This is a genomic window from Bacteroides stercorirosoris, assembly GCF_900142015.1.
Classification (GTDB): Bacteria; Bacteroidota; Bacteroidia; order Bacteroidales; family Bacteroidaceae; genus Bacteroides; species Bacteroides stercorirosoris.
The window spans coordinates 1-57,671 of the sequence record NZ_FQZN01000003.1 but is presented as its reverse complement, the minus strand read 5'-3'; the positions used below and the strand labels follow the sequence as shown (position 1 = coordinate 57,671).

50 protein-coding genes and 2 pseudogenes (1 of these 52 running past the window's edge) are annotated in these 57,671 nt (G+C 45.0%); 9 read left to right on the top strand and 43 right to left on the bottom strand.

From position 1 onward, the window contains the following. The 19 genes and pseudogenes from BUC01_RS03175 to BUC01_RS03085 form a co-directional block, all read right to left on the bottom strand. Positions 1-1,460, bottom strand: the 5' portion of a protein-coding gene (locus BUC01_RS03175; protein ID WP_025830764.1) for a hypothetical protein. It extends 472 nt beyond the left edge of the window; only the first 1,460 of its 1,932 coding nucleotides appear in the window; its start codon is at positions 1,458-1,460; its stop codon lies beyond the left edge, outside the window. Beyond that, on the bottom strand, positions 1,460-3,073 hold the full coding sequence (locus BUC01_RS03170) for a hypothetical protein (RefSeq protein ID WP_073312709.1): 1,614 nt from the start codon (positions 3,071-3,073) through the stop codon (positions 1,460-1,462). The genes BUC01_RS03175 and BUC01_RS03170 overlap by 1 nt, the downstream gene beginning before the upstream one ends. A gap of 14 nt (positions 3,074-3,087) precedes the next feature. After that, positions 3,088-3,801 (bottom strand): DUF805 domain-containing protein, encoded by a 714-nt coding sequence (locus tag BUC01_RS25735; RefSeq protein WP_243462274.1) that lies wholly within the window; start codon positions 3,799-3,801, stop codon positions 3,088-3,090. An 11-nt stretch (positions 3,802-3,812) separates the two neighbouring features. Further along, positions 3,813-4,907, bottom strand: coding sequence for a hypothetical protein (locus tag BUC01_RS03160; RefSeq protein WP_025830768.1), 1,095 nt, complete (start codon positions 4,905-4,907; stop codon positions 3,813-3,815). 4 nt (positions 4,908-4,911) lie between these two features. Then, entirely contained in the window at positions 4,912-7,611 is a 2,700-nt protein-coding gene (locus BUC01_RS03155; protein WP_073312707.1) for a S8 family peptidase, read from the bottom strand. A 7-nt stretch (positions 7,612-7,618) separates the two neighbouring features. Next, entirely contained in the window at positions 7,619-10,426 is a 2,808-nt protein-coding gene (locus tag BUC01_RS03150; RefSeq protein ID WP_025830769.1) for a virulence factor SrfC family protein, read from the bottom strand. 17 nt (positions 10,427-10,443) lie between these two features. After that, the gene (locus tag BUC01_RS03145) at positions 10,444-13,518 is read right to left on the bottom strand and encodes a virulence factor SrfB (RefSeq protein WP_073312705.1); all 3,075 of its coding nucleotides are present in this window, start codon (positions 13,516-13,518) and stop codon (positions 10,444-10,446) included. Between the two features lie 20 nt (positions 13,519-13,538). After that, positions 13,539-14,366 (bottom strand): UpxY family transcription antiterminator, encoded by an 828-nt coding sequence (locus BUC01_RS03140; RefSeq protein ID WP_073312703.1) that lies wholly within the window; start codon positions 14,364-14,366, stop codon positions 13,539-13,541. Positions 14,367-15,254: 888 nt separating this feature from the next. After that, positions 15,255-15,752, bottom strand: a complete 498-nt coding sequence (locus tag BUC01_RS03135; RefSeq protein WP_139261789.1) for a glycoside hydrolase family protein — start codon at positions 15,750-15,752, stop codon at positions 15,255-15,257. 40 nt (positions 15,753-15,792) lie between these two features. Then, positions 15,793-17,979: a type IV secretory system conjugative DNA transfer family protein gene (locus BUC01_RS03130; RefSeq protein WP_073312701.1), complete on the bottom strand. Its 2,187-nt coding sequence runs from the start codon at positions 17,977-17,979 to the stop codon at positions 15,793-15,795. Positions 17,980-18,058: 79 nt separating this feature from the next. Beyond that, positions 18,059-18,967 carry a fimbrillin family protein gene (locus tag BUC01_RS03125; RefSeq protein ID WP_025830771.1) on the bottom strand — a complete coding sequence of 303 codons (909 nt, stop codon included), beginning with the start codon at positions 18,965-18,967 and terminating at the stop codon, positions 18,059-18,061. Positions 18,968-19,033: 66 nt separating this feature from the next. Continuing rightward, positions 19,034-19,687 carry an Lcl C-terminal domain-containing protein gene (locus BUC01_RS03120; protein WP_175560857.1) on the bottom strand — a complete coding sequence of 218 codons (654 nt, stop codon included), beginning with the start codon at positions 19,685-19,687 and terminating at the stop codon, positions 19,034-19,036. Positions 19,688-19,695: 8 nt separating this feature from the next. Beyond that, the gene (locus BUC01_RS03115) at positions 19,696-20,169 is read right to left on the bottom strand and encodes a hypothetical protein (RefSeq protein WP_243462283.1); all 474 of its coding nucleotides are present in this window, start codon (positions 20,167-20,169) and stop codon (positions 19,696-19,698) included. Between the two features lie 125 nt (positions 20,170-20,294). After that, a complete protein-coding gene (gene traN / locus BUC01_RS03110) occupies positions 20,295-21,140 on the bottom strand; it encodes a conjugative transposon protein TraN (RefSeq protein ID WP_025830773.1) in 846 nt (281 codons plus the stop codon). Positions 21,141-21,208: 68 nt separating this feature from the next. Next, positions 21,209-22,351 carry a conjugative transposon protein TraM gene (traM, locus tag BUC01_RS03105; protein WP_073312696.1) on the bottom strand — a complete coding sequence of 381 codons (1,143 nt, stop codon included), beginning with the start codon at positions 22,349-22,351 and terminating at the stop codon, positions 21,209-21,211. Further along, positions 22,335-22,754 (bottom strand): hypothetical protein, encoded by a 420-nt coding sequence (locus BUC01_RS03100; RefSeq protein WP_025830774.1) that lies wholly within the window; start codon positions 22,752-22,754, stop codon positions 22,335-22,337. The genes traM and BUC01_RS03100 overlap by 17 nt, the downstream gene beginning before the upstream one ends. 12 nt (positions 22,755-22,766) lie before the next feature. Further along, the gene (traK, locus tag BUC01_RS03095; RefSeq protein ID WP_025830775.1) at positions 22,767-23,381 is read right to left on the bottom strand and encodes a conjugative transposon protein TraK; all 615 of its coding nucleotides are present in this window, start codon (positions 23,379-23,381) and stop codon (positions 22,767-22,769) included. A 3-nt stretch (positions 23,382-23,384) separates the two neighbouring features. Then, entirely contained in the window at positions 23,385-23,786 is a 402-nt protein-coding gene (locus BUC01_RS03090; protein WP_025830776.1) for a hypothetical protein, read from the bottom strand. A 36-nt stretch (positions 23,787-23,822) separates the two neighbouring features. Further along, positions 23,823-24,131 (bottom strand): annotated as a pseudogene (locus BUC01_RS03085) (hypothetical protein); the annotation flags it as partial. Between the two features lie 235 nt (positions 24,132-24,366). Here BUC01_RS03085 and BUC01_RS03080 point away from each other — a divergent pair. From BUC01_RS03080 to BUC01_RS03055, 6 genes are all read left to right on the top strand, one after another. Further along, on the top strand, positions 24,367-25,560 hold the full coding sequence (locus tag BUC01_RS03080; RefSeq protein WP_025830778.1) for a site-specific integrase: 1,194 nt from the start codon (positions 24,367-24,369) through the stop codon (positions 25,558-25,560). Next, complete coding sequence (locus tag BUC01_RS03075) at positions 25,557-26,714, top strand: site-specific integrase (RefSeq protein ID WP_025830779.1); 1,158 nt, start codon at positions 25,557-25,559, stop codon at positions 26,712-26,714. The genes BUC01_RS03080 and BUC01_RS03075 overlap by 4 nt, the downstream gene beginning before the upstream one ends. Before the next feature lie 520 nt (positions 26,715-27,234). After that, complete coding sequence (locus tag BUC01_RS25035) at positions 27,235-28,161, top strand: hypothetical protein (protein ID WP_025830780.1); 927 nt, start codon at positions 27,235-27,237, stop codon at positions 28,159-28,161. 18 nt (positions 28,162-28,179) lie between these two features. Continuing rightward, positions 28,180-28,962 carry a hypothetical protein gene (locus tag BUC01_RS03065; protein ID WP_025830781.1) on the top strand — a complete coding sequence of 261 codons (783 nt, stop codon included), beginning with the start codon at positions 28,180-28,182 and terminating at the stop codon, positions 28,960-28,962. 23 nt (positions 28,963-28,985) lie between these two features. After that, positions 28,986-30,497, top strand: a complete 1,512-nt coding sequence (locus BUC01_RS03060) for an SEL1-like repeat protein (protein WP_073312692.1) — start codon at positions 28,986-28,988, stop codon at positions 30,495-30,497. An 18-nt stretch (positions 30,498-30,515) separates the two neighbouring features. Beyond that, a complete protein-coding gene (locus BUC01_RS03055) occupies positions 30,516-31,430 on the top strand; it encodes a hypothetical protein (protein ID WP_073312690.1) in 915 nt (304 codons plus the stop codon). A gap of 39 nt (positions 31,431-31,469) precedes the next feature. Here BUC01_RS03055 and BUC01_RS03050 read toward each other — a convergent pair whose 3' ends face one another. The 24 genes and pseudogenes from BUC01_RS03050 to BUC01_RS02935 all read right to left on the bottom strand — a co-directional run bounded on the left by BUC01_RS03050 (position 31,470) and on the right by BUC01_RS02935 (position 54,130). Beyond that, complete coding sequence (locus BUC01_RS03050) at positions 31,470-32,252, bottom strand: hypothetical protein (protein WP_025830785.1); 783 nt, start codon at positions 32,250-32,252, stop codon at positions 31,470-31,472. Further along, on the bottom strand, positions 32,249-33,316 hold the full coding sequence (locus BUC01_RS03045) for a relaxase/mobilization nuclease domain-containing protein (protein ID WP_025830786.1): 1,068 nt from the start codon (positions 33,314-33,316) through the stop codon (positions 32,249-32,251). The genes BUC01_RS03050 and BUC01_RS03045 overlap by 4 nt, the downstream gene beginning before the upstream one ends. Next, on the bottom strand, positions 33,313-33,663 hold the full coding sequence (locus BUC01_RS03040; protein ID WP_025830787.1) for a plasmid mobilization protein: 351 nt from the start codon (positions 33,661-33,663) through the stop codon (positions 33,313-33,315). The genes BUC01_RS03045 and BUC01_RS03040 overlap by 4 nt, the downstream gene beginning before the upstream one ends. Positions 33,664-33,866: 203 nt before the next feature. Then, complete coding sequence (locus BUC01_RS03035; RefSeq protein WP_025830788.1) at positions 33,867-34,664, bottom strand: helix-turn-helix domain-containing protein; 798 nt, start codon at positions 34,662-34,664, stop codon at positions 33,867-33,869. A 33-nt stretch (positions 34,665-34,697) separates the two neighbouring features. Next, complete coding sequence (locus BUC01_RS03030) at positions 34,698-35,033, bottom strand: helix-turn-helix domain-containing protein (RefSeq protein WP_025076091.1); 336 nt, start codon at positions 35,031-35,033, stop codon at positions 34,698-34,700. 553 nt (positions 35,034-35,586) lie between these two features. Further along, positions 35,587-36,420: pseudogene (locus BUC01_RS03025) on the bottom strand (hypothetical protein); the annotation flags it as partial. Continuing rightward, complete coding sequence (locus BUC01_RS03020; protein ID WP_025830790.1) at positions 36,420-36,821, bottom strand: hypothetical protein; 402 nt, start codon at positions 36,819-36,821, stop codon at positions 36,420-36,422. The pseudogene BUC01_RS03025 and the gene BUC01_RS03020, both read right to left, overlap by 1 nt. A gap of 21 nt (positions 36,822-36,842) precedes the next feature. After that, a complete protein-coding gene (locus BUC01_RS03015) occupies positions 36,843-37,688 on the bottom strand; it encodes a phage antirepressor (RefSeq protein WP_073312688.1) in 846 nt (281 codons plus the stop codon). A gap of 12 nt (positions 37,689-37,700) precedes the next feature. Then, the gene (locus BUC01_RS03010; protein WP_025830791.1) at positions 37,701-38,468 is read right to left on the bottom strand and encodes a DUF5045 domain-containing protein; all 768 of its coding nucleotides are present in this window, start codon (positions 38,466-38,468) and stop codon (positions 37,701-37,703) included. 27 nt (positions 38,469-38,495) lie between these two features. Next, the gene (locus BUC01_RS03005; protein WP_025830792.1) at positions 38,496-39,221 is read right to left on the bottom strand and encodes a hypothetical protein; all 726 of its coding nucleotides are present in this window, start codon (positions 39,219-39,221) and stop codon (positions 38,496-38,498) included. Positions 39,222-39,234: 13 nt separating this feature from the next. Beyond that, a complete protein-coding gene (locus BUC01_RS03000; RefSeq protein ID WP_025830793.1) occupies positions 39,235-41,772 on the bottom strand; it encodes a hypothetical protein in 2,538 nt (845 codons plus the stop codon). A 214-nt stretch (positions 41,773-41,986) separates the two neighbouring features. Next, positions 41,987-44,692 carry a TraG family conjugative transposon ATPase gene (locus tag BUC01_RS02995; RefSeq protein WP_025830794.1) on the bottom strand — a complete coding sequence of 902 codons (2,706 nt, stop codon included), beginning with the start codon at positions 44,690-44,692 and terminating at the stop codon, positions 41,987-41,989. Between the two features lie 122 nt (positions 44,693-44,814). Next, positions 44,815-45,114: a DUF4133 domain-containing protein gene (locus tag BUC01_RS02990; RefSeq protein ID WP_025830795.1), complete on the bottom strand. Its 300-nt coding sequence runs from the start codon at positions 45,112-45,114 to the stop codon at positions 44,815-44,817. A gap of 48 nt (positions 45,115-45,162) precedes the next feature. Further along, positions 45,163-45,528, bottom strand: a complete 366-nt coding sequence (locus BUC01_RS02985; protein ID WP_004320256.1) for a DUF4134 domain-containing protein — start codon at positions 45,526-45,528, stop codon at positions 45,163-45,165. 58 nt (positions 45,529-45,586) lie between these two features. Further along, entirely contained in the window at positions 45,587-45,919 is a 333-nt protein-coding gene (locus BUC01_RS02980) for a DUF4134 domain-containing protein (protein WP_034523989.1), read from the bottom strand. Continuing rightward, positions 45,916-46,368 carry a hypothetical protein gene (locus tag BUC01_RS02975; protein WP_025830797.1) on the bottom strand — a complete coding sequence of 151 codons (453 nt, stop codon included), beginning with the start codon at positions 46,366-46,368 and terminating at the stop codon, positions 45,916-45,918. Before BUC01_RS02975 ends, BUC01_RS02980 begins: the two co-directional genes overlap by 4 nt. A 220-nt stretch (positions 46,369-46,588) precedes the next feature. Continuing rightward, a complete protein-coding gene (locus BUC01_RS02970) occupies positions 46,589-47,350 on the bottom strand; it encodes a metallophosphoesterase (protein ID WP_025830798.1) in 762 nt (253 codons plus the stop codon). 5 nt (positions 47,351-47,355) lie between these two features. After that, complete coding sequence (locus BUC01_RS02965) at positions 47,356-48,135, bottom strand: hypothetical protein (RefSeq protein WP_025830799.1); 780 nt, start codon at positions 48,133-48,135, stop codon at positions 47,356-47,358. Further along, complete coding sequence (locus BUC01_RS02960) at positions 48,123-49,097, bottom strand: hypothetical protein (protein WP_073312686.1); 975 nt, start codon at positions 49,095-49,097, stop codon at positions 48,123-48,125. The genes BUC01_RS02965 and BUC01_RS02960 overlap by 13 nt, the downstream gene beginning before the upstream one ends. Positions 49,098-49,253: 156 nt before the next feature. Next, complete coding sequence (locus tag BUC01_RS02955) at positions 49,254-50,153, bottom strand: toprim domain-containing protein (protein ID WP_025830800.1); 900 nt, start codon at positions 50,151-50,153, stop codon at positions 49,254-49,256. 279 nt (positions 50,154-50,432) lie between these two features. After that, the gene (locus BUC01_RS02950) at positions 50,433-51,539 is read right to left on the bottom strand and encodes an AAA family ATPase (protein WP_073312684.1); all 1,107 of its coding nucleotides are present in this window, start codon (positions 51,537-51,539) and stop codon (positions 50,433-50,435) included. After that, entirely contained in the window at positions 51,511-51,924 is a 414-nt protein-coding gene (locus tag BUC01_RS02945; protein ID WP_025830801.1) for a helix-turn-helix domain-containing protein, read from the bottom strand. The genes BUC01_RS02950 and BUC01_RS02945 overlap by 29 nt, the downstream gene beginning before the upstream one ends. 162 nt (positions 51,925-52,086) lie before the next feature. After that, positions 52,087-52,836: a hypothetical protein gene (locus BUC01_RS02940; protein WP_025830802.1), complete on the bottom strand. Its 750-nt coding sequence runs from the start codon at positions 52,834-52,836 to the stop codon at positions 52,087-52,089. A 148-nt stretch (positions 52,837-52,984) separates the two neighbouring features. Further along, on the bottom strand, positions 52,985-54,130 hold the full coding sequence (locus BUC01_RS02935) for a site-specific integrase (protein WP_073312682.1): 1,146 nt from the start codon (positions 54,128-54,130) through the stop codon (positions 52,985-52,987). 212 nt (positions 54,131-54,342) lie between these two features. On the opposite strand from BUC01_RS02935, the gene BUC01_RS26205 reads away from it, so the two are divergent. The 3 genes from BUC01_RS26205 to BUC01_RS02920 all read left to right on the top strand — a co-directional run bounded on the left by BUC01_RS26205 (position 54,343) and on the right by BUC01_RS02920 (position 57,523). Beyond that, a complete protein-coding gene (locus BUC01_RS26205) occupies positions 54,343-54,555 on the top strand; it encodes a helix-turn-helix domain-containing protein (RefSeq protein WP_025830803.1) in 213 nt (70 codons plus the stop codon). A gap of 227 nt (positions 54,556-54,782) precedes the next feature. After that, a complete protein-coding gene (locus BUC01_RS02925; protein ID WP_025830804.1) occupies positions 54,783-56,009 on the top strand; it encodes an alginate lyase family protein in 1,227 nt (408 codons plus the stop codon). Positions 56,010-56,095: 86 nt separating this feature from the next. Then, positions 56,096-57,523 carry a glycoside hydrolase family 30 protein gene (locus BUC01_RS02920; RefSeq protein WP_025830805.1) on the top strand — a complete coding sequence of 476 codons (1,428 nt, stop codon included), beginning with the start codon at positions 56,096-56,098 and terminating at the stop codon, positions 57,521-57,523. Positions 57,524-57,671: the final 148 nt, after the last annotated feature.

Sequence of the window (57,671 nt, the reverse complement as noted above, 5' to 3'; positions counted from 1 at the left end):
TCTGCGGTACCATTCTGTCCTGATTCAACCTGATTGTCGGCTTGATTTTGAATGCTATCATCAGTTTCCGTGGAACCTTCTAAATTATACTGCTGGGCAGGACGATCTTCTTCCCAAGGCGGAAGACCAAACTTGAAATGATGAGTGTCAAGCCATGCGTCAAATGCAGCATAAGCAATGATAAGCATAACAACAGCCAATGCTGCAAAAAAGCCCCATAATCTCTGTTTCCAAACGAACCACGAACTCATTCTTAAGACCTTGTTACCATGGTTTTCTTCTTCAAATTCATACCCTCTGAGAGGGGAATCGTATTTTGAAGAAAGATACTTAGATTCCAATGTCATTTCTGCATGCTTGCCATTGGCCAGTTCTATTGTTGTTTGATAAGACTTCACCTTACGATTTAAAATAATTTCACAGATTTCGTTAAGTAATAGATTTCGTTTATGTTCAAAAGGTTCGTAGTCAGGTGCAGAATATTTAACTGTAGCCTGACGACAATCTTCTTCATAAAGAAATACTTCCTGCCCATTTGTAATATCAGTGCCATTAATGGAAATACGCACATCTTCAATCTTTTCATGGTTGCGGTTATAAACCGTAAACATGGATGGATTGATACGCTTTTTCCATTTTACTGTTCTTGGATCGATGAAACATTTCTGCCCATCTTCCTGAATAGTAATAGGGGGTAAAATCACTGGTTCAAAACCATCTCGCAGAGCAAACAATTGAATTCGATCCCCCTTCTTGGTTAGAACTGGGGAATTGAACTCTTGTTTTGTGGAGAAAACAATCTTGGTTCCTCTACCAAGAAGACGAACTTCTTCTGGTGATGGTGCCTTAAAGATACAAGTCTTTTCAATTGTTATCTTTGTTAAATCTTTGAATCTTGAGACTTGTTCCTTTGCAATTTTAACTTCACTGTTCTTATCTAGAAGAAATATTGCCTTGAAATTTGAATAGTATGGCTGATAACGATCAGTATCTAGGATTTCCTTCATGCTGTAATACACGTCAATAAATCGCACACCGAACTCTTCGCCAGATGAAGGAACATAAGATGCTGCATAATCTTTCTTAGGATATTCTTTTGAGAAGAAAGATTCAATATCTGAAATATAATCATTCAGGTTTGATTGAGAGAGAATATTACGTACATAATTATATGTGTTCATAACATCCTCACCACTTGCTTCAATAGTATTTGGGATATAAATCCATCCACTAAGGAAGTCGCCAACACGACCAGAGATTGCTCTAAGTTGAGTTAAGAAACAACCTCCTTCATCGAAAGACATAAATGTCACGATGTTATCTGTTCCTTGCAAACCATTAAAGAGTTTAAGAAACTCTCTAATATCTACAACTTTATTTGTCCATTGACCTTTATTGCATTCAATGGCATTACCCGCACCCTGACTTGCGAGCTTTATTGCGAAACCTAACTTGTTCATTATCTCTTAAATAAATTGAATCCTTTTTGAAGTTTACCATTCTTAAATCCCTTAGAACGCTCAAGCAACTTGCGAACGACATTGCTGGCTGGTCTCTCGTCAAACAGACAATAATCCTGAAAGCATACTTGACCAAGAGAGAATGGAACTATTTCCACATTTCCATTATTAATTTCACAGTCTTTGCAAATTTTAACTAGTCCATTGTAGAAACCACCATAAGTTTCCGAAATGTATTCTCTTAAGATACTTGATAATTGACCTTTACCAGCCTTAGCCTTATCTACCTTAGTTATCATTAAATAGATGGCATCTGTATCATCTTTGAAAATACCAGTTCGTTCAATGTAGCGAAGTGCACCGTCAAGATATACATTCTGAGTAAGACCTTCATACTTTCTGTCATCTGCGCCATATTCAAGCACAAAGAAGTGAATCTTTCGGTTCTTAGTACGATTATCTATCAAGACACGAGTAAGAGTGTCGAGTGCATCCATTTCATCATCACTCATATCCTCATTTGCATCAGACTTATACATACAACGAACCAACTCACCTGCTAAGTCAATACAGGTTAGTGGATGAACTGCATTATTTTCATCTTCAAGGTCAAATCCCATCTCGTATGTTGAATAGATGGATGTTCCTTCCGGCAAAGTACCTACACGGTCATTTGATTTGAAAAGAGCTGCCAAACGAGTCATATAGCCATAGCCCTGGCAATCATTATCCTGGCACATGCTCTTTGCAACGCGACCATTGCCTGCAACGCTAAGAATTGCTCCTAATGCACAACTCTTACCAGAAGATGGAATACCCCAGAAATAGATTTCGGTAGATAGCTTATTGATCTTATCTAATTTACGCGGTATAGCAAAACCTTGAGTTGTTTCACCATTGACAAGGTGTCTGATGAAAGCCGCATTAATACCGATTGTCTCGAAATCATCATAATCGAGATAACCATTATCTAGAAGCATATTCACAACAGATGCACGCAGAATGTTATGGTCTGCCTTAAGCATAGCCATCAGGTCTGAGTGTTTGATTTTACCTCTGTCCAGATATCCTACTATGGTTTTGTAGATTTCATCATCAGTATTAATGACAGCTTTGTCTGCCTGTATATTTTTGATACGTTTGACAAGCGCGTCTATATCGAAGCCTATAAACTCTTCACGGCGTAATTTGTTTATGAGCTTCTTTGCCTCTACACAATGTATGTCATCAGGGTTTTCTTCACAGAATCTACGCAATTCTGGAATGCTGTTTTTATCAACAGACTCCCAGGCATTAGCAGAAGCCTTATGTACTTCTGCCTCCTGCAAACTGCGAATAAGTGAACGAGCTTCTTCTCTGTGGGAACCATCAGGATATGTGGACAAATACTTTTCAAGAGCTTCTATACTTCTTGAATTTCTTGCATTTGTCCAATCCTCTTGTTCGGATCCCGCAATTTTACGCTCAACTTCTTTCCTCACAGAAGCTGGGAAGCAGCCATCTGTGTCATCACATAGCTCATCGAATGTTACAATGCCACTCTTGATGTAACCAACAAGTTCATCAGCAGTGTACATGTCAACATTCTCGAGTATAGCTAATTTACTTGGCATATTATATTATTGTATTATTCTTTTGGATTATTACCGTATTCATTAGAACCTTCATCACTTCCTCCAAACATAAGGACAAAAACATAGAAGGGTATCAATTGGTACCACCCTGAGTTTCCTCTATCATGGCAGCGTTTTGCATTCTGTGCCCATATGAACCAAATCATAGGAATGAACGAAATTAAAACGAACAAGGAGGCTCCCGCAGATGGATCAGGAGTTGCCATCATTGCGTTAATTACTCCATACCATATCATATAGATAAGGAAGGACAGACAATATTCTGTTCTTCTGATTCTTCCATTAAAAGAGAATGGTCTTTTGAACATTCCTTTGTTAGAAGGACTGTTAGAAGTTGATGATACTTTCTTTTTCGCAGGTTCAACAGTAGGGGTATCTGTTGCGGTGACAATTGAGGCTTCTGGTATAGTTATCTCAGAAGGAATATCCGTATCTATGGCTTTTGGAATTTCTATATCGTCTGAAGGATCTTCATCTAAATTAAGAGGTGGTGCATCTTCTACTGTAGGTGCTACTTCTGGTGCAGAAGGAGTTGCTTCAGTTGTCTTTGCTGCAAGTCTCTCTTCGATGCGTCTGCGCATTAGAGGAGTAAGATTACCACTTTTACTCAGTTCATATACTGTTACCGTGCCAGCCTTGATTGCTTCGACAATCTGATCTGCGGTATATTCTCTTAAATTGTTAAGTATATCTGATTTTGTTGCCATAATGAGATTATTTACATTGTAAATGAAGCGTAGTCGTCATCCTCGTCGTTAGACTTTGCTTTCGAAGGAATCGGTTCGTCATCTTCTTCGTAAGATTCAATTTTAACTTCTTGACGTTTTTTGATAGGTTTAGATGGTTCTATAGTCATACTTGACGAACGAGATGCACCCTTTTCCATTCCCAAGAGACGCAATTGGCTCTTAGTGTGTCTATCCTGAAGGAAATAAGGGAATAACAAGGCAAAGTACAAAACGATTGAACCGAGAATAGATACAATAGGAGGAAATGCTGTGCCTGTAAATTTACCAGTGAGTCCATCAAGACCTGCATCAACAGATGCAAGACTTCCACTTACTTCACTAATAGTGTTCACCTGATTATATCCATTGAACTCTTCATTATTCATTTTGTGACTTGAAAAATCTGCAAGTTGAATATTCCATTCATGAATAGCTTTCTTAATCTCTTTCGTGTTTCCTAAAAGGAAAACATTCCAAGTGCTTGCACCATTACTAGATGATTCTATCCACTTTGTTGCTTCTGTTTTCAAAGAATCATAATTTTCAGAAATAAGCTGAAGACGTAATGCCTTTACCATATTCCCCTTTTGGATTTGTTCACTACCTTTGGTAAAACCACAAGAAGTAAATTCTCCAGGTTGTATGCTTTGATTATTAATTACTCTGTCAAGCATGTGTTCATAATTTGCTATTCGCTCTTTTGAGTATGAGTCATAGTCAGAAAACATTTGCTTTGAGGCAGTAATAGCATCTGTAAAGTGACCTACAATCTCTTCGTCTTGGCTTTGTACTGTTCCAAAGTGATAGAATGGCAACATACAAAGAATAAACACGATAGGAGAACCAAATATGAAAACACGTTCTACCCAAATACGCTTTGCGAATTTTTTAGTTGTAGCCTTCATCATCTGTGCTCCAATGAAGAACACAAACAAAACTATATCTATTACAACCATGGCGATGGAAGCCTTTGTAAAGTCTCCATCCGTCATATAGGTTACACCTACGAATGTTATATAACTTAAAACAATGAGAGCCAAAAATGCTATTATATGCCCCCATGAGAATTTTAATTGTTCGTTCATTATCTTATCTATTATTCGGTAACAGTTTTTCTAATTCGGTTATTTTTTTCTTGTACTCTGCAATCTGCCTGCGAATTGCATCATAATCCGTCTCATTGGTTTGTTGAGGAGGAGTTTGAGGTACAGGGGTTTCTTCGATTTCCACTACACGACGAGCTGAAGAATCATCACCTACTCCATCAGGAACAGGTCTTAATTGTCTTTCCTCGGGTTCACTAAAATCACCTCTTTTCACAGCAGCAAGGGCTTTGTCAACCAATACCATTGGAGGAATATAGCCATACACATCTGCTCCTGTTTTATAGAGAACATTACGAGCTTGTGTCACTGTCAAATCCTTTTTCAGAGATTTCATTAAAGCTATAGTACCAGTAACAATAGGTGCTGCCATGCTTGTACCATCACAAGACTGGAATCCTCCCCTTGGGAACGAACTATAAACACCTTTTCCTGGTGCAGATATATCAGAACATGGTCCGTAGTTTGTGAAATCCGTTGGATAAAGATTCTTATCAACTGCTGCAACTACTATAGAAGAAGCATTTCTGTTTTCAGGAGGGACGCTCGACAGAATATCATCATTACCAGCCGCAAACACCAAAATGCATTTCTTTTTTGCGGCGAGCATACATACTCTTGCCCAAAGCCTTTCTACATTTTTGAATTGAGAGCGAGCAATTTGATCCTGCTGCTCTGGAGGAAGCATGTTTAGCCCTTTAAATGATGGACAAACAGAAAGATTAACAACATCTGCATCATGATGAACAGCATACATAACACCTGCGACAAGTGCTGATAATGGACATTGTCTATTGTCGAATACCTGTATTGGCATTAACTGACAATTAGGCGCGACTCCAGCTGCTCCTTCATTAACATAGTCCGCACAACCAGCAGCTAGACCTGCAGTGTGAGTACCATGACCATCACCGAGACTTAACCTGTTATCCTGAGTAAACACATTGTAAGCATCTACGATTCTTCCCTTGAACATTGGATGTGCAGCCTCAATACCATCATCGACAACTGCAATTTTAACGTCTGAGGAGCCCTTAGTAATAGCCCAACCTGCCTGAAGGTTTATTGCTTTGATATGCCAACCTTTGTTTACGGACTGAGCACTTACCTGTCCATTTAACTCATAAATTTCTTCATCAAAGACAATAAATTTATGATTTGGAATCTTACTGTTAATGTTTTGCCGGATTTGGTCTCTTTCGTTTTCAGGAATTTGTATTACAAGAAGCTTAACTTCCTTATCGTAACCAATAATGGAATACTGATTGCCAGGATAAGCCTTTTTGAAATCTTGAGCCAAAGATTCGATATTGTCATTCTCGTTCTCCATAAAGAGAAAGAGTCGATTGGCAATAGTATTTGGAACTCCAGGTTGTTCAACAATAGGGATGTCGGAACCATCCTCACCCAAAACAGGTGCTACGTAAGTTCCTCCATCAGGAAGTACACCATCTTCACCTGTTAAAGGATGAGAATAACCATTATTATCTACAACCCTACCGTCTGAACGAGTTATAGTGTCCATAGGCACAACGCCATTGATTGGTGCGTGATGACCAGAACAGCCGACACAACCTCTAAGTAGCCATGATAGAAGCCAACAAAGAAGTATGCCAAGAAGAATCCACAACAGCCACTTCAAGCATCCTTTACCAGCAAATAAACCAGTCAGCCAAAGCCACCAACGGCGATACCAAGGAATGATTTCCTCATATTGAGCAGTAAAGACTTTATCTCCGTCAACGAGCATGTTATACGGTGAGACATTCCATCCCTTAAACTTATATCCTTTATTCGGTGTTATTCCAGGAATTTCACCATTAGCTAATCTTGTATTAGCCTCTTTGCGTACAGTAGAGGCTCCATCAATCTTTCCATGTTCACCTGCATCAAACTTACAACAGAAGTAATCTGGTGTTGGCGGTACAGGTGGTACAGGCGGATTTGGCGGTACAGGTGGTGTCGGTGGAGGTACAGGGGTTGCTGCCTTCTCATATTTAGCAGTAAAACTCATATCTGAATTGACAACCTGACCAAGAGGAGAAGGTTCCCAGCCTGCAAAACTCCAACCATCCATAACGGTTAGTTCTGGAAGGTCAGCACTTGTCAGAATTGCTCCCTCTGCTCTGTTCATGCTCTTATCGAGTTTAGAAAGAGATCCGTGTTCACCGGCATCAAAAGAAATCTTATACTTCTTTACATATTCAAAATCATGAATTACGGAACCAACGACCTTGTGCTGACGAACATCAGGAGTCATACCCCATGCTACAAGATAGACTTTACCATCACCACAATAGACTCGATCATCGTCAATGTATTTGATGGCTCCTGCCATGATTTGCAAATCCTCTCCATTCAATTCCATAATGGAAGATTTGTAAGTTCTGACAGTATCTTGAAGTATACTCTTGTATCTATCGTATTCCACACCCGACAAATCTGTTAGGCGACTCGGTCGTTCATTCCAATTGTCAACATGCCAGCAAATTTGGTCTTCGTCATCCAAATACTCAGGTGTAGCAAGAAAATGATGAAGGTTTGTGGGCACAGTCCTTTTGACAACGCTAAAAACGCTGTCATATCTCTTATACATAGGGTCATGACCAATACCTTGATAGTCGGTAAAGTCAGAAACTTCTGTATAGCAGAGTTTTTGTTTTCCAAAGAAAGTATGTCCTGCCATAATAATATTATTTATAGAGGGTATCACATCCTTCGATTAATTCTTTAACCTTAGCATTTGCCACTGGGTCAACATGAGAAATGTCACTAGCGTATAGAAGACCAATTGTGACAAGGTTTTCCCAACGCTGGAAATTATCCCAAAGAGGCAGTTTCATCAAAGACGTTTTATCTACTTCATCTATATTTGAAGCTGCATCGAATGCACTCAGTGTTTGCAACAATGGCTGCGGCTTTCTTATAACATTCCAAGCTGAAGGGCTAAGGTCAACCTTAATCTGACACTTATCTGCTTTAACCCTGATAGACTCTGCTTCAGCATCGCTGATATAATTACGTCCTACAGAGCTTACAAAATTATTAAGTGTCAATGCCGCATAATCAGCAATAGCATTAGGCTGCTCGTTCAAACTGAACACCTTGCAATAGCGGTCAATGCGTTCTGATAGCACATTCTTGATACCCATCTTCTTTAGTAAAGCAGACAGCATGAATACAACATCCTCCGAGTGTGGCAACATATGCTCCAGAACCTTAACCTTATTGTTTATATAAGCGTTCCAGTAATCTACAATATGCTTTGTAACTACGTCTGCTACAGTCGTTAGTGTCTCAGTCTCGCTTGAAATAACTTCAGCTATTGTACAGCCACGTGTTTTCAAGGCCTCTTCAAGTTTTGCTATGTCGCATCCGAAGAAGCCACAAAGCTTCTGAATATTGACTTGCTTGTTCTCTGTTGGGTCAATATCTGCCTGTTTTCTTATGAAGTTGATAACGGAAAAGTCCTTTGGAGTATCTGTATGGCAGATAATAATATCGTAAGCGATGTCACGAAGGTCACCAACAGGAACCATAAGGTTGTCAATGATATGACCAAATATCTCAGGTTTCTCGCCAACACTGAGAATAAGAGACATTCTTATGTCACTTGCAATTTGCTTAACCTTCTGATTTTTGGCATCTTTATCTTCTGGCTCGAAATACACAGACAGCGTATTATACATTTCTGTCTTAATATTCATAAGTTGGACAAGGTACTTTTTCTTTCGAGCTTCTTCTAATACTCCTGCAATGGAATCAAGGCTTCTAATAATAGCCTTAGAACCATCATTATTTACAGTAGCAACATCATTCCAAGTCTGTTCAGGGTCTGCGAAATGACGCTTCACGAACTCGTTCTTCAAGAAACTTGCTTTTAAGTTATCAAAGTAGTTCGGATAGTCAAGATGAGTGTGAACGCACTTCTCATCTGATTTAATGTCACCATCGCTGTAGCCATCAAATACGCCATTCTTACCTGACCAGTAAAAATCACGAAGAGGGTATATATTCTGGAAAGCAGCAGAGCGGAATAAACCACCAGGCTTCACCCAATCATCGAGCCATCTGTTTGGCTTAATGATTTCAGGGAATACAGTATCGAAACGATTCCAGTGAGCATCGAGTTTGTCAACATTAGAAGCATTGTCGGTTTTTGTTCTTTCCAAGTCAATATTGAACTTCGTGGCAACAAGGAACAATGGAGCAATTCCGTTAGTATTGTTCAACATGCTTGCACGTTCATCAGGCGTTGAACCAATATTATCTTCAAGCCAACTATTAATGGTCTCGCCAATTGTTGCTTCTGCTTTTTGGTCATTATGATGGCAGAACAAAACGCTGCTAATGCGAAGAGAACGTGAATACTTGTTAAACAAGTAAGCGACCTTACCGCGTCTGAGAATCTTAGGCAATACGGTATGTATTTCCTGTTCCTTATATTTCTCACGCGAGCGTGCGCCAGGGAAGTCAAGAAGATCCAACTTATGAAGGAACTTTCTGTCATTTGCTACCGATGCAGGTAATTCAAAGGTCAACTCTGCTATAAGTGCAGAAAGATTGCCTTTGTGGAAATCACGTGCAAGTATATTGCCCTTTGAATCGTATACATCAGTATAAATTTCATCTCTACCAGTATCTATTTGAACTCCACATACAGTGTCAAGCCATTCAATCTTAAGCAATGTACCCTTATCCCTGAGTACAGCTGAGAAAGGAACATAAATGTCTGTTTGGAAATTTAACTTTTTATACTCATTGATGAGAATGCTGAACAAGTGACTTAATTCTGCATTCTTATTCCAAAGAAGGCTAAAGATTTCCACCCATTTATCATAGGAAACGTACTGAATTACAGGAGCAACAATCTTAGCAAAATTTGACTGATTAACACCTGCTGCTGCATTGCCAATTACATCATGAAGGTAATCAGCAATATCTTTAATGTCATCATCATCAATTTCATTTTGATGTACAATCTTTGAAGCCCACAGATTATTCATTCCTTCAAGTGCCTTATTGATGTCATCATACTTCAACACGCTATCCTGATTAATCTTGATGTCATTGTAATATGAATCTGCCAAAAGAAGTATAATGTCAACAACTGAAAGGTTACGCACTTTAACGTAATCTTTCATGGCAGGGTTCCCTTGACTCAAAGTAAAACGTGTGATGACACCCGTTGATTCTATCTTGGCATTGTTACCGCCACTTGGGTTAAGATCATCGATGAAACTGTATGACTTGCCAGCATTGACAATTACAAATGGAGAATTGGGTGATGACAAGAGGCTACTCATCAAGTAGGACTTACCTACCTGACTTTCTCCATAGGCAGCAGCTGAACAATTCTCTTCCAAAGCAGCATAAATTCGTCTCAACTTACGGCGATATTCTTTGAATACCTCGTAAGGGAATGACTCTTTACCAAACTCTTTTGCCCATGCGATTGAACCATCAATCAGGGCGATATGTTGATTTATATCTTGTAACATGATTTTTCATTTTAAGATTAGAAATCAAAAGCGCCTGAATCTAACCAGTACTGCTCGTCAACACCAAGGCTCTGGATATGAATCTCCAGATTGCCATCCATAACATCATTTCCTTCCTTATCAGTTATAGAAGAAATGGTAAGGTTCTCCTTATCTTCAGCATCACGCTCGATGGTTATCTTGAATGGCATACGCTTCTTCAAGGTATCAATAGCTTCATTAACTAAACCCATCACTTTTGCATCGGTTGGACATCCTTCGTTACTAAGTACAGCCTTCTTTCTAATCTTGTCGGCCATCTTATGACGATTAAAATCAATTGAGTACAAAGCACGGCATGGATAAGAATCCATACCAATCTGTCGAACATTCAACGTCTCAGGAATGCTACTAACAGTTATATCGCCTCGGTTCTGATCGGGAGTAATGAAGTACTCTATCGGTTGTCCTTCTCGGGAAGCCTCAATAAAGTTGACGGTTGATTTTAGATTCTTCTTCAACAAGTCAAGATTTATAATGAACTTATTCAGGTTTGACAACTCAGATGCATAATGTCCAAGAACACCACCCATTGCCACAACTGTTTTAGCATTCTTAATGTAGCCTGTATTCTCCCCGAATGGGTACCAATCGCCTACATAGTAATCGTTAAGAACAATCAGTCTGTTAGGTGAAACAGAATAATATTTTAAGAAAATATCGCGAATAGCAGGTAGCGAAGCTGGACGACCAGAGAGAAGCACCACATCACATGCAAATGAATACACGATTGTAGCAACCTTCTTCAATAGAGGTTCAAATTCTTTACGCACAATTTCCGAAACTGCTTCTTTGTTGAAACGCCAACTCAATGTTGTTATGTCGATGTTCATCTTTCTCTTGAACTCTTCAATAACAACATCATTAGGAGGACAATCTGCGAATACATCAGAGTACTTAACAACGCAATCCTTGCTATTCTGTTTCAACAACTCAAGGAAATGGCACATTAAAGGTACCGAGTACTGGATATTAAAATCCTTGCGTAATACTCTATCTGCAATTGATTGTCCGTTATAATCTTCACCGAAGAAGTCTTTTATCTTCTGACGATAATCTCTTGTAGAAAGTGATTTGAGCTCTGTCCTGAAAGCACTATTTTCATCAAGTAGCATTATGTTCTTGATGAGTGCATGAAGCATATCGTCACCAGCAAAGTAATAACTATCGTAAAACTTTGGATCAGGTGTGATGGTAGTAACATCACCCTTGATGTAAGTGTACTTACTAATCATCAAGTCTGAGGTTCCAGCTCCTATATCCAAAGAGCCAACAGTTATTGATGGTTGAACATCACCATCATCAACTTTGCCATAAAGGTTAAAGAACTCCTGACAGCAACCCTTGTATTTGTGACCTACTTCACCATACATGTAAACCAACTGAGAACATGTGGCTTCGTCATAATACCAAGAGCCATCGTCATCCTTCATAGAACGAACTGCTGGGATGACTTCTACTGACTTTCCTGGTTTTGGATTATCAGAAGGGTTCTTATATTCAAAGTTCTCAAGAAGAATAACAGCATCCTTGGCACAATGTATCAAAGCCTCACGCTCAACCTTTGACATCGCGGTTGGACATGTGATGATTATTCTGCGAATCCTTCTTGGCATGGAAGGTTTACCAAAGCCTGTCTTGTTAGAACGATGTTCTTCACCATTGATCTGTGTTTTTGCCTGAATAAGCATCTCAAGGAAAGAGAACGTCATGAGTGAGCGGCGAGAATAATGGAATGAGCTACCACTCTCGCCTGTCAAATCCAACTTTCCATCACTCTTCAACTGGTTGGTAATTCCTCTGAGGTTGAGGATATGGTCATCCTTTTCCCCATTAAGTACAAGGAATTTCCATTCCTCCTTGTTTGGTCGCCAATCCCAAAGATAACGCTTAGGACTTGAATATGTAGATAATGACTCAACTTCATCAGCACTATTAGTAGCGAGATGAATCAACGTGTTAGCTTCTTGGCCTAAACGAATCAGGCTTGGATAAACAAATTGCTTGCTATCCTTTATACCAAAGTCGCCAAAATCCACCTTGCGGAAAGCAAGTCGCATATCGAAAGGTTCGTCATGCTTGTTAACAACGAGCGATTCTCCTGCTTCTTTTACCAAGTTGGTGTAATCGGTCAGTTCGAGTTGACGAACCTGATTGAAGTTTGTGTTATCTTCAATCAATAATGCTGTCGTACGAGAGTTACCGATGTCAACAACCATGTCAACATCCTTAATCTCAACATCAGTGTCTTTATATAGTTTAATCTTTGGAAACGCGTCTTTTTGTGCAAGATAGTTTATCAAGAATGCATAGGAAGCAATATAAGCCATACGTCTAACATTGGCTCCCTTGATCTGAGAAACTCGAGCAATGCCAGGATGAACAAGATGGAGAAGATATTCATCAATATAGCTCCAGTTATTACCAGGAGAGCAGAAATCCATCAGATAAAACTCGTTGCTACAGAGCTCAAAGTCCATATCACCCCTGAAAACGTCTGGGAAAACAGGACACTCATCATATTCATCACTTTCGCAACGAGCTCTTGTATCAAAAGCAAGCAAAACATCATAGTTCTTCTGCCCCTTCTCATCTCCCTTTGGAACCAGCTTAACACGAGCCCAGTTTAGAGGACCGAATTTAAAGCGTTTTGGGGTGCGCTTAAAGAAATACGGAACGGGTATCCATACGTTTTCGAACATAGACAATTTGTTGTCTCTGTCCGCAAATGTCATACTGAAAATATCACCCTTTACTCCTGGGCAATTCTCATCTTCTATGCGTAATGGTAGTATTCCATCGTTTTTTAAATCATTAACATCGATCTCGATAGTAGGGTCGCTGAGATAACCACCTTTATGGAGCTTTTGCTTATTGTAATAATAGCATTCATCATCCGTACGTAATTCATAAACGGGATCAAGTCTCCATACACCATTTTCAGTATCGTACCATTCATGATACCATAATTTGAATTTTTCCTGAGTGTTGATGCCAAGTGGAAAAGTGATAATCTGTATACCAGAATTGGCTATTAAAGTATGCTCTTGCATATTCTATTATTTCTGTTATTTTATACAATTGTTTCTACAAATGCAGTTGGTACATAAGCAGATGCTATCGTTAGCAACCCGTCTATGATAATTCCCACACGTTGTTGCCCCTGATATCTAGCTATCTTGCCTATTACTCCTTTAAATACACCATCGATGACGCGCACAGTCTGTCCTGCCTGAAATTTCTGAATCTCAGGTGGCACAATGATGACATCCTCAGCCTCTGAAGCACAAATAATCTTCAGACCCTCTATTTGGTAATCTGGTACGATGAGAGGTTCTTTGACAACTCGTGCTCCTTCGTGAGTGTGACGATAATAAAAACGGAGGTGGGGGAGGTTTACGTTGTCGTAAACAAATGACTTTATCTCTTCTTCCGTTCCGCGTGCAAAGAAAATATTGGGAAGACGAGATTCTTCAACGGTCTTTCGCTTGCCGTCAACTTCCTTGACGGTCTTGATAGTCGGATAGTATGCCTCTACATGCTTTCCAACCAAATAATCGTATGCCTTCTTTTCGCGTCCGTAGGTTACACGGAGAGCATACCAATGGGGAACTTCCTTGGGCTTCCTCTTGATGGTTTTAAGGGGAGCTGAGCCGTCAGTTGAGCCGTTGGCTCTTCCTCCTTCGCACCTCGGGATAGTCAAAGCAGACTTTGTCTCTCCACTCGGTTTGTCGTCAGTTCCCGACAGGGCATTTCTGGTGGACACCCCTGTTTGTGAGTTCTCCGCCAAAACTGGCTCTTGAACTTCGGGGAGGGCATCGGGGGTAAGCCCGGTGCGGGGAGGGATTTCACCGCCTCCATGGGTGTTATCATCTATTGATGCGTTATCAGCGATTTTCATATCGGTGACCTTACTTTGCTCTAGACAGAACTCCGTTAAGGACATAAAAAGAGCGTGAGATCGTCCTGTTGTCCGTCCCACGGTCTGAGGCTCTAGCAATTGCCTATTTTGGTTGAACAGACAACGTCAGAGCCCACGCCGATATGAATAATCGCTCCATTGCATAAAGTAGGCGATACCTCAGCAAAACGCTCATGCCAGCTTGGCGGTTCCGCTTTCGGTTTGCGCTACTTTTGGGAGACCTATATAAACAATTTTATTGCGCCCGAAAAGGTACAATTCGTGCTTACAAGGTCTCCGCAGGAGTGATATAATCACACCCGGGACATCTACCGTTGCTACGTTCAAGACCAAACATTTCTGTGACTTGCTAGATTACAGACCGTCTCAAACACAGCGTCAAGTAAACGCCTTCATTATGTCTGGACTATCTTTCCCACCCAATGCCCGCTTTGTACTGCTTTGTCATTATGTGACTCCGCCATACTCAGCACGGCGTAGGCTGCCTCGCTAATGCCATAAAAGAACACGTCTAACTTCGACAGATAGAGCGAAAGGCTAATAGTCCAAGTGCAAAGGTACGCATAATTTTTGAATTAGATGATAACAACTGAAAAGAAAATTTTATATAAACCTTAAAATTAACAAGAATTAACTATAAAAATTACCGTATTCCGAATTTTTGTATAAGAAAAGGTGCTTAATAACATCAAAATTGGGCCACTTAATCCTTCAAATAGCCACATTGACCACAAGAAACACTTATAATGCCTTCACAAGTATCTGCACATAAATGGCAAGGTATGTACACATCTACGACCTGGTATCTGCACATACAGGCATGTGCCACTCTAATCAATATAAATAAAGGAGGACAAAATAAAGAAACTATGGAGAGAAGAGCAAATTATACTCTACCAATCGTCTTCTTCGGATAGAAGGTATGGCTTTCCCTTTCCACTTGCAAAACTTCAAATAGAGAGGCAGAATTTGCCTTTCACCTTTCTCCAAACGAATGAGCAAGGTTGACTTTGGATATCTCGTATTGCCCAACAACTTTGCAGGACCTATTTGGTATGAAAGAGCTGCGAGAAGATAGGCATCCTTACCATATCGCGAATATAGACGATAGTGTTGTATAAGGTCACTTCTTAACAGGGAATCCGCCTGTCGGCGAGTCAGTGAATTGGGGAAATGTTCTCCTTGTTGAATCTTGTGACCATATCCGACATGCCCAGGCGTTTTGCTTTGCGTATGCCATCCCTCAAAGTATTTTGTCGAGGTGACAAGACGTTCAAAAAGTACCCTGTCTGGTTGCTGACCGTGACAGGGTACAGGGCAAGTGGATAATATACTCAACAGAATTATTGTGATGAGTCGTATCATGCTGTTGTTCTTATGTTCATTCTCTTGGTTTTGTTGAAAACTACATTGACTTGAATAATTGTATCTCCTTGATCATGGCTTTCACGTCCTCCCCAACCTGAACGAAGTTCTTGTAGAGGATGCGCTCTCGCTCTTCCTTGCTCTTGAACTTATAGAACTTAGGGAGAGGGACATACTCTGATTCCTCTTTCTTGATTTCCGCCATGTCAAAGTCGGTCTTGCAATAGAATTTGGAGGTCTTAAACTCCTCGCTTTCCTGAATGTTCATTGATCCGTTCATGCCGGTTTTCGTGGGCACGAAGTCACGGGCAGTCTGTCCGCAAATCCATCCTGTGGGCATGTCGGAGATTTTACTTGCAGGAACGAGGCTGTCCATGTTCTCATTGAGGTTGATGGAGGTCTTGTCACGATCGATGGTGACTCCCTTTTTGAGTTGCACCACCTTACCGAAGATGTCGGAGGAGAGCCATTCGAGGGTTTCCTTGGCACGAGCCGAACCGCTCACCACATTGCCCACGGTGGTGATGATTTTCTGCATTCCCACCTTGCCATAGTCGGCTTCCAACTGCGGCAGTTCCTGAAAGCCAAGTGCTACGCTCACCTTGTTGCTTCGGGCTGTGCCAATCAGTCGGTCTATTTTGTGGAAGTACAAGGTAGGCAACTCATCGACAATGATGCTGACTGGCACATTCATTCCTTGACCTGTATTCACCCTCGTTACAAGGCGGTTGAGAATCAAGGCATTCAGCGCACCGATGATGCTCTCCATTTCGGGGTCGTTGGCAATGAGCAGATAACTCGGATTCTTCGGGTCGCTGACCTTCAGGTCAAAGTCATCGCCGTCCTTGTGGAATATCCAGTACGATTCCTTGGTCGCAAGACGGGAGGTATAGACACGCAGTGTGCCTATCATTCCTTCAAGTTGCTCCATCGCTTTGTTGGCAAAGGCGGTCTGGAACGGACCCAGCAAGGGGGCAACCTCGTTGTCGGTCTGAAGCACCTCGAAGATGGTCTGATAACTCTCATTGAGGAACGACAATATATGTGGCATATCGCTATATTTCCCCAACCAATAGGCAGGCTGCACTTCCATGCCCGAATGGTCAAACACCCGTCCTGTGGGTATCAGTCGTTTCGTCTTCGGGTCTTCACGCCGCTCGGCAATCAGCATCTTGCCGTCCTTGTCGTAGGGTTCTTTGCCGTAGTTGCAGAAGAAATAGATGCAGGCAGCGAGGAAGTTGACGGCAGAAGTCTGGAAGAACTGGTCGCTGCCACCGCCGCCTTCCTTCTTTCCCTTTTGCAAGGATTCAAGCAGGGTCTCGGCGGTCTCGCTCGCTGCGGCAAGGTTGTTGATGTACTTCAACTGGATGGGGTTCACACGGCGAGAATACTCCACATCCACAAAGTTGATGATGTTGAACTTCATACCGTTGGGCATCTTGCTGTCCTTGGCATTCTTGTTCTTCAAGTAATGATAGTAGAGCTTCGTGGCGAGGGTAGGAAACTTGTAGTCATACACCACCATGGCAAAGCCTTTCTCGCTATGCTGCCTGATGAACGGCTCGATAATAGAAAAAGTCTTACCAGAACCAGGAGTACCCACAACCCATGTGCCTCGGAATGGATTGACGATATTCACCCATCCCTTGCGGAACTTGCCCTTGTAGTAATAGCGCATTGGTATGTTCACACTGTACTTGTTCTCCTGCAAATCCCTGCATTGCTCGAAGCTCTCGTTCTCGAAGTTGAATCGGTCTTTCAGCAGTCCCTCCTTCAGGAACTTGGAGATATTGTCGAGGGCGATATGCACCAGTACAACACCGACAATGGAAGTGAGCATGTAGAGCCAAGTGTTCAAACGAAGGGTATAGAAACGGGGCATTATCGAATGACCGAACAGCCATACGGACAACACAATCAGCAGTACTCCCGACAGCAGAGGATAGAGCACCTGCCTACGAGCGTCAAACTCCAGATGCTTCTTGTTGCGCGTTCCCACACAGGTGATACATATCAGCAGGAACGTAGCCACCTTGCTATACACGAGGTTGCCGTCATGGTAAATCATCCACCGTTTGATACGAGTGTGGATGTCCGTCACCACGCCTCCCAAGAAGTCCAACTGTTCTGGCTCCAATGCGTAGGCGAAGAATTCCATCAGGATGGAGACGTAAATCACCGCCCTGAATATCTTGTAAAAGCCCTGTAACTCTTTGCTTTCTTCCATTTACTTTACGATGATGTTGGTGATAATGACAAAAGGAAGAAGGATGCCATGGTGGACACCCTCCAGTCCTCTTTTGAGTTTATTCGTAGCCGTTGATGGTCTTCTCAGCCTCTACTGTCCACGGAGAGATAGTTGCAGATATGACCTCCAAGGTGTTACGCACTGGCTTCAGTGAATAGCTGTAGGAATGTCCCGCTTTCCATGTGTCGGAAGTATAAAACCAGAATTGTTCTCCGTTATCAAGGTCCAATGTCATGTCCGGCATAACCTGTGCAGGAACGTAAAGCGTGTATTCCAAGTGGTCGCTTTTTTCTTCACCGAAATAATAGGTGGTGACAGGTACGTCACTGCATTCCACCTTACCACTCTTAATATTGAATGTGCCACTATCAAAGAACTCGATGAAGGTCAAAATCGAACCTGCAAATTGATTAGTGGTAAATCCATTTTCAGGCGATGTATATACTTTCAGAATCACACGCACCATCTGATGGGTGAAGTTCAGCGTGAGGCTCGGATTGACGTAGGATGCCGTTCCGCTGGCAAACAGGAAATCATTGACCTTCTGCTCACTCTGTACAGCTGCCTCCGGCACTTGGAACTCTATGAGGTCGTTGGTAGGATTTGGTGTGTAAGGATAGTAGGCATTGAAGGTGTGGGTGTCAGTGTCCGTGAAAAACACCTTGCTGGAACTAACGAACTGGTTTGTGCCGCCGTTTCGTGTGAACTTCTGGTTGTTTATCATCCCTGTGGAAGAGATGCCAATCATATCATTGAGCTCCCACTGATTGTCAACGGCTCGTGTGGAGACGGCAGGTTGCAGCATCTCCAGATTGGTGAACACCTGAAGCTGCTTGGTCGATGTGCTGTCAGTCACAACCACCGAACCGCCGCCACCGGGCAGGTAAATCTCATTGACGATGTCTTGGTCACAGGACGTGAGGAGTACGGCTCCAAGTCCCAACATTAGAAACAAATTCTTTTTCATGCTTTTTCTTTTTTAATTGTTGTACATTGATGATGATACGGGTGATACTCGATGTCTGTATATGGGCTAATCCATAATCGTGATGATGGGTCTCGCCTTATGCGGCTGCCACTTGGGAGTCTCCTGTATGGCACCGCTGCCTAATGAGTAGAGCCATGCCTTGGCGGTCGCTTGTCCTTCTACTTCCGTTGAAGTCCAATACCAACAGTCATCATCCTCATCGAGGATGGGTGTGCCGCCGCATTTAAGGATGTAGGGGTTGATGATGTCCTTGGCATGATAGAGCAGACGCATCTGCGCCACACTGGGTATATAGGCACTCTGCCCGTAACGCCACATGTCGAAGACACGCTCTGCCAAAGGCGACTTCACATCGTTCGTGCCATAGAGGGCAAAGGTATTGGCATTGCCGTCGTAGGCGGTGAGGTCACAGGATGTGTCCTGCTCTACACCGATGCTGTCGGAAAAGGCTTCGGGAGCGATGTCCCACAGATAGACGGCATATCCGTTCCCCTCCATTTCTTCCCTCTGGTTGATATTGAACACCACGGCAATGGCTTGCTTGCCCGATTGCTCATAGGTTTCGTAGGGCATCACCTTGCCGTCAGTGGTCAAGATATGGGTAACCTTCATGGCTGTGTCGGGAAAGTCCTGATGCTCGTCACAGGCAGTCAGCAACATCGTTGCCGCAACTACAAGTATTGATAATAGCTTCTTCATACGCATAGTCATTTTACAGGAAGTTTCACACCCAGGACGATACCCGTTCTGAACAGGTCTTCGCCCTTGATCATCACGTCGGTCTTCACCTGCCAGAAGAGTTTCCAACCATGACGCAAGGTATAGTTATGCTCATAACCGAGGTGGATGCCGCCCAAGAACCTGTCGGTATCACTGCCTACCGATGCTCCTATACGCATGTTGCCATGGTGGTTGCGCCCTCTTGCCACACAGGGCTTGTAGGCGAAGCCAAAGCCATAACTGCGGTAGTTGTTCCAAAAACTCTCAGGACAGACATGACCGCACGAGGCGCACTCGTCCCACTTGATGTAGCCGTTGGCAAAATACTCCCACGCATTGTGGTACTTTGTCTCATGCTCGTAGGACAGCGTCACGTCCAATCCTCGCTCATACAGGCATCCGAACCCCAAGGATATACGGTCGCTGTTCTGTTGTGCCACAGCTGGAGTCATGCTTGCCATAAAACAGATGACAAGCAACAGGGTATGCACAAGCCTATTGGCTTTCCCTTTGGCCGCCGAACGTTGTTTCTTCATTCTACATTTTTCGCATACGCTCAACAACCCGTCTTCACTTTTCATTTTCATCATTCCTCCTCCAACAATATATGGTTAAACGAATCGGCTGATAGAACGTCCTCGTAGTCGATGCTGAGCGAGATGGTGCGTCCGCTTATCTGCTTCTCCGACAGCTCAATGGTCAGCACCTTGTCGTTAGGGAAGGTCATCTTCTTCACCACAATCACGTTGCGATAACCATACTTGAAGGTCTTCGCATCGTCCAATACAAGGGCTGGTGTCAGTTCAACTATCTGCGCATTGGTAGCCTTGCTCTGTTTCTTGTCTGACAGTTTGATGCGCATCTCGTCGATGTCGAAACGGATGTTGGTTTTGTTCTCCACGGAGAAATCGATGAAGAAATATTCGCCCACACTGTAGATGTTGTTCAGGCGCATCACCATACGGTGCATCTTCGTTGCCACATTGCGGTATTTGGCAGCCGATGACCATATCTGACGCGCATACTTGGTCATGTCAGCAGTGGACAAGCTCACAGCGGGATTGTTGTAGGCATTTCGCTCCGAGCATTCTATCTCCTTGTCGGTCACAGCCTCCTGCATCCTCGTGGTGTAGAGCAGTGCATACTGCGTGCGGTAGCGTTCCGTCACGATGGTCACTATCGCTAATACCTCGCCGTCGGCATACACGTTGTCTTTGGGCTTCAGGCGGATGGTGTTGTTGATGGGTTGGTCGCCCACCACTTTGTCGGTGGATATATCGACAAAGCGAATAGGTTCGGAGGCGGTGATGACGGTGGTCACTTGGTCGTTGACCGTCAGCTGCTCCATCTCCATGTAGGTGGTCTGCGCCTTGGCTGAAAGCACGCTCAGCGAAAGCAATGCACAGACGTTAATCTTCTGAATGATATTCATAATCTTTATTTTTTGATGTTTATACTCTATGAGCCACCGTTCCCGACAATTTCGTTGTCGGGCAGTGTCTATTTCCTCTTCTCCTTTCCGTTGACCAGATACACAAACGTCCCATACTTCAGCTTCACTTTATTCTTCTTGATAGCCTTGCTGATGGCGTTGCTCGTCTTCTGGTAGGCATTGGTCACGGCTTGCATTCCCCATTGCGAGAAGCTGTTGTTCGCTCCACTTTGGTCGATGTTCATGTTGCTCTGCATCGCACCGCTCGCCACATCCTTGGTGGTCTCACGGAACTGGCTGCCGGGGACATACAGCCCCTCTAATCCGTCCGTATCATAGAGCGATAGCGACACCTTTATCAGCTCATCATCCACCAAGATGGAGTTGATGCTGCCCTTTACTCGCTGCGAACCGAAACCGCTCATGGTGGCATAGAGGTACGACCCTTTCTTCACCACGGTCTCGCCAATCTCTATGTCGTCCAACAGTCTCAGACGCACTCTCGACCCGTCCGTAGCTTTCACGTCCTCGTCAATGATGGCTTTGATGAGCTTCGGCTCATGCTCGTTCTGAGTCAGGGTGTTGAAATAGTCCGAAGTCACCTTCACCTTCTTCACCACCTCCTGTGCCTTGTCCTCCTCGTCTAATGCCTTCACCGCCTTGCTGTCCTCGGCAATGCTGCCTTTCACCTCAATCTGCTCCTTGGGCGGCTCAGCCTGTGTGGTGTCCTGGGCCACGGGGGCAACTGCCGACTGACCTCTCAGCCTCGCTTCGGCAAGTGCCTTGTTGAGTGCTTCGAGTGCTTCCGCTTCTCGCGCCTTGGCATCGGCCACTTCGGCTGCATCGTCCTTCTCTTCTGCCTGACGGACGAGTTCCGCAAGGTCTTCTTCTGTGTACTTGGATTCATACGTTTCTTTCTCTTCTTCGTTGTCACGCTCAATATTATCCACTGCCGAATAGTCGGCTATGCGACCATACGACTTCGCCATATTCTCGTACTTGCCACCGATGCCGTCACCGTTCTTTATCTGCGCTCCGGGCAGGTTGGGGTTCAGGAACTCGGTGGTCTGCAGGTTCTTGTCCTGCGTTTCCGCCACCTCCGTATTGAACATGTCAAAGACAAAATAGCCTGTGGCAAGCAACGGGATGTACACGATAGCTGGCAGCATGTACTTCGGCTGGCGGAAGTTTATCTTATCTGTTATTCTCATCGCTGTCTGTTTTTGATGTTACTGACTTGTCTTGCTCCTCCTTGTCGGCCCGATGCGTCACGGGAGGAGTGATGCAATGGGCGGCATCCATCATCTGTTTCATGCGCCCTTCCTGCCGCTCGATGGCACTCTTCGCCTCCGTTCGATGATCGTAGTACCGCACCATCCTATAGATATTGATGCCGAAACAGATGGCGACAAAGCCGAAGACAATGACGAGAAACAGCGTCTTGTGGGCATTGGCGAAGCCTTGCACTTTAGCCGCCGCACGGTCTATCCTCGTGGTCTTGGCAAACTTGCGTCCTGCCGCCACCTCCTTCTCATACCGCTCCCTGTACTTGGGGTCGTTCTTGTCGGGCATTTCCTCGCCCACAAGCATCCGTCTGATTCCTTTTACACTCATACCGCTGCGATATTAGAAGTTTGACTTCGACTTCTGCTCAATATCCTTGTTGAGCAAGGTTCTCCAGTTCGTGATGAGCAGTCCGTGAGGATTGTTCTCCGTCCTAGGCACACGCTTCACCTGTCCCGCCGTCACCAGTTCACGCATCAGGATGTTGCTCCTCCGCTCAATCCTCTGCCTACCGTAGTAGGTGAACTCCATCTTCTCCTTGTTGAACTTGATACTGTCACAGAAGATGCTGAACACGGCACTCGTACCCATGATGTTGTTGTAGAAGCCTTTCTCCTTCAGCGTGTTGTACTGCGCCAATCCTGTCTCATCGACAAGATACATTGCCTTCTCCATCGAATAGCGGATATACTTGTCGTCGGGAGCCAGCGTGAAGAAGTAATGGTGGAACATCTCGATATGGCTCTTTGCCTCCACATCCAGCGTTTCCTCCATCGTGGTGCGGTTCACCAGTATGGGCACGTTGCCGTCCAATACATACACTTTCTGCTGCGCATCCGTCACCATGCAGCGTGCCGTCCAGATGCTCGACACCGAGATGATGATACAGCCCACGAGAAAGGCGGAGCAGATGATGCCCACTAACTTGATCTTGTTTTCTAAGTTCTTGATTACCATACGTTACTGCTTGTTTGAGGTCTGATTTCTCTTCATTCTCACATATTCACGGTGCAGAATGGTGTATATGTCCTTCTCAACTTCTTCCACCAGTTTGGCGTAATACTTGATGCAAGCCTCTACGTAGATGCCTTCGTATTTCAGTTGGATCCATACCCACCAGATGTCACGTTCTCGTCTCCGTCGGTTTCTGTAGATCTTGGCACGATGCAAGCGATAACTCAGGTAATCTACCATAGGCACTACATACTCATCGTTATCCTCAAAGCCTTCTGCCATCTCCTCATATTGTGGGTCGATGTAGTTGTTTTCAGAATTGAAGAACTCTTCCTTTGCACGCTTGTTGGCAAACTCCATGAATTTCTCATCTTTGAGCCAACGCTCAATTTCATTTTTTGCTTTCATTTTTCTTGATGGTTATTATTTGTTTGTATTTCAATGTTATCTCATCACTGTCGCCATGGCTCCCGTAGCCGTCATCTTTGCCTGTTGTGCCACGCCCTCACCGAAGTTTCGGGTTGAGAAGGCGGTGTCGCCCTCTGGTATCATCCATGCCGCAAGGTCGGGCACGAGGTTCAAGCATTTCAACGCCACGATGCTCGCCGCCATCAGATAGCCTGCCGAGAAGAACGAGTTTTGCAGATAGGCTGCCATCGTCTGCTCACTGGCGGTGATGGCCTTCAGATTCTCTACCTGTATGCAGAGCACAATATCAAACAGCAATAGAACGTAGAAACCGACGAAGTATAGGCTTATTACAAGGAAAGAATAATCGTATAAAAAGAAATAAAATCGGTGGAATATACTGTATATTAGCGATTTGATTACCTTTCCGATTTTATCCAAGAAAGCATATCAAACAACAGTTTTAATGATATTTTGTTGCATATTTGTTGTGTAATACAGAAAAATTTGGTAATTTTGCAGCGTGGAAACAGGGGTAAATCTGCCTGTGAAAAGAAAAATATAAGGAAAGGAAAACATCATGGCACGACCGAAGAAAGTACAAAAGGTGAAAGAACCCGTCCGCATCCGTCAGCGCAAACTGGCTAACGGAAACATGAGCCTGTATCTCGATGTCTATGTAAAGGGGGTACGCAAGGTTGAATCTCTCGGATTGTACCTTGTGCCCGAACAGACACCGATAGACCGCCAGCAGAACAACCACGCAAGACAGGTTGCCGAGAAAATTAAAGCCGAGCGCATCCTGGCATTGCAGAACCACGGTGTGCGCCAGTGGGACAAGGTGAAGCGGTCGTGTATAACGCTTGTTGATTTCCTAAAAGAGTATGAACAGGAGAAATTCGGTTTCTCTATATCCACCCTTAAAGGCAGACGTGACCTGCGGCTGAAAATCGAAACCTATCTAAAAGAAGCGAACTGCCCGGATATTGTCTTGGCAAACGTGGATGTGGATTTCTGCCGTGGCTTCATAGATTTCCTGCGCTATGCGAAGAACGGGGTGCGCAAGGATGGCAGTGTCATCAGCAACGGTGCGGCACACCATCATCAGGCTGTTTTGAACGGTGCGCTGAACAAAGCCGTGCGTGACGGCATACTGTCGGCGAATCCGCTGAAGTCCATCAGTCCAAAAGAGAAGTACCAGCCAACCGAAAGCATGAGGGAATACCTCACGTTGGAGGAAATGAAAGCGGCGATGGCTACACCGTGCCCCCATGAGGATGTGAAACGTGCGTTCCTGTTCTCCTGCTTTACCGGGCTTCGCCTTAGCGATGTGCGGTCACTGACATGGGGAAAGATTGTCAAAGCCCCCGATGGCAAGACCTTATATATAAGAATAAAGATGCAGAAGACCCAAAAGCTGATAAACGTGCCGTTGTCAAAAGAGGCTGTCGATTGCCTGAATCCCAAAGAGAATTCCGATGAACCGATTTTCACATTACCGACAGGAACTTCTAACATTGAACGGAACATAGAGAAGTGGATGCAGAACGCACATATAGACAAGCATATAACCTATCATTGCAGCCGACATACCGCAGCTACCATGCTGCTCACACTCGGTGCGGACATATACACCACATCGAAGCTACTCGGTCATGCCAATGTGAACACGACCGCCATCTATGCAAAGATTGTGGATCAAAAGAAAGTGGAAACGGTCAATCTTGTTGATGACTTCTTTTCAATACAACCGCAAACGGAGGGAAACAGATGAAAATAACGATAAGGACACGAACATTGAAAACGGGAAGCCGTTCCATATACCTTGATTTCTATGAAAAGGGGAAAAGATGGAGCGAGTACCTGAACCTGTTTCTTGTGCCGGACGATGCGCTCGATGCAAGGCGACTCAACGAGGCGGCTATGGCAAAAGCGAATGAAATAAAATCAAAGCGGATGCTCGGCATTGACGAGGACGAAACGGAGGCAGACAACGGCAATTCAAAGCAACAGCCCAAACGGATTTTTGCGGATTGGCTTGACAGCCATATCGAAGGGATTAGACGCAATCCGTCCTATTCTCCGGCAACGTACCACAATTACCGCTCCTGTGTCAATATAATAAAGGAGTATTTGAAACATCGCCGCAGGCCTCGCTTCCTGATGTCGAAAATCGACAAGAAGTTTATTGTCGGATTGCTTGACTTCATGAAGAACACCTACAAGAACACCAAATCGCCCGACAATCCAAAGGATATGTCGCTTCACACGCTGCATCTGCACCAGAGTACACTGGTACGAATGCTCAATGCTGCGGTAAAAGAGAGCGTGATGGATAAAAACCCTTTCTATGCTTTGGGCAGGCACGAGCGGATAGCCAAGCAACAGTCTGAAAGGGAGTATCTCACAAAAGAGGAGTTGCTTGCGCTTATCAAGGCTCCGACTACCAACGAGACAACCAAACGGGCATTCTTGTTCTGCTGCTTTACCGGATTGCGGTATAGCGATGTTTCCGCATTAACATGGCGAAATATAAAACAGGTCAATGGTGGATTGGTCGTTTCCATCCAATCCATGCAAAAGACAGGGAAACAGGTAACGATACCATTGAACCAGTCTGCGTTAAATTGGTTGCCGGATAGAAACGGCTGCAAGCCGGGACAAAAGGTTTTCGACATGACATGCCTTAGTGCCTGCGACAGATGCCTTAAAAAGATGGCTGCTGCCGCAGGGATAGAAAAGAATGTTAGTTTCCACACGGCGCGCCATTCAATGGCTACGCTGTCATTGGCTGCCGGAGGCGACTTATATACGGTCGGTAAATTGCTCGGACATACAAGTATAAATTCTACACAAGTCTATGCCGATGTAGTTATGGAAACTAAGATAGAAGCGGTAAGCCGAATATCGGATTTCTTTTCAAACTAACAGTATTGAATAATAGATACTTTGAAAGCATTTTGTATCAAAGAATTGTTTACCACTACTGAAATTTTATGTTTTAAATAACAAAGAGACAACGAATATACAACAAGCTATATAAACTTCATTAGGGGGATAATTTTGCCTAATTATGTCATTTCCTTGGCAAGAATCATATAGAAATGGCTTAATTCACTTGTCCGAAGCAAAGAAGTACGCTCAAAGATAAGAGATTATCAAAGAATTTTCGTAATTTTGCACTCGGATTAGGGTAACCTTGTCCGATCACATCGTTGGTAAAAAAGAGGCGTTATGTCTTCTTCTTGTATATACGAAGCCTGAGAAACTTCAAATAATGTGAACAAGAGTTGGCGTAATAGTCTCCACGCATATGGCGTGGGGCTGTTATTTCCACATCTGTTCACAAAGGTTTTCTCAGGGCCTGTATATTAGGACGTGGCATACAGCACCACGCTTCTGCATAGATAAAGGCTCTCGTGGCGGCGGAGATGCATATAGAAGATATATGAGAAAGATTTATTTGGTATTTTGTTTTTTTGAACTAATTATTTCAATACATTCTTTGGCTCAAAACGACATCTGTTCTTATTGCAATGGAAGTTCGAAGGTTAAATGCGATGAATGTAATGGGGATAACCATGCTAATTGCATAAAATGTCATGGCACAGGATTTATAAGATGCCCCTTTAAGAATGCTTATCCTGTATTCCATCCTGTTGTGGTTGAATCTATGCCGACTTCTTTGTCGCAAAATATACATACTGATTATCACAATTCTACTAAAACTAATTCAGATTCAAAGTATTCTGCTTTGAATAATCCAAATCTTGTAGATAATAGCGAAAAAATTAAGCAATCCGAAAAGGGTATAAAAGAACTGGAATACAAAAAACAGCATTGTTCATATTGTCATGGCACAGGAAAGGTTCCCGGAAACTATTGCTATCCTTGCAGAGGAACTGGTACTATAAAGATTGGTTACTATACTCCACAATTTTTCCCATGCAACTGGTGCGGAGGAAAAGGACGCAGTGATGTCGCATGTACAGAATGTCAAAAAACTAATATGGCAATCAGCTTTGTCAAACTACATCTTGAGAACCTCAAAGAAACTCATGGCATGACTAAAGAAACAGAGCAATTCTATTATGAGCACAAGAACAAAATGGCACAGATGGATCGAGATTATCAAAATTCTATAAATGCCATAGCAGATTCTTATCTCGATAAGCCTTCAAACAAAAGCTCTGTTTATCGGCATTCTAATGGAGAGCCTTTGTGCCCAGACTGTAAGGGAAGTGGAAAATGTCATATATGCAAAGGTGACAAGTTGTATGAAAACAGTTATGATAATTACAGGATTACAAATTGTGATTTTTGTAAACAGACAGGTGTTTGTCCTATGTGTCATGGAAGAGGTACTATTAGATAACAACTAAAAAATGAAATTATGAATAGAATGAGTATTAAAATAGGCTTGTTTATAACAACGCTTTGTGTGTCACTGAACAGCCTCGCCCAAAACAATAACGAGGTTGAGGTTAATGTTGAAATAGAACTGGAAGAAGTGTATGATATAAAAGAACCCGAAGCAATAGATATGGGAGGTTCTGTGTTATGGGCATCTTTTAACCTCTATGCGGAGAAACCAAGTAATGTTGGAATATATTGTGGATGGGGTGATCCAACAGGGAATCTAAGGTTTCAGGCTGATAACCCTAATGAAGAAAATTATATCGAGCCAGAGGCCTGTCTTGCCATGTATGGAGGTCTTGAACCCGCCTATAACATATCTGGTTCTGATATAGACATTGTTCATCGGCATTTAAAGAACGGCTGGCAAATGCCCAGTAAATACAACTTTGATGAGTTGCATGATTGTAAATGGGAATTGACACGCATAGAAGGAACACTGGGATATAAAGTTACAGCAAAGAATGGAAATTCCATTTTTTTGCCAGCATGGAATAATGAAATGGGCAAAGAATATGGGGTTGACGTAGCATACGGATGTTACTGGACATCTTCAATATGTCATATTTATATGAGTTCAGATGTTGAAGGTGCATATGGAGCGTATTTCTTTAATTTTGTTTATACCCCTTGGTGGCTAAAGACTGAAGATTATGATTTGGAAACAGTACCAGTGAACGGAGAAAACTTTTTAACAGCGGGTGACCGTTGGGCACAACTGATGATACGTCCAGTCAAACCAAAATCAATGTCGAAATAGAATTAATTGCCTACGATTTTAAAATGAATAAGATAAAAAGGCTAATAATGTCGATTCTTTCAATAACGTTATCATTGATTGGTACAAATGCACAAGAGTTGACTATTGAAGAATGTAAGCTGGCTGCAGAAAAGGGGATTTTCCTTGCTCAAGCAGACTTAGGTTTTTTATATTTTACAGGTCATTCACAAGTATTGGGAACAATACCACAAGATTATGTGAAATCCATGCATTATTTGCAGTTAGCCGCACTAAATTCAGCCGCAAGAGGAAAGGAAACCAGTAAGTTAAAAGTCCTATGTATGGCTTATTTAGCCCAATTATACGAATGGGGACATGAACATGACAAAAGGTTAAAAACAGATCATGATGAGGCTTTCTTTTGGGCATATGCTGCACTATCTAATGAGTTAAGTTCGGACTGTGGTGAAGAATTGTATAAGAACATAATAGAAATAGCCGTTAAGGGAATGTGTGAATATGCACAAATTGACCGACGGTTTGTCAGCGAGTTTATGTATTTAAAAGAAACCGCTATTGTTAAAGATTTTGCAATCCAATATTTCCTTGATAAAATTTATAGTCATGCAGTGCGATGGAATGAGCATTCGGCTAATTCGTTAAATTTCAAATCAAGAAGGAATAAAGATGGTAGTTATAAGTATATAGGAGAATTACACGATGGGAAACCTAACGGTATAGGAATTCTTTTCTTGAAAAATGCTATATATTGCGGGGATTTTATAAATGGGAAGTTTCATGGCAACGGCTATTTAGAGTACAAAGAAAGCGGGAGTATAAAGGTCGGGGAATGGCGCAATGACAAATTGCATGATGGTGTTTATTATGAGGGAGGAAAACGTGTAGAACCATCAGCCATATATAAGGATGGCAAAGACCTATGGCCCCGACCGACAAGTTTAAACATAGGTAAAACAGACAAAAGAGGGAATGTGATACCGAACCCTGAGAATATGAATTTATCAGTACGTTGGGCAAGTGGTCTTGTCGGGAGCAATAAAAGCAATCCTACTGGAGATTTGTATAGATGGGGATCAACAAATCCCAATCATAAATTCCAAAGTAGCAGTCAATCTGCACCTAACTATCTTCCACGTTCAGCTTGTTTAGCCATATACGGTGGGGCGGGACGCCACAGCGACATTTCGGGTACTGGTTATGATGCACCCTTTTGTTTATGGAGTAATTCATGGAGAATGCCAACATTGAAAGAGATGAAGGAACTGATTTCGGAATGTAAAATAGATATAGAAAAGGATGGTACACTTAAAATAATGAGAACAGATGATATCTCTGACGGTTTTTTATGTGTGAAAGTACCATGCGGAACTAATGGTTATGGAATTTGGACTGGTAGCATAGATCCATGGGACAGTGAAAAAGCATACGTATTGATTATTGATGTAAGAAGTGGTAAATTGAATATTGAGACCAAAGATAGAGAATGTGATTTCGCGATACTTCCAGTGACTGAAGTTCCTTTTTACAATAGTGAATTATACCAATTACCATAATCATTGAGATCTCAAATCATGAAATATTTTTGTATTGTCATTACCGTAGCATTGCTTGTTGGGTGTTCTGTAAACAATAGCAAGTTTCAACCTTTGGCAGAATCCTTAAACAGCCTTTGTCCCATTATCCTGTTGGATGGAGAAGCGGAACTAACAAAAGTAACGTGTCCTGCAGCCAAGTTTCAGATAGACATTACATTGCATAAAGAGTCTCCTGTTTCTGTTTCTTCCCTGCGTGCTTTGGATGATGAATATTCCAGACTTGTGCAAGAAGCGGAAAGAGTATATGAGATTGAAGGAAATACAGGAGGGCAAGCATTTTTAAAAGGCCTGATAGCCCAATTACCTATCCTTGCCCAAATGATTGATACCATTGCCGTTGAGACTTCTACACCAGAAAGTACGCAAGGATGGGTGCCCTTGGGTATCCGTATCAGTGACGAGACCGATACCCTTGTTTATACCTATAACGATGAGTGGGAGTATTTGACAGAGTATGAATGGTTGAATGCCATCATGCCAATTGAGATGTGCGGATGGACATCAGAGGGGAACACGCTTCCACCTTTGAACGATGTCGTAAAGGTGACAAGCACTCCACGTGTAAGCAAGGAAGGCACTCTGAAAATATATTGTTCGTATGATGCAGATCCTGCCTATACCCTTTCGGGCAAGCCGATGTGCATCAGTGAGGTCAGGGAAAAGTATTTCAACAAGAAAATTCTGGAGGATTATCTCACAGCTCTAAAGAAAGAGAATAAAAGCATACAGCGTTATATGGATGCCTGTGGGCGACGCGGGATAGGTGTCAAGTTTGTCGTGGAGGGACGTAAAGACGGTATTGACTACGACCTTGCAGACTCGGAGTTTATAAAGAGGTGGGAACGTTGCGGAGGAAACGATAGTATTATCATAAGCGCACCATTTTTATAAAAGCGTTATTCTCACACCTCTTTTTGCTCTTCCTTGAATTTATTCGCTTCGATTTTTGGAATCCTTTCTAACGGCTTTGGCCTGTTCATCGAATATGGTCAAAGTCGAATCCGCACCGACTGTTTCCGTCAGTTTCTCATAAGCTCCGATGGTTACTGCCAGTCCAGGATGCAGATCGTTGAGCATGACCGTAGTCACTTTATGCTTGTCTGCAACCGTTTTCAACCGCCTGTTTTCTTCCCGATATTCATGCCATTGTACCCAACTGACAGCAAACAGGGCGAAGTACACGAATAATGTGACAATGCCAGCCCATGCGTAAGGGTTCTTGTGCCAGCCATCGGGAACTCTGCTCCATAGCAACCTTATTGCTTTTAACGCCTTGTTCGGGCGGATTGCCTGCCACAGCTCCGGTATGACACCTTGCTTTTGCTGCGTCTTTTCCGAAGCCTGTTTGTCTTTCTCCACATGGGCAGTCAGCATTTCCAATATCTTGTTGAGCTGTTCCTTGATAGTGGGAACGCCCCTTTTGTGCATTTCCTTGTCGTTGGCATTTAGATATAAGCGCAGACTCGCTACCGCTTCATCACCTATTGATTGCTTGTATTCCTCGATGGCTTCCTTGCTTCCGAAAATGGCATTGACATTTTCCGGTGCATTGCCATTGAAGAAACTTATAACAGGTTCCAGCCTCTCCACCAGTCGGTTCAATGTCTCGTCCTTGTCCGTGCTGTCCTTTGCATCCAGTTTCTCCTTGATTGCCTCAATGTCCTCCGCTAATGCCCCGATAAGGTCGGCTATGTTCTGTAAGTTATCTTTCATCTTCCTCTCCTTCTTGGTTTATATTTGTTCTTCTCATTGTCGTTATCGCCCCAGCCGCTTTCGTTTCCTCCACCGCCTCCGCCGGATGAAACCTTGGCTTGGTGCGGCTGTACGTACAGCTCCATGAGTGCGCCGATGGTTACTTGAACGATGTTCAAGCCGGATTCAGCAGGATTGCCGCCGTTGCCGTCCGCTTCCGTTCCGGCTGATGACGGTTGTCCTATAAAAGTACCTGACGCATGGCTGTCCGTTGCCATGCCTTGCATGGTTGGTTGTGTCCGTCCGTCAAATCCGTTGTCCGGCACACGGGGGTGCCATTCCATGTCCTCGGCAATGCGACTTTCAAACAGCCTGTCTAACTTATAAAAGCTCATGCTCCGGTCTATCCGTGAGCCGCTGAATGAGATTTCACCTTTTGTGAACGACACACCGAGGATTTTGCCGTTATGCCTGTCATATTTGAAATTCACCCTGATTCCTTGCTTTGCCAGCCTGTCGCACAAATCCGACCAGCAGTTACAACAGGGTAATGCCGCCTTGATTGCATCGTATATTTGGTATTTCACCTTGTCTTTTCCACGCAGGCGGTCACGCTTCACGTTCATCTTACCCTTGGAGAAGTGCAGTCCGTATTCCCTCGTGAGAGCCTTGCATATCTTCACGTTGCGTACACGATCGTTGCCGGTGCTGATGGCGTTTCCGTCATTGTCCACTCTGTTTGCCACGATGTGCAGATGCTGGTGTTCCCTGTCGGTATGGCGGCTCACGATATACTGGGTGTTCACAATACCCATGCGTTGCATATACTCACGGGCGATTTCGACCATCAGGTCATCCGTCAGCTTGGGTGCGTCCTCGTGTGCGAAGTCCAGCGAGATATGATACACCGGATTTTTCAGCTTGCGCCCCGGTTTGTCGTCCGCCTGTCCCTGCATACTCCTTGCGATGGTGGCGTTGTCATCAAGCCTCACGTCCTTGCTGTCGATGAGCCGTGCCTTCTTAGGGTTGTTCACATAGTTCACCACTCTGGCGAAGCTCGCCCGTTTCTTCAAATCGCCCATCATATTCTCTCGATGATTTTGTTGAACTTGCCCAGCAAGTCCATGATTTTGCCTTTCAAAAGAGAAAAGCCCTGTTGGTGCGCCATCTTCGCCAGTTGGTTCAGGTTGTTGCACCCACCCTCCAGCATCCGTATCTGCCGTCTGTCCTCCAGTGTCCGTGCCGCCTCGACCTTGCCGTGCAGCAACAGTTCGCGCAGGAAGTGCGACGGCTTCTTTCCGGCATCGGTTATCCGTTTCATGACCGCTTTCCACTCGGCGAGCGTGAGCCGTGTGGATATGGTCTTTGTCCGTGCCTTGCCTTTTGCGGATTTCGGTCTGCCGCCTTTATGTGATTTTTCGTTATCTGTCATACGCTTGTTTTTATCGGTTATAAAAGGAATGATGTTTTAGGGCTAAAATGGGGATGTTGCCGTTTCTGGTGTGACCGGGTCGCCGCTTGTGGCGTGGTTTTCGTGGACGAAAACATAAACTTGCCAGCCCTAAAACATTCCCCTGTAAAAATGCCCCTTTCTGTCATGTCTGCCATTTACTTACAAGAGGTATTACCATCAAATTAGGTCTGTTCGCTCTGTGCGAATGGCGGTCTGCCCTCCGTATGAATTGCGGTCAAGCCGTCATTCCCCGATACCGGTTGTTGGGGTGATATTCGGTCTGTTTCTTCTTTCCCTCTTATCGCTTTTGCAAAATTTTCAGCCTCCTGCTGCGAGCTGAAGATGTAGCCACCATTGCCGAAATCGCTCCAATAGCCGTTGAAATTTCGTGCCGTCTGCACAAACTTCCGCTCTCCGGCGGCTTCAATTTCCTTTGAGAAAAGCACGGCGAAGATGGTCGCTCCGCTCTTTGAATGTGTCCTGCTTTCGATGGAATACAGTATGTTTTCACATTCAGAGACGGTGACTTTTCCGTTATCCCCATCAACATTTTCCGAGATAATTTGTGTAGAGGTTGCGCTGCTTTCATGTGGATTTTTGTCCGAGTTGCTCCCCGGTTGCCGTTCATTGTCAGTAGAATTTTCATCATCCTGCGGCTTTCTTCTGCGCTTCGGAGTATCTTTGGGTACAACAGCATCCATAAGCCACGATTGGATTTCGGAACGAAGAAAATAGAGTTTGTTGCCCTGTTTGCGGTATGGAATCCTGTGTTCGGAAGTCATAGCATAGATGGTGGAAACGGACTTGCAGAGCATGGCAGATACGTCCTCAACCGTCATGATTTCCGGTAAAGGAGTGACGGCGGTTGAGGAAATGATCTGCTCAAACATCCCGGTTAGGCGGTCTATCTTCTCATGGAGTTCCGCCACCGACCGGGGGAGATTGTCAAAAGACAGGTGTGTATTTTCGCTTTCAGTCATATACGGATTGTGTCTGTGTTTGAAGAAAGGGAACTAATCATTTTTGGCGAGATTACGCATGATGGTGTGTGCCTCCTCCGAAATCTGCCCCTGTGAGGCGACAGGATTCTGCCGGAGCCATTTCAGGAGTTCGGACTTCTCGAAATACACCATCTTGTTGTTGGGCTTGAAGTACGGGATGACCTGATTGTGCGTCATCTTGTAGAGTGAACTTTTGGAAATGCCTAAGAACATGGCGGCTTCCTCCAGATTCAGAACCTCCTTTGAGGCATAAACCACGTTCTTGACTCTCTCCAGTTCCTGTTTCAATCCGTCCACCACCTTTCGGAGCAGGGCGGTTTCGTTCGGTTTTTGTTCTGTTTTACACATAGTCGTTATTTTATAATTTGATTTATTTTTTGTCGGTTGTGATTGCTGCCGATTCGATTTGTCAGTGCAAAGTTAATGCGAAAAGAATCTGCAAACAAACACGCAAATCTCTGTTTAACAATCTGTTTTGTGGTGTATTATGGCAACATTGCCAGTCTGTTTTATTCTTCCAATGTGTGCATTTCCGGCTTTTTCTGTCAGATGATTATCTGGCAAGGATGCCGGATAATTTTTGCAATATCTTGTTCATAACAAAAGCGGCTAATCTGACAGGAAATTTGTAACTTTGCCACATATTTATCTGCCAGTCTTGCCAGATAATCTTCGCTCATGAGAGAGATAAGTCTGCTTCATCAAATGCCAGATAAACGGCATAGGTTAAAAATAGTGAATTAACATATCATACTCTCAGAGTTTGATTTTAACTGGCTGAACATATACTTCAAATACACGCGCAACATTTTATGATATTTTTGTTGCAGCTTTGTTGCGTAAGCCTTAAATGCTTAAATATAACATCTGATATACAATTAGTTATAAAATATCGTGATATTACGAAGTAAAGCATTGCTCCATAGAAATGCACTGTCAGATAACGGGTTAACCACTTCGCCCAACTGCTTTCCCATTTGGGCAGCAACGAGAACGCCCACTGTATCGGACCGAATATCGTGAGCATACCGAGGAGTATCTGCTGGCAGTATATTGTCGCCCACCAACCGATGCGGAACACTATCAAGGCTATCAGCATCACTATCTTGTCGATGCCTACCACAGCTCCTGCCGTCAGTGAGGTGAACCACAGTTTGCTTGCATCTTTCTCCATGTTGGTCACTTCGTCCACACCCGTCTGCTCCATCGTCGCCTCTATCAGGTTGGGGTCTGACGTGCCCTTATGCGCCACGTCTGCCTGTGCCTGAAGGTCGGTGTACATCGAGTCTCTGATATATACCAACTGCTGCACCTCCTCAAACTTGTCGGAGATTTGAGTCGCCTCTGCCTCATAGAGGTCGTGGGTGTAACTGCCGATACAGTTGGGGATATAGGATAGGAAGTCCAACACGCACCAGCTGCTGCCGCTGTTGGTCATGCCAGTGTCAGCAGGTGGGTACCACCAACAGAGGATGATGCTCACCACCAAGGGCTTGAACAGTTTCATCACGTCCAACGGCTCATTCTTCACCATCATCTTGTAAGCCATACTTGCCGCCACGATGATGGAGAACAGTGCCGCCAATGCCATGCACATTTGGAGGATCCACCAGAATGGCCCCTGTGAGCCTGTGAAGGTGGCATCGGTCAGGAACTCGTTGGTCTGGAATATCACATCGTCAATCTCCTCTTCGAGGATGTTGATGCCGAAATCGCTGAGTATGTTGTCTGCCATCAGTGCCTGATTCTATTGTTGATAATCTCTTTGATAAACTCTACGCCCTTCGGTGTCCATGACAGATAGAAATGGTAGAAGCAGCGCATCCTGCCTGTGACATAAACCGCAATGCCCTTGTCCTGAAGGTCTTCACGCAGTTTCCACATCCCATATTCCTTGGTGATGATGCCCTCCTCTTTGAGTGTCTTCACAATCTTGCCGTAGTAACTTCCGACATGATGGTGAAGCTTTGACATTGAAACTACCTGTAAATCAGATGGCATATAATGCTCATCAACGATGGGTGTCCTGCCGATGACGCTGATTCGCTTCGGCATCCTCGACATCTCCAACTGCCACTTGCCGTTTTTTCTCTTGGCGGCATAGAGGCGCAACTGTATTTTTGATATTGATTCCATAGCTATCTCGTATTATTTGTTTTACATGCGTTCAATCACAGGAATGACTCCCACGCTCTTCAGTTTCTCATAGAGAAAACGGCGACCTTTCTGTGTCCACTTGGTGTTCATGCGCACATCTTCCGAGCCGTCCTTGTGTTTAATGAGGTAGGTCTCGCTGGTCACATAGCCGCAATCCTTATAATCAGCATACAGAATCCACTGCTTGCCGCGCTGATACTGGATGTTCAAATCCTTCAGCCGTCGGTTGAAGCGGATGGATGACTCACCATAGTCCTGGGCTATCTGTGTGACCAAGACGCTGCTCTTCGTGGCGAGGATGATGTCAAGGTAACTCACCTTGTCCTTCATCTTCGTCACCTCCTGTTGTAGGTCATCCACCTTGGAACCCAACTCAACGATGCGTGCCCTTTGGTGTTCACACTCCTGTTCGGCAAGCAGACGCTTCTGTCGCTCTTCCTTCAGATTGACTGCTAACTGTATAAGGAAGTCTGGCTCTGTCAGTGCCTTCTCGATGGTCTGCTGTGTCATATAAGCACCATGCTTGCGGATGGTGGGGAGCACCTCTGATGTCACCCAATGCTTGAACTCACGTGCCTTGGGCATCTTGGATGACAGTATGAGCGCATAGAGTCCTGACTCGTTGATAAAGACGGTGTTAGCCTTGTAGTTGGAACCTGATACCTGAATTAGGTATGAGGTTTTGTCCTCTTCATCTACGTGATTCACAATGGCATTGGAGGGATTCTTGTACCCAAGAACTTCAGCAACGTCCTTTCCCATGAAGCCAACTTGACCGTCGGGCATTTCCAGTGTTCGTATCTGTCCAAACTCTGGGTTTTTGAAAATTTGAATGTTGTTATCCATCTCTGTTCTGATTTATCTGTTTACACTTTCTTCACCTTCACCGCCGTTGGCTTCATCGCCACTGTCAGACCCTGTCGTGCTCCTCACACCCTTCATGTTCTCCTGCCAGCGGCTCTTGGCATCGCTGATGATGCTACCTTTCTGCACCACACGGTCGTTGGTGGCTGCCAGAAGGGCGGTGGTCTGGTTTTGGGTGTTGAGCTGAACGAGATATTTGAGCAATGTCTCGTTCTGTGCCGTCAGGTCGGCATAGATGCTCAGATACTGCCGTTTCCTCTGCGCATTGGGCATATAGGCATCCTTAGTGGATTTCACCGCACACTGGTACATATTGTACAGTTCCTCCCACCGACGCTTGTCGTTGATGGTGCCGCCTGTGGGGATGATATGGTCGATGTTCGCCTTCATCTTGTCCAACTGACCGTTGATCTTGCTGCTCTCGGCAAGCCAGGCGAGGTCTATCTGTCGGTCGGCTACGTTCAGGGCTTCTACTTCCGCACGCTTGGTCAGGGCAGAGTCTATCTTCTCCGCATCATCTACTTGGTTGTAGAGGTTGATGCCGGCAAGGGTGCGGAACCCCAACTTGTTCTTCTCTGCCGCAGTCTTCTTGTAGCTGTTGTGCAACAGCCAATAATAGAACTCAGGGGTGAGAGAACCGCCACCCGTCTCCATCACCGTTATCTGGTTCTGCTTGGAGGAGTCGTGGTTGTAGGTCACGCTCTGGGCAAAGGCAGAAGTGGTGGCTACTGCCGCCATGATGAGTATCATTGTCTTCTTCATGTCCGTTCTTCTTTTGTTTGCAATCCGTCAATAATCAAGTTTTCCTGCCACTTTCCATCGGCTGAAGGCATCTTCGAGTATCTCTTCCTTTGTCCTTGTCCGATACACCTTCTCCTTCCAGTAGCCCATGCGCAGCTGTACATACCGCCATGTCTGGAAGTAGGCTTGGTTCAGATGCTTCTCTATCAGGTCCAACGAGTTGTTGATGTTGTCCAGCACCATCAGCAGGTCGGAGATGGAACAAGCAGCTGCGCCCGTAGCATACAGCACGAGGTCGTTGACGCTATGATAGAGTTGGCTTCCCTCGTTGTATATATTATCGATGGCTTTCTTGTTGATGGAGATAAGCATTGTGTCTGCCAGTTCGATGTGCTTCCGCTTGATGACCTTCTCGTTGAAGTCCTCCAACAGGTTCTTGTAGTCACTGATGCGGTCGCTCACCGTCTGGTAGGTGCTCTTCACGTTCAGCACTGTGCGCAATGACTGGTACATCACATCTATGACATCGAAGGCTCGGGTGTATTTGTCCAAATCTACATTCAGTTCCTTGTACTTGCCTACCTCTTCACTGCTGTATTCATGCAGCAGTTGGTTGCTGTACTCCAGTGTGCTGCGTGCCAACAAGAGGCTTCGCTGCTTCTTGTGGTCGTTGATGTATGCTTCCACCGATACCGCATCGAATCCCCATTGCGCCAAGGCTGTCTTGGGGAAGAGGGTAATCAGCAGGAGAGCTATGATGATGGTATATCTCATTCTTTATCCTCCCTCAGTTTTCATTCTCGTTATCTTCACCATCCCCTCTGTTAGAGTCTGCATTCTCCCTCCATCGCTCATAGCACTCTTCAATGAGTGTCCTTCTGCGACCTTGGTCGACATCTATCGATGGAAGAATGTCCTTCAGCACGTCAATAATGCTGCGCTTGTAGTGCATCATTTTTTCTAATGATACCAAGTCGGCATATATCTTGGTGATACGGCTATCCACTTCACGGGCTATCTCCAGCCGGTCGCTCGACCAGAGCAGATGTATCACATCGTCATTGTCAGCGGTCTGTGTCGCCTCGCTCTTGGCATACTCCGTGGTGATGCTGCACGACGGGAACTCCTGGGCTATTTCCGAGATGCGGTTGTTCACCAGCCTCGTCTTCTCCTCGTCAGAGGCATTCGGGTCAAGGGTCAGCACATCCACTACCTGTGTGTCGGTATATTCCGAGGTCAGTTCCCACGATATTTGCAGTATCGCACGGTGTATCTTGATGCCAAGGAAGTACTTGGGTTTCCTCGCAATGGACAGGGTCGCCTTGAAGGTGATGATGCCGTTGATGTTGGGCATGGTGGCAGTGCGCACGTAGGTATATCCGTTCCACGAACCGGCTCCCTGCCAAGTGAGGTTGTAGGCAGACTTCACATCCTGCATGATGGCAGGAATGCGGTAGTAGTCATCGGTGGCGGTGGCATTGTCATTAGCCGCCTCGCTCTTGGCATCCTGTATGTCCGTCAACTGCTGCTGCCATGTCGCCAACTCCCTTTTCAGGTTGTCTATCTTCGTCTTGTTGGCATTGTATTGCTGCCGCAAGGCAGGGGCTTCCTCCACGGAGGCATTGCTGATGGCGGTTGCCAATCTGCGATTTTCCTGCTCCAACTGGCTTATCTGCGACTCCAACAGGGCTATCTTGTTGCTTGCCTCACGTTCCTTCTCGTCCAGTTCCGAGAGGTCGAGATTGTTCTCCGTGATGGTTGTCCTCATGGCGCACTCCTTGCTGTGGGCATTGAGCGAACCGCCGCACTCACGGCACTTGTACTGCGTGCTGCCCTGCCCGAGGGTGACACCGTCCGAACAGGTGACGCTGATGGTAACGCTCTCCACGCCCTTCAGCTTGGCGGCATCGGTTGCTTGATAGTAACGGCGTGCGTCACTGCCGATGTAATAGACATAGCCCTCTTCGTTGTCGTTATATTCCGAGAGGCGTGCCTGCAACTGTCGCTTGAAGGTGTTCAGGTCCATGCTGTAGGAGTCGAAGACATCCTCATACACCTCTTCCACGTTGTTCCAACTCTTGGTGACGTGTATCTCGTAGGCGTAGGCTTTCTTCGTCTGCTTGCCGCCACGGCTGATGATGTACGAGGACATCCAGTAGTTCATCGTATAGGTGAAGCCGTCGTTCTGGGCGTTGAGCTGCTGCACACGGCTGCGACTCCATCCGGCATGGTTCTCCGAGTTGGCCAGTATCTGCTCTCGCTGCGTGCTGCTTGGGTAGAAGTTGGGGTCGGAGGTATTGATGCGATACCAATGGTCACCGTTCAGGATGCTGTTGTCATCGGTCGGAGGATAGTAGTCACAGAGGCTCACGCTGCCTTGGTCTCGTCGGGCGATGTACCAACGCTGCGTGTAGTAGTTGCCCTGCATCTCGCTCAGATAGTCGGTCATCCATGAGGTGATGTTGTAGTTGGAGAGACTGAAGAGGTTGGCGATGCTGTCCTGGCCTCCCACCAGACTGATAAGGGCACTGCCGATGCCGTTCTCTGCCTGTTCGTAGAGATGATAGTAGTTGTCGTAGATGTCCTTTATCTTGCTCACCTTGCCGTTGAAGAGTTCATTGAAGGCACTTTTCTGCAAGAGGGAATCTACGGAGTCGATGCCAGCCGTAGCCAACGATGCTCCCATGTTGTAAAGTGTCTCGATGTCGGCGGTGAGGTTATCCACGGTGAAGTTGCCGGGCACACTGGCGATGTCGTCCAACAGCTGCTGCCAATCTATGTTTCCTATCTCCGAGAGTTTGAGGATGGCGGCTATCTCCTGGTTGATTTCCAAGAACTGGATGTCGGCAAAGGTCAGACTGCTGTTGGTCACCACACTCTCAAACTGCATGCACAGCGACTTGGTGTCAGCACATATCTTCATCAGATAACTGCCCCAGTAGAGGGCGGTCTGCGGACTCTTCAGCATCATGCCAGCCACCGTCCATATCTTGGGCATAATCTTGTTTGCCACCATATTGTGGATGCGGCGGTAATAGTAGTTCTCCGTACTGCTGCTCCAGATACCGAGGTCGGTGAATGCCTTGCGCTCCAAGAACTTGGCGGCGAAGATACCGGCAGTGGCAACCTCAGCGGCATTGTAGTGCTTCAAGATTTCGCCCACCTGCTCGTTATAATAGCTCTCTGCCATAGCTCCAGCACCGAATGCGGCAGCCATGGCTGCAACGGTCTGCTTGTCATAGTTCACGCTGTAATACTGCGCATGAACCCTTCCCACGACAAGCGTCAGACATATATATATTATAATAAGGTGTAAACGTCTCATTGCTTCACTACTTTACGTTTCTACTACTTTACTATTCCACTACTTTACTACTTGTAGTATTTACTATTGGTAGTATTCACTACTAATAGCATCTACTACTCAGCCACTGTTCCCGAAAGTTTCGCTTTCGGGCATCTGAGCCTTCTGTTCATACCGGGCTTTCCATCTATTCCGGGAATTCCGTTTCCATCCATCAGCCCCCGTGCTCACCGCGTCAGCGGCGAGTATTGCCGTCGTCCTTTAGATTAAGCACCTTCCCCGCCTCATTCACCTTCTGCGCAAATGCCAGCGACTTCCCGATGCCACTGGCATCCCAATCCCTGCAATACCGCTCGATAGCCTCCTGATGGCTACACTTCAGCTCTCGCTTATAGAGTTTCAGTGCTTCCTTCTCGGCTCGCTCGGTGGTGTAGGTCATATAGCACTCGTGCGGCTCCTCCACACCATACACTCCGCTCGTCGAACCACGTCGGATAAACACTTCACGGAAGAAGCTGCGTCCTTCCTTGTTCTCCAATCGGTTGACCGTGAAAATCTTCTTACAATCCACATCGGTCAATCCTAATATCGCCTTAATCTCGTCAAATCGCTCACGGAACTTGCTCTGGTCGAGCAGCATCACTACGTCGGAGTTGTTGATGATGGCTTCCTTCACGATGGGACTGCCGATGATGTCCTGTATCTCCTGCGTCACCACACCCACTGATGCCCAGAACTTTCGCGCAGTCTTGTAGAGATACTTGATATACTCTGCCATCAGCGGCGAGGCGATGGCTTTCCATGCCTCCTCGATGACCAAGCACTTGCGGTTCTTCTTCAGGCGCATCTTCTGCAGGAACACGTCCATGATGATGAGCGTGACGATGGGGAAGAGCTGCTTGTTCTCCTTGATGGCATCCACCTCGAAGACGATGAAGGTCTCGTCGAACAGGGTGCTATCCACGTTCTCATTGAGAATCTTGTCATACTTGCCACCCTTGTAGAAGTTCTGCAGCATGTAGGCGAAGTTGTCGCAGTCGATGGTGGTGATGTTGTTCTCAATGCATATCTGGTCGAGACGCTCACAGGCAAACTCATAGAACGAGTCAAAAGACAGGGTCTTCACGGCCAGTGCCGTGCGCCGCTCCTCCAGTCCGTGGATAAGTTTCTCCACCTTGTCGTGTATCTGAGAAAGCTCCGTGCCGCGTCGCTTCTCCATCGTGGAGAGGTTTTTTCTCAGTGTCTCCTTCTGTGAGGAAGGATAAGGCTGCACGCCGTTGAAGTAGAAGTCGTAATACTCCGTCACCAACTGCTCCACCACACGGAACTCCAGTTCGGGTATCTGCACCTCCGAGCCTTTCCATATCAGCAGAATCAGGTTCTTCAGGAAGTCGATCTTCTCGATGTTAAGCTCCCGTTTACTGATGTTGAAGGGGTTCATGGTGATGGGCTTGTCCTCCGTGTAGGCGATGTACTTGCCGCCCACATACTCGCAGAGTCCCTCATACGAGTTACCCGTATCGACCATGACGATGTCGGTGTTCTGCTCCCACAACTGGCGTACCACGCTGTTCATGTGGAACGACTTGCCGCTTCCCGATGGACCCAGGCAGAAGAAGTTGGAGTTGTCGGTCAGCTTCTCCTTTCCCTCCTTTCCTGTGATGTCGATGGCTACAGGCACGCCCTGACGGTCGGTATAGTAGATTTTCAGCGGGGTGTCCTCATTGTGAACGATGCGCTCCTTGTACATCAGGCAGGTGGCAGCATCGCCGAGGGTGAGGAAACGGTCGTAGTCGGCATTCATGCCATAGCAGTTGCCGGGGAAGGAGTTGACGAACAGCTCCAACTGGTTGTAGGCCCGCTTGCTGATATGGATGCCCATGCGCGAAAAGGAGTTTTCGAGATGGTTGGTACATTTCTGTATGTCAGTGTCGCAGCTCACTGCCACCACGAGGTTGTAGTGTGTATAGACGAGCTGCTTGCTCTCACGGGCTATCACCTCCTGCACACGCTTGATGTCCTCCACAGCCATCAGGTTGCTGGGGTTGGGCATGGAGGCATGGCGGTTTTTCTTCTTGTCGAGCATGGCAAGCTCACGCTTCTGGTTGGGCACGAACACCATCTGGTTGAACACCACGCAGTCGGCACCGGGCACGCTATCGACGATGCTCACGAGGTCAACGGGCATACTGGTGTTGTTCACCTCGATATTGGCGTAGGGACGAATGACCGACGGCAGGTTGGCACAATCGACATCCACAAGGCTATATACCTTGCAGCGGCGGTCGCCCATGCCGATGGTCTCGTCATCGACCTTGAAGTTGGTCATCGACACCACCTTGTCACGGAAGTTCATGGAGAAGAAGCGGTCAACATACTCGCTGGCTTCTGTCTTGCCGAGGAAGCGGGACTTCACACCGGCATCCCTCAGCTGGTCGTGTACCTTACGTATCTTCACCAAGAAGTCGCGCCATTTTTTGTTGTCGAACGACATCAGGCGGCTCTTCTTATTCTCCTGTGTGATGGTGAGATAGCAGACGCTGTCAGTAAAGGGTCTGCCGTTGAAATAGCGGAAGTAGCTCTCGCTCAGGAACTCATGATTTCCTCCATTCTCTTCTTTGAATGCCTTTCTCACAAACACATCCTGCTTGTGCAGCGCATAGCCTTCGCCCAAGGTCTGGGCAAGGGCAGTGAAGAGGTGGGTGAACTCATAGTAGGCCTCGATGTTGGCGGAATATTTCTGCACAGGGTTCTCCATCTTCAGCACAGCGGAGTATTCGCCCGTCTTGGTATAGAGCACGCCTATGCCATCCACTTCCTCGATGGAGAAGTAGATGTCCTGGAAGATGCGCTTGCGCTTGCCTCCCGTGCCGAATGCCTTGACACTGATGGCCATGCCCACGCAGATGGCTGAAAATATGAGTATGATGTATAGGGTCATTGTTCTTTTCTTTTTTAATCACAAAAAGGCGGGCGCACCCTCATACGTGATGCCCCCACCTCCATTCACTTACAATCATTGATAGCATTCCACTTGGACATAATGGATTCTCTTTTTTTGTTTTACACTTTCTTTGAATAGGCATAGATGAATATGCCGTTGTCACTTTTCTTGCTGTGCAAGCCCTTGCGCTGCTTCATGACGATGAGAACGCCACCGACAGCCACGGCGAGGACAAGCAGCACGAGTCCTGCCACGAAACCGAAGATGCAGTAGCCGAGGATGAAGCCCGCAACGGCTCCTCCTGCAGTGGCTGCCGCCCAGTAGATGTAGCGTCCCTGCAACCCGAAGAACTCCAATGGACGTTGCAGTCCCTTGAAAATGGGATAATCCGGAAACCGTTCCTGCTTTGTCTCTACCATAACTGTCAGTGTTTTAACGTTCTACATACTTACAAACTTACGCTGCACTTAACCTCCAATGCCGAAGAACAGAGGCAGAGCCTGGGCTGCTGCAATGAGGAAAATACATGCGCCGACGACCATCATGATCTTCTTCTTGACATCCTGTTCCTCGTTGTTCATGGCGATGTAAACTGAGATCGCACCGACGATGGCAACGACACCGGCAATGGCGTAGCAGAGCTTCACCACGATAGGCACATACTTGGCAATTTCCTCTGTCACTGTGGTAAGCGCGGTGGTACCTGCTGAGTAGTCGCCGGCTGCGTTCTGTGCCATTGCTGCGGTGGTGCCGACAAGCAGCATCAGGGCGAGCGTTTTCATGCGCTGTGAAGAGAAGAGTCCCTTCACCTTCTTGTTAATCCTTTCAAACATTCTTTTTACCTTTTAATTTGTTACACTTTGAGTTATCTTATCTCGTATCACCTGTATCTCAAATCTGATAGCCGAAGAAAGCGGGGAAGACGATGGTAGCTCCTATGAGGAACAGGCAGGCTCCCACCAGCATCATGATGTTCTTCTTTACTCCCTCTTCTCCCGTGTTCATCTTTATATATATCTGCAAGGCACTGACGATGACCACGATGCCCGCCACTGCATAGCACATATAAACAACATAGAGCATCATCGTCACGGCATAGTCATGGGCACTCGCAAGTGCGTCCGCTCCCCAGCTGTAGTCCACGTTGCCACACTTAGCACTGGCCAGAGCTGGGGTTAAAGCGGCATATAATGATAGAAATGCACTTCTTGTTTTTGACATCATATCTCATTATTGAGTGATTCCACCTTGACCATGTCACGTCCATTGTGACGGAGACCGCGGGCTATGATGGTGTTTATCAATTCTTCCGAAAACATGGGGTCGGAATAGGTGGTATTCACTTCCTCCATCTTCTTCTCGATTGCGCTATGTATCTTTTCAAGCACATGAGGTTTGCTCTCTTCCGCAGTGGCGGCTGCCTCCTCTGTAGGCTCTGTAAGCTGCTTCTCCTCGTAGGCTGTCTCATACTGGTTGTCGCCTACGCTGAAGCCGCCGTCGCTCTCACTGACCGCTATCGACTCTTCCTCTTCGGTCATGTCACTGACATCAAACGACTCGCCCTGTGACTTCTCGTCCTTGGGCTTTCCGTACAGATCCTGCACGATGATGACCGTATAGTAGATGAGATAGATTACGGTCACGATAATGGCGAATATTACAAATGACTTCATATTTTCAAGTTTGATTTTACTATGATTTGGCTTATTGCCAGTGCAAAGGAACTACCTTTTCTTCAATCTTAAACCGAAATGCCTTTCCTCAGAGATAAATATTAACTCTAATTTTGATTACACTCGCAATCATACTCAAAAATCAAACTCGAAGGGCACAAAAAAAGCCCTTCCGATAGGGAAGAGCCTGTAAAGAGGGTGGATGAGAAAATGTGGATGGCTATATGGTCAGGTACTTGCCGCGGGAGAAGTCTTGATGCTCGTTGGAGAAAACATAGCCCAACTGGTTGGACAAGCATGGGGTATTGCCTATCCTGGCATCGATGTTTGTGTGCGAGTGTCCGTATATCCAATAGTCAATGCCGCTGTCGGTGATATAGTCCTCCAGTTCTACGGTGAAAGCCCCGTTTGCCTTGCTGCCCTGAAACTTGGGATGGAGCATACGGAACGAGGGCACATGATGGGTAACGACAATCTTATGGGCTGCTTGCGAATGTGCCACAGCTTCTTTGATGAACGTGAGGCATCGCTCATGCTCGGTATTGAATTGGGCATGGGTCATCAGTTCACCATTATATAATATACGGCGGAAGTCGCTTATCACTTGCTCGGTGAAGTAAGCGTCCTCCAAAGGAATCCTCGACCAAAGGGTGGAGAGGATGATGTCGGTGTCGCCAATCCTCACAACACCGTTGTAGTGGCTGAACACGTTGGGACGTATCTTCAAGAGATAACCGTCGGGCAGTGTTGCCACATCGTAGTATTTGTAGAACTCATGGTTACCCATGCAGCAATGCACCTCCTTGTAGTTCTCCGATGCCCAGTCCCAAAAGGGATGCTTGGAGTAGTTATCATCACCGAGATAGCCGATGTCACCGGCAAGCAGCAGTATGTCGCCCGTCACCTCCAAGGGGTGGGCTTTCAGATACCGCCAGTTGTCGGCAAACTCCAGATGTAGGTCGGATGCGTATTGTATCTTCATATTGTTCATGCTTCTATAAACAATTCATCTAGTTGGTCCAACAGTCCGGTCACAAATGCCTCGTCTTGACCGAGCGACTTTGACAATGGTTCTGCGAGAGTTGTCCAGTCTTCTCTGATGGAGGCGACAAACTCCCTTATACATACCACTATGGAAGCAGGTGCCTCAATGTTGTCCTCGGTCATTATGACCACATTCTTCAGAACGTCAGAACGGTGCTTCTTGATGTCTTTGGTGTTCACATGCTTGCCGTCCCTCTTGTCTGCCATGAGATTGAGGTAGGCTCTTGCCTTCAGCGCTATCAAGGCAGCGGAATTGGCATGGCGTATGCCATCAGTCAGTTGGCTGTGTGCGATAGTGAAGTGATAGTAGTCATCGTCCATGATGATGGCACTGAGACTCGACACATCTTCATCGGTCGGGATAGGTTCAATGACAAATCCCTTTGGTTCTCCAAGCACATCGGGGTGGCGTGACAGCAGTTCTATCATCTCGGGATAGCCGTCTTGGCCATCAAGGAAGCGGTACATTTCATATCTTGGTGGTTCACCAGCCTCCTGTTTCCTCTTTTCAGGTCGATAGCCTGCCTCACGTACAAACTGCCAGAAGCGGTTGGCGAATGCCTCGGTCATGTTCTCCACGATGACTATCATATCGATGTCGTGTGTGGCGCGGGGACGCACCACGGTATTGGTCATGGTGATGTCACAGGCTGCACCGCCTATCACCACATAGTTGTCTGAGTATTCCGCAAAAGCCTCGCGGAACTTATCTAATCCGTCCATTTCTGTTCACTGATTATTCGTTCTACTTCTTTTTCCACTCTCGGATCATCGTCCTCCCTCAATGAAAGGACAAGGGAAAGGCGGTCAACCCACTGGTTCTTGTCGCCAATCTTGCTGACGACAGGGTATTTCCATACCTCTATGATATAGTTGCCGTCATAGATGTTGGGATTTTCCATGACATCAGCTGACTTGACGGCACGGTATTCCTTGCTTGTCATCATCATCATCTGTTCCCTATCGGGGTTGAGCATGGTGTAATGCGCCAAGGCATTGATGCCGCATACGGGATATTCCGCATCCAAGCGTATGTCATCGCAATAGATAATATACTCTACAGGTGACAGCAAGACGTTCTGCGCCTTGTCCCACAGTTCCTTGCCCTTCAGCTCAAAGTGTATCGCCTTGCTACGCTGTCCGTTCTGAATCTTTTGACACAGCCCTACATCTTCAAGGCAGGTGACGCCCAACGTGACGCTTTCATAGGAATATGGAAGCAAGGGTGCAATGTCCCTTGGCGACATTCCTTCAAGGCTGCCGACCTGCAGGTGATAGAGCAAAAGGTATTGCGCTACAGGGGTCAGCACCTCGGCAATCTTCCTGTTGCTTGTCTTTTCCAACGCAATGATGCCAGGCAAGTGGGCATATTCCTCGGACATGACAAAGAAGACTCCCTTGTCCGCTAACCTGTGCCGCTCGTAGGTGGGCCCGGGCGCAAGGATGAATACTGCGGGCAGCCCCAAGGCTTCGGTCAACCGCTTGCCAGTGATGGCGCAAGCCCGTGGAGAGGGATTGACTTCTTTCTTAGGCTCAACGAACAGCAGGGGCATACCTTGGTATGTGCCGTCATAGAAACGATATGAGAGTTTCTCTCCGACAGTGATACCTTTCAGGCTTTCCTTGGCACGAGGTTCCACTTCAAAGCGTCTGCCCAATATCCTTATTTCTTTCTTCAATTCCATTCTGCTACATTTTAATGACACATTAAAACGATGCAAAAATAAGGATAATAATTGAGAATCAGGCATGTTTTGGCGAAAAAGTGCAGATTTGATATGCAAATTCAAGGCCTTTGAGCCATTTTTGCACCAAATGATGATGTTTTCGTCTTGATAATATCATTCCGATGCCGTTCGTTTCTTCCTCATCAGATAGTCGTTGACATCCTTATAGTCGGCATATCTGAAGGACTCGTCCGTCACCCTGTACTCGAATACATTGCTGATACTCTCAACCGTCTTGCATCCTGCCTGGTCGTTGTCGAGGAAGCAATGGATGTGGGTGTAACGGTCAAGGTACTGCAATGCTCGTTTGAGGTTGGCGACTGAGTTCAGTATCATATAGTCGCAAGGGCTTTCAACGACAAACCATCTATCTTGCTGTTTGACGAGGGTCATATACGCAAGGAAATCCATGAAGCCCTCAAAAACCAGACAACCGCTTTGCCACTCATTGAACGTATGGGCAAGCAGGGTGATGTCTTTATGTCCGATGCAGCCCTTGAAATAGGGATTGCGCACCTCGTTTCCGTCACTCAGATTGCCAAAGGCAATGCCATAGTAATGCTTCTGCTCAACCTTGTAGTGTATCTCCCTGCAATACATCCTGCCAATGGTGATGTCTATCCGTCGGCTACTGAAATAGGACAGCAGAGAATGGTTGCTCAGTGGGAGCAGCTTCACATCGTTCATCTTGGTTGTCGTGTATTCCTTGGCTGCGATGGCGGTCTCTATCGCTTTATCCACAGTGGTGATATTCTTGGACGCAAGGTAGGCAAGGGCATCGGAAACGGAGTGTTTGTTATACATGCGCTTTACCAACTCCACAAGGTCGCCACCCTCCTTAATGGCGTAGTCGTACCACAGGTTCTCCTTCTTGCTGACCTTGAACGATGCGGTCTTCTCGTCCCTGAAGGGTGACAGATACCAGTAGGCATTGCCCTTCTTCTTTTTCAGCGTTACATTCTCCTTGTCCAGGAAGTCTATAATGCTCAGTTTCTTCGATTGTTCAATATTCATTGTACTTTCATTTATTATCAGTAAAACACTCCATCCATTTAATTCCCTATAGGCACGGGCGTAAAGTAAACTAAAATCTGGAGTGATTTCCTGTCGTTTTTCACTTTGTCCATGGGAACAGTTTACTTTACCCTTTCTCTTATATAGGCACCCCCGTAAACTAAACCATTTGCTAAACTACTTTTCCGCTTTGCAATTCAGCCTCCGATTTCGGTTTACTTTGGCCTTATTTCTTATATATAGGCACGGACGTAAACTAAACTGGTTTCTGAACTGTTTTTATTCCTCTTCATGGAACAGGTCAATCTCGGCAGGTGTATATCCGAAATAGTAATGATTATCCCGCTTCACTATGAGCTTTTGCTCGTTAATCAGGTATTTCAGCATTTTGATGATGACGCTTCTGCCACGCTTGAAGCCGATGTCAGCATAGGCTTGCGTCAATTCCTCCACCATGCGTTCGAATCCTTTGATAGGTTTCTCCTTGAATGCAGCCGTCAGCGCCTCGTTATGCTGTTCGGCTGTCAAGTCTTGGTAAGTAAACCTTGACGGTTGCTTGTCACCTTCTTCCTTCTCCGGCGTGTGCTCGACAATCTCTGGCAACCCTTCCTCATTGACGGTAAAGGCAAAGGGCTTGAACTCCTTCTCACGGATGTGCATCGCCTTCACCTCACTGATATCGGGATTAGTGGTGCTCTTGGTGATGACAAGCACCGTCTCTGCCTTGTTGTTCATCTCCGTACCGATATGCCCGCGCACGTTGTTGTCGCCCTTGTTCTGATGCAATACGCAATGGATGTGCAGGTCATACTTTGATGACCATTCCATCATCTTGTTGATGACCTCGACCGATTCTCCCGCATTGTTGATGTCAAGAAGCAAGTCCCTGATTCCGTCGATGATGACCAGACCATAGCTTTGGTCTTGGGCAAGGGCATAGTCTATGACCTCTATCCTGACGGAGGGCGTGTACTCTCTCAGACAGATAAAGTCAAGGTTCTCGTTGTCGATGCTTGTAGGCAGACCGGCGAGCTTTAGGATTCGCTCCAGCACGTTATGACAGTGGTATCGGCTCTGCTCGGTATCTACATACAGTATCTTGCGCTTCCCCTCTGGCAGACTGGCGCGATAGTTCAGCACCTTGCCGTTGGAGAGTGATGCAGCTACCAAGGCAGACACGTTGAAGGTCTTTTTCGCCTTTGCCTTACCCGTGGAAGCACTGAAGTTGCCCAACGTGGCGATAGTGGAATTATCCACCCATATTATCTGTGGCGGTGTCTGATAGGTGTCAGTCGCCTTGATGAGTGACTCGCAGAGGATGCGCGATATGCGATCCTTGTCGTTCCCGTTCTGCTTGTCAAGCGTTGCTTTTGTTTTTTCTTCCATAGCGTTTCTGTCCGAAATAGGGTTTTACTTCATTCTTGTCTTCTCTCTCGTCGGTCTCCACTTTCGTTACCGCACCGATAGTGGGGATATTGTTTTGCAGGAGCCACTGGTCAAGTTCCTCCTTGTTGAAGTAGAGCATCTTGCCTCGCGGTTTATAGTGCGGTACCTCCTGGGCTGACGTCAGCTTGTAGAGAAGGCTTTCCGATACACCCATATAGACACAGGCTTCACTGAAGGTCAGCACCTTCTTTGTCGTGTAGATGTTGTTTTCAAGCATTGACAGCCTTTCAAGCAAATCCTCCACGGGTTCCATCTTTTTCAAGATGTCCTCAACGACACATACACGCTCGTTGATTCTTTCCATAAATGTTGTTCTGTTCTGCATGATGATATGCTTTTTATCGTTTGACATAGGAGGCGTCCCTCCGACAGCACCGTGCTTTCGGAGTGCAAAATTACATGCAAGAAAGGGCGTTTGAATAAAAAGCAGAGTGATAGTTAGGCAGTCTCACCCTAACTATCACCCTTTTTACATTCTTATGTTGGATTACATGTCAGTTGTATGTCCTTTTTTCATCTGTTTGATGCCGTCCCGTATGCTGTGCTTTGCAACGCTTGATGATATTCTAGCCTTGTACAATGCCGACGACAGATCAGATGCGGCAACGCGCTTGTTGTTCTTTGGCGATATAAGGAAACGTCCTTTCTCAATCACGGATTGCCAGTTATAACAGACGAGGTTGTTGGTAAGCAGCTCGTCAAAGAACACGGCTACATTGCGTAGGTTTCTGACTTCTACTGTAAATCCGGCCTTGCAGTTGAGTAAATCATCCATGGCCGCTCTTGCTTCTGTATCGTTTGACAACTTGAACAGATGGTTTTCTTGTGCAATCTTTGCCAGATAATCCAACTGATGGTCTGTGAACTTTCCTCCGAATGACATAGAGGTAGCCCTTTGGGATTGGCTTCCTGTGCTTGTAGTCAGGTGCTGGTGGATAAGCTCGTGGAAATCTTCCTTTGTGAACGAATCCTTGTATAGATACCTGTCAAGCATATCTTTCTCCTGCGTGTACAGGTTACGCACGATACCCATATTCATACGATGGGCATTGTTGCAACAGGGCTGCTTACAGCCGATGGAGTGGTGGCTGTCACAGAACAAATCAATGAAACGATCTTGTTTCATGCCGCCGTTCATTACTTTCTCCACATAGAGTTTTCTCATTGAGGACAATAGCCCGAAAAGCTCGTCGTAGATGTCCTCATCGCAACGCACATGCTTATGCGTGCTGCTCATCTCCCCAAAAAGAGAGATGACCGCTTTGGTCTTGTTTCTTCATTTTTCTTTTTGTTGATTGTTTGTTACACAAAAAACTCCGGCCACTTGCGCAACCAGAGTTGAGTTATACGAATTATGTGTTCTGTACAGTACGGACACACTCATTTCAGTCAAAGAGTCCGTTTACAAGGTTTACCGCTTCGTCCTTCTTCCGGTTGACAATCTTTGCATACACCTGCGTCATGCGCACATCGGTATGCCCAAGCAGCTTGCTTGTCGTGTAAAGGTCGGCTCCCAATGTCAGCATCATGGTGGCAAAGGTATGCCTCGCCGTATGGAAGGTGAAATGCTTGTTGATACCCGCAGCCTTTGCCCACGGTTTGATAAGCACATTTACTGCGGCAGCAGACGGAAGGTCAAACACATTGTCCTGTGAACTTTTGTTTCCTCGCTCTGGCATCCAACGTAATGCCTCTGGAGAGAGAGGCAGATAGATTGGTGCCTTGGTCTTCTGCATTACTACCTCAAGTCGTGTCTGTGCTCCATCTTGATACACGTTCTCCCACTTCAATGCAATAATATCACTGATACGCAATCCACAGAAGCAGGAGAATAGGTAGGCAGCCTTCACGGCTTCATTCTGCATCGGAGTTGCAATGAGCTGCCTTACCTCGTCCACTGTCATATACTCACGCTTACTTTCCGGCTTTTTGATTTTATCAGCACTGCTTATTCTCGTATATGGATTAACTTTAATCAGGTCCTCGCGAACAGCAGCGTTAAGTGCACCATTAAGTGCCCGATAGTAGTTGTGGGCAGTATTTGCCGCAAGATGATCCACATGTCTTGGGTGGTAGTCTGTCCTAAGATAGTCTATGTAACCTTGGCAGAAAGCTCGGTCAACTTGGTCAAGAGTTGTCTTTTCGCCTACCCATTCCCTGATAATCTTCATTGCCACCAAGATTTGCCGCCAATCTTTCTTTCCACGCTTCTTTTGGTTTTCCATATAGGTGTTCATCCAATCAAGCAAAAGCACCTTGGGCTCGTCTTTTGCCTGTTTGATGCCAGCCTCACCATTTGTCAGCTCAATGATTCTGTCGGCTTTGATTTTATTGGCAGCGACCAAGGTGGCTTGGTTCTGCCTGCGAGAGTTTTCGTCCGTTTCGGGGACGATATACATCTTCAGATATTCATAGGAACGTTTGCCATCCCTATAGATATCCAAGTACAAACTTTTGTTTCCGTTGCTTAGGTCTTTCATCCTAAGCCGGATTGGCTCCTTTGCCTTTGTCGTTTTCTTGTTCCTTGCCATGGCTATTCGATTTTATGTCCTAAACTGGGTGCAAAGGTACGAAAAATAATCGAAAACAAGAAACAAATAAGAAACAAAAATGATGAAAACAACAGAAATAATGTGATAAGTCAAGAAACAAGTGCAAAAATAGAAGTTTTCAGAAACACTTATATATCAGTGCTTTTATTTGCAGTTTATTGGAATTTGTTTTCATTACTGACCTTTAGTTTATGAATTTCGCAAACTTTATTAATGTATATCGAGTCAATGAGATAAAAAAACGCTTAAATCAGGAGAATCTCTCCAAATATACTCTAAAGGCTTTATCGGAACAATGCGGTTTCAGCTCGAAGACTACTTTCTACCGAGTGTTTAAGAATGTAACCGGAATGACTCCGCTGGAATATTGCAAGAAAATGAATCTTGTGATAAAGGAAAACTAACCCAATAGGACATTCCCATTTTTTTTGGCACTCATTCGCCTAACATTAAACAACTAATAATCAAATCATTGCTCTAATAAATTAAAAATCACTTTAGTTGGGACAAAAGCATGACATTATCGTTTGGAAACAAACTGATGTGGTGGTATTTTTGTATCAAACAAGGGCGAAAACCTCATAATTACAAGTGAAACTTTTACAGGATGTCTAACTAAAAGAACAGTATTATGAAAAACATTTTGGGGGTTATATTCCTCATTCCAATTTTCCTTTTAACAGGAAGTAATAAGCCTATCGATGCAATTTATTCAAAATCTGATTTATCAGAATCCGAACTGGTTAAAAGTGATACTTTCTTAACGAATGAATACACTCCTTCATTGGAACATCCAGGTATACTACACAACACGAAAAGTATTGAGCGGATGCGTACCGTTGTTCATAAAGCAAACGCTACTGATCCGGCATACCAGACTTATCTTTTAATGAGAAATGATTATCGTGCAAAATCAGATTATCAATTAAAAGGACCATACGAATATATTGCCAGACAAAAAGATTATGCTTGGACAAAAAGAAACTACGAAGCAGATTTTGGAGCTGCTTATTTAAATGCTTTAATGTGGATAATTACTCAAGATGAGTCCCATGCTACAAAAGTTATGGAAATCCTGACGAAATATGCAGATAAGTTGAAAGGAATTCCAAATCATAACGATGCAATGCTTTTAGCAGGATTTCATGCATTCCAGATTGCATTTGCTTTGGAAATGGTAAGTACAACTTATGATAAGATACAGCAAACTGATGTTGACAAAGTAAATAATATGCTACGTAATGTATTCCTGCCATGGTTGGATAATTTCTATAGTATTCCTCCTTTCTCAAATGGTAACTGGGGATTAATTGTCAGCAGAGCCTATATGGGACTTGCAATATTATGGAATGATACAGAAATGTATAAAAAGACTATAAAGTTTGTGCTGAACGGCTATGATAATGGTTCATTTCCCAAATATATTGACGAAGAAACTGGACAATGCCAGGAAAGTGGACGTGATCAAGCACACGTTCAATTGGGTATCGGGGCTGCCGGTTCCATCTGTGAAATCGCTTATAAGCAAGGAAATGATTTGTATAGTGCACTCAATAATTTAGTGATGAAGGGTTATGAATATACAGCAAAGTTTAATGTTGGACACAATAATGTACCATTCAAAACCTGGACAGATGTTACAGGAAAATATAGTGGTTGGAATACCATCAGCCCAAAAGCACGTGGTAATTATCGCTCTATTTATGGCTTAGCATATAATCATTATGTTATCCGCAAAGGATTAAACATGCCTTATACAAAAGAAATGTTGGATAAAAATAATTGGCTGGGAAAATTCGACGGAGATTGCATAGACTTTGATGTATTCCAATTTAATGATAAAGACTTAAATAATTAATTTAGGTGTGTGTCCACAACATAAAAAACAGAAAATGAGAACAAAATATTTATTTTCACAGTATTAATATTAAATCAAGAACAATTATGGAATTAAAAACTGTAACTGCAATCATCGGGATTGCTTGGGCAAGTGTCATTACCACTAGTGCTCAAAAAATAACAATGTATTCCACTACTCCTACCGAACGCTGGATAGAAAAGAAATACTCTCCAGACAAATCTCCGGTTGACCAGGCAGATATTCAAGTCTACACTGACAGTTTACTGCAAGATGTTATCGGATTTGGTGGTACTTTCAACGAATTGGGCTGGGATGCCCTGCAGTGCTTGTCAGCCGAAGAGCGTGATAAGGTTATGGCATCCTTATTTACAGAAAATGGCACTCTTTTCACTTTGGGGCGTACTCCTGTCGGTGCCAGTGACTATGCGTTCGGATATTACTCTTACAATGACGTAAAGGATGATTATACTATGCGCAATTTCAGTATAGACCGCGACAGATATATACTTATACCCTACATAAAAGAGGCCCTGAAATTTCGCCCAGATTTGAAATTATGGGCATCTCCCTGGACACCACCCGCATGGATGAAAGTAAACGAACATTATTCACAGAAAAGTTCCGGCATCGAAGGGACTGATATCGGACACAATCAACTTGACCCTAACCGTAATGTATTAGGCAATGTCACTGGCTTTAAAATGCAACAAGGCTATCTGCAAGCTTATGCTCTTTATTTCTCTAAATACATACAAGCCTACAGAAAGAATGGTGTAAACATTCAAATGATTATGCCACAAAACGAAATAGCATGGACTCCTTGCTGGCCCTCATGCACTTGGCGTCCTGAGGATTTAGCTATTTTTGTTACTCAATACTTAGGGCCTCAATTTGAAAAAGATTCAATAGATACTGAAATTTGGGTAGGGACAGTTAACTATCCGAATCCAGACTATATACGCACTTTTTTAAAGCAGAAGAATGCAGAAAAATACGTAAAAGGGGTCGGAGTGCAATGGACAGGGATGAGAGCATTGCCTACCGTACATAAGGAATATCCGAGTTATCGCTACATGCAGACTGAAAATCAATGTGGAAACGCAGAAAACGACTGGTCTGCTTTGGAAAACACATGGAAAGCAGTTGTGCATTGTTTCAACAATGGCGTCAACTCTTATATGTACTGGAATATGGTGTTAAATGAAACATGTAAAAGTGCATGGGACTGGGCACAAAACACTCTTGTTATTGTTGACCGTAATACCCGTCAAGTACGTTATACCGATGAATACTATCTAATGAAACATCTTTCACGCTTTGTACAACCGGGTAGTCAAATGTTGAGAGCTTCTGATAAGGAAAACGTTCTTGCATTCCGTAATCAGGATGGAAAAACAGTAATAGTGATCTACAATCCTAAAGAACAAGAATACTCTTATAATATAAAAGCTGGAAATAAAAATTTTAAAGTAACACTCCAAGCGAAATCAATCAATACGCTTGTGCTTTAAATATAAAACATAAAAATAATCATAGCAAATACTGTGCAACGGGGTTAATCCTTGAGACTATCCATCTGATTGTGTAAATAGAAAACTACGGTGTTTCTCTCGTAGTTTTTTTATTTATGTATTAACTTTGTAAAAATCAGATTTTATG

Excerpts from the sequence above, each read along its gene's own strand:
- BUC01_RS03170 (WP_073312709.1), bottom strand. The coding sequence starts at position 3,073 with ATGCCAAGTAAATTAGCTATACTCGAGAATGTTGACATGTACACTGCT.
- BUC01_RS25735 (WP_243462274.1), bottom strand. The coding sequence starts at position 3,801 with ATGGCAACAAAATCAGATATACTTAACAATTTAAGAGAATATACCGCA.
- BUC01_RS03160 (WP_025830768.1), bottom strand. The coding sequence starts at position 4,907 with ATGAACGAACAATTAAAATTCTCATGGGGGCATATAATAGCATTTTTG.
- BUC01_RS03155 (WP_073312707.1), bottom strand. The coding sequence starts at position 7,611 with ATGGCAGGACATACTTTCTTTGGAAAACAAAAACTCTGCTATACAGAA.
- BUC01_RS03150 (WP_025830769.1), bottom strand. The coding sequence starts at position 10,426 with ATGTTACAAGATATAAATCAACATATCGCCCTGATTGATGGTTCAATC.
- BUC01_RS03145 (WP_073312705.1), bottom strand. The coding sequence starts at position 13,518 with ATGCAAGAGCATACTTTAATAGCCAATTCTGGTATACAGATTATCACT.
- BUC01_RS03140 (WP_073312703.1), bottom strand. The coding sequence starts at position 14,366 with ATGAAAATCGCTGATAACGCATCAATAGATGATAACACCCATGGAGGC.
- BUC01_RS03135 (WP_139261789.1), bottom strand. The coding sequence starts at position 15,752 with ATGATACGACTCATCACAATAATTCTGTTGAGTATATTATCCACTTGC.
- BUC01_RS03130 (WP_073312701.1), bottom strand. The coding sequence starts at position 17,979 with ATGGAAGAAAGCAAAGAGTTACAGGGCTTTTACAAGATATTCAGGGCG.
- BUC01_RS03125 (WP_025830771.1), bottom strand. The coding sequence starts at position 18,967 with ATGAAAAAGAATTTGTTTCTAATGTTGGGACTTGGAGCCGTACTCCTC.
- BUC01_RS03120 (WP_175560857.1), bottom strand. The coding sequence starts at position 19,687 with ATGAAGAAGCTATTATCAATACTTGTAGTTGCGGCAACGATGTTGCTG.
- BUC01_RS03115 (WP_243462283.1), bottom strand. The coding sequence starts at position 20,169 with ATGGCAAGCATGACTCCAGCTGTGGCACAACAGAACAGCGACCGTATA.
- traN (WP_025830773.1), bottom strand. The coding sequence starts at position 21,140 with ATGAATATCATTCAGAAGATTAACGTCTGTGCATTGCTTTCGCTGAGC.
- traM (WP_073312696.1), bottom strand. The coding sequence starts at position 22,351 with ATGAGAATAACAGATAAGATAAACTTCCGCCAGCCGAAGTACATGCTG.
- BUC01_RS03100 (WP_025830774.1), bottom strand. The coding sequence starts at position 22,754 with ATGAGTGTAAAAGGAATCAGACGGATGCTTGTGGGCGAGGAAATGCCC.
- traK (WP_025830775.1), bottom strand. The coding sequence starts at position 23,381 with ATGGTAATCAAGAACTTAGAAAACAAGATCAAGTTAGTGGGCATCATC.
- BUC01_RS03090 (WP_025830776.1), bottom strand. The coding sequence starts at position 23,786 with ATGAAAGCAAAAAATGAAATTGAGCGTTGGCTCAAAGATGAGAAATTC.
- BUC01_RS03080 (WP_025830778.1), top strand. The coding sequence starts at position 24,367 with ATGGCACGACCGAAGAAAGTACAAAAGGTGAAAGAACCCGTCCGCATC.
- BUC01_RS03075 (WP_025830779.1), top strand. The coding sequence starts at position 25,557 with ATGAAAATAACGATAAGGACACGAACATTGAAAACGGGAAGCCGTTCC.
- BUC01_RS25035 (WP_025830780.1), top strand. The coding sequence starts at position 27,235 with ATGAGAAAGATTTATTTGGTATTTTGTTTTTTTGAACTAATTATTTCA.
- BUC01_RS03065 (WP_025830781.1), top strand. The coding sequence starts at position 28,180 with ATGAATAGAATGAGTATTAAAATAGGCTTGTTTATAACAACGCTTTGT.
- BUC01_RS03060 (WP_073312692.1), top strand. The coding sequence starts at position 28,986 with ATGAATAAGATAAAAAGGCTAATAATGTCGATTCTTTCAATAACGTTA.
- BUC01_RS03055 (WP_073312690.1), top strand. The coding sequence starts at position 30,516 with ATGAAATATTTTTGTATTGTCATTACCGTAGCATTGCTTGTTGGGTGT.
- BUC01_RS03050 (WP_025830785.1), bottom strand. The coding sequence starts at position 32,252 with ATGAAAGATAACTTACAGAACATAGCCGACCTTATCGGGGCATTAGCG.
- BUC01_RS03045 (WP_025830786.1), bottom strand. The coding sequence starts at position 33,316 with ATGATGGGCGATTTGAAGAAACGGGCGAGCTTCGCCAGAGTGGTGAAC.
- BUC01_RS03040 (WP_025830787.1), bottom strand. The coding sequence starts at position 33,663 with ATGACAGATAACGAAAAATCACATAAAGGCGGCAGACCGAAATCCGCA.
- BUC01_RS03035 (WP_025830788.1), bottom strand. The coding sequence starts at position 34,664 with ATGACTGAAAGCGAAAATACACACCTGTCTTTTGACAATCTCCCCCGG.
- BUC01_RS03030 (WP_025076091.1), bottom strand. The coding sequence starts at position 35,033 with ATGTGTAAAACAGAACAAAAACCGAACGAAACCGCCCTGCTCCGAAAG.
- BUC01_RS03020 (WP_025830790.1), bottom strand. The coding sequence starts at position 36,821 with ATGGAATCAATATCAAAAATACAGTTGCGCCTCTATGCCGCCAAGAGA.
- BUC01_RS03015 (WP_073312688.1), bottom strand. The coding sequence starts at position 37,688 with ATGGATAACAACATTCAAATTTTCAAAAACCCAGAGTTTGGACAGATA.
- BUC01_RS03010 (WP_025830791.1), bottom strand. The coding sequence starts at position 38,468 with ATGAAGAAGACAATGATACTCATCATGGCGGCAGTAGCCACCACTTCT.
- BUC01_RS03005 (WP_025830792.1), bottom strand. The coding sequence starts at position 39,221 with ATGAGATATACCATCATCATAGCTCTCCTGCTGATTACCCTCTTCCCC.
- BUC01_RS03000 (WP_025830793.1), bottom strand. The coding sequence starts at position 41,772 with ATGAGACGTTTACACCTTATTATAATATATATATGTCTGACGCTTGTC.
- BUC01_RS02995 (WP_025830794.1), bottom strand. The coding sequence starts at position 44,692 with ATGACCCTATACATCATACTCATATTTTCAGCCATCTGCGTGGGCATG.
- BUC01_RS02990 (WP_025830795.1), bottom strand. The coding sequence starts at position 45,114 with ATGGTAGAGACAAAGCAGGAACGGTTTCCGGATTATCCCATTTTCAAG.
- BUC01_RS02985 (WP_004320256.1), bottom strand. The coding sequence starts at position 45,528 with ATGTTTGAAAGGATTAACAAGAAGGTGAAGGGACTCTTCTCTTCACAG.
- BUC01_RS02980 (WP_034523989.1), bottom strand. The coding sequence starts at position 45,919 with ATGATGTCAAAAACAAGAAGTGCATTTCTATCATTATATGCCGCTTTA.
- BUC01_RS02975 (WP_025830797.1), bottom strand. The coding sequence starts at position 46,368 with ATGAAGTCATTTGTAATATTCGCCATTATCGTGACCGTAATCTATCTC.
- BUC01_RS02970 (WP_025830798.1), bottom strand. The coding sequence starts at position 47,350 with ATGAAGATACAATACGCATCCGACCTACATCTGGAGTTTGCCGACAAC.
- BUC01_RS02965 (WP_025830799.1), bottom strand. The coding sequence starts at position 48,135 with ATGGACGGATTAGATAAGTTCCGCGAGGCTTTTGCGGAATACTCAGAC.
- BUC01_RS02960 (WP_073312686.1), bottom strand. The coding sequence starts at position 49,097 with ATGGAATTGAAGAAAGAAATAAGGATATTGGGCAGACGCTTTGAAGTG.
- BUC01_RS02955 (WP_025830800.1), bottom strand. The coding sequence starts at position 50,153 with ATGAATATTGAACAATCGAAGAAACTGAGCATTATAGACTTCCTGGAC.
- BUC01_RS02950 (WP_073312684.1), bottom strand. The coding sequence starts at position 51,539 with ATGGAAGAAAAAACAAAAGCAACGCTTGACAAGCAGAACGGGAACGAC.
- BUC01_RS02945 (WP_025830801.1), bottom strand. The coding sequence starts at position 51,924 with ATGCAGAACAGAACAACATTTATGGAAAGAATCAACGAGCGTGTATGT.
- BUC01_RS02940 (WP_025830802.1), bottom strand. The coding sequence starts at position 52,836 with ATGAGCAGCACGCATAAGCATGTGCGTTGCGATGAGGACATCTACGAC.
- BUC01_RS02935 (WP_073312682.1), bottom strand. The coding sequence starts at position 54,130 with ATGGCAAGGAACAAGAAAACGACAAAGGCAAAGGAGCCAATCCGGCTT.
- BUC01_RS26205 (WP_025830803.1), top strand. The coding sequence starts at position 54,343 with ATGAATTTCGCAAACTTTATTAATGTATATCGAGTCAATGAGATAAAA.
- BUC01_RS02925 (WP_025830804.1), top strand. The coding sequence starts at position 54,783 with ATGAAAAACATTTTGGGGGTTATATTCCTCATTCCAATTTTCCTTTTA.
- BUC01_RS02920 (WP_025830805.1), top strand. The coding sequence starts at position 56,096 with ATGGAATTAAAAACTGTAACTGCAATCATCGGGATTGCTTGGGCAAGT.